The following is a 56007-nucleotide window of genomic DNA, read 5'->3' on the forward strand; positions in this document are numbered from 1 at the left end:
GAAAACCCAGGAACGGATCATGGGCATGATGCAAACCGGTAAGCCGGTACGCAACTAAGCCTGACGTCGATGACGATCCTGTCCATTATTTTTAAAGTATTGCTGCGCGTGAGGCCAAGCATGGTGTATGACCGTATCAAACAACAGATGATGGACACCTTGCCCTTCGTGCGGCTGCTGGGGATCAGCATCGACGACATCGGCGCCGGCACCTCGAAGGTGTCGATGCCGGAAGATCCCAAACTGAATAATCACCTGGGCACGCAGCATGCGGGCGCCTTGTTTACCCTGGCCGAAACGGCTTCCGGCGCGGCCATGGCTGGCGGCTTCGCCGAGCTGATACTGGGCTTGCGCCCGGTGGCCAAGGAGTCGCGCATCCAGTACCAGAAGGTGGCCCGGGGCGCGACACGCGCCGAAGGCCGGGTACCGGGCGATCTGGCTGCCTTGAAGGCGCAGCTGGCGCAGGACGGCAAGGTGGCGTTTCCCGTGGAAGTCGACATTTTCGACTCCGAGGGCACGCTGGCGGCACAGGTGACGGTGGACTGGTATTTGTCGCAGAAGCGATAGGCCAGCATTCCGGACATTCGACAGAACACGAACCTCGTTCAACATCTTTGAAAGAACAAAATGAGCAAACAACTTCAAGACGCTTACATCGTCTCTGCAACCCGCACCCCGATCGGCAAGGCGCCGCGCGGCATGTTCAAGAACACCCGCCCGGACGACCTGCTGGTACGCGTGCTGCAATCGGCCCTGGCGCAAGCGCCTGGCCTCGACCCGGCGCTGATCACCGACGCCATCATCGGCTGCTCGTTCCCGGAAGCGGAGCAGGGCTTCAACATCGCGCGTAACTCGGTGCTGCTGGCCGGCTTGCCGAAAACCGTGGGCGGCGTCACCGTCAACCGTTACTGCGCTTCGGGCATCACGGCCATCGCCATGGCCGCCGACCGCATCCGCGTGGGCGAAGCCGACGTCATGATCGCGGGCGGCATCGAATCGATGTCGATGGTGCCGATGATGGGCCACCACCCATCGATGAACCTGGACATGTTCAGCGACGAGAACATCGGCATGGCTTACGGCATGGGCCTGACGGCCGAGAAAGTGGCGCAGCAATGGAAAGTGTCGCGCGAACAGCAGGACGCGTTCTCCGTTGAATCGCACCGTCGCGCCATCGCCGCGCAGCAAGCCGGTTTCTTCAAGGCGGAAACGACGCCAGTGGAAATCATCACGCGCACGCCGAACCTGGCGACCGGCCAAGTCGATGTAACGCGCCGCACCGTCGACACGGACGAAGGCGCACGCGCCGATTCGTCGATGGAATCGCTGGCCAAGCTGAAGCCCGTCTTCGCCGCCAAGGGTTCCGTCACGGCCGCCAACAGCTCGCAGATGTCCGACGGCGCCGGCGCGCTCTTGATCGTCAGCGAAAAAATCCTGCGCGAGCACAACCTGACTCCGCTGGCGAAATTCTCCTCGTTCGCCGTGCGCGGCGTGCCGCCGGAAATCATGGGCATCGGCCCTAAATTCGCCATTCCTGCAGCGTGCGCCGCCGCCGGCATCACGCAAGACCAGCTGGACTGGATCGAGCTGAACGAAGCGTTTGCCGCGCAAGCCCTGGCCGTCATCGGCGACCTGGGCCTGGACCCATCGAAGGTCAACCCGATGGGCGGCGCGATCGCCCTGGGCCACCCGCTGGGCGCGACCGGCGCCATCCGCGCCGCTACCGTGATCCACGCACTGCAGCGCACCAAGCAGAAGTACGGCATGGTCACGATGTGCGTGGGTGCCGGCATGGGCGCAGCCGGAATCTTTGAACGCGTTTAAGTTCGAGGGACTAAAGCAATAAAACAGGGCGCTGCGGGATTACCCGGCGCCCTTTATCTTTTTGGAGACGACATGGATATTTTATGCTGCAAGAGCGAGGGCATTCTGACCCTGGAATTCAACCGCCTGGAACGCAAGAATGCGATCACGGGCGCCATGTACCAGACCCTGGCCGATGCGCTGGTGGCGGCCGAGACGGACGATGCGGTGCGCGCCATCCTGATCTGCGGCAAGCGCGAGATTTTCACGGCCGGCAACGACCTCGATGACTTCATGAAGACGGCGCGCCCGAAGGACGGCTCGCTCGACCATGACCGTCCCGTGTTCCAGTTCATGCGCGCCCTGTACGGCAGCAGCAAGCCCGTGGTGGCGGCCGTTTCCGGCCCGGCCATCGGCATCGGCACGACCTTGCTGATGCACTGCGACCTCGTCTACGCCGCAGACAACGCCAGCTTCTCGATGCCGTTCACGCAGCTGGGCCTGTGCCCGGAATTCGGCTCCAGCCTGCTGCTTACGCAACTGGCCGGCTATCCGCGCGCGGCGGAAAAACTGATGCTGGGCGAGGCGTTCCCCGCCAGCGAAGCTTTGGAGATGGGCCTGGTGTCGAAAGTCGTGCCCCTGTACGACTTGATGACGTACGCGCAAGGCCAGGCCGCCAAGCTGGTGGCCCTGCCGGCCGCCTCCATCCGCGCCACCAAGCGATTGATGAAGCAAAGCCGCATGGAGCCGATGAAGGCGGCCATCGCCGAGGAAAACAAACTGTTCAGCGCCATGCTGGGCGGCGCCGAAGCGAAGGAAGCGTTTACGGCCTTCTTTGAAAAGAGGAAGCCGGATTTCAAGAAGTTTGCATAAGGCGGGGCCTGACATCTCGTCGGGCCCAGCGCCATCTGATTTGGACATGACGATCGGCGATGAGAGTGCGGTGGCCGGTGCCGCCGCAACGCATTGAATGGATTTTTTCTCAGCCCCCGGCCTGCGTAGGAGGATGTGCCTTCAGCGAGGGATGGAAGCGGCCAATTCCGAGCTATCGAGGAAGAATGCGCGGTTGTCAGCGAGTTTCTCGATCATGAAGTCAATAAAAGTCCTCACCCGCAGAGACTGTTCCGCCCGGTGCCCATAGTAGATATAGATGGCGCCGCACTGGCTGACATGCTGCATGAGCAAGGGCACGAGCCGGCCGCTACGGATATGCGGCATGGCCTCGAAACTCCCTAGCTGTCCGATGCCAAGACCCGACAACACCGCCCGTGTCTCCATCGCGGTGTCATTCACGCAAATGACGGCCGGTATGTCCCGATGCACAATCTCGTCGCCGATCTGGAACTGCCATTGGGCGACCTTGCCCGTATTTGCCCACCGATAGCCAGTGCAGCTGTGCTGGCTCAGTTCGTCTATCGTTTGAGGAGCGCCGTGGCGCTCGATGTAGTCCGGCGAAGCACAAACGATCAACTGAATGGGCACGAGCCGCCGCGCAATCGACCCTCCCGAGGGCGGCGGCCCACCCCTGAAACCGACATCGGCGCGTCCGCTCACCAGGTCGGTGAACTGGTCATCGAGCTCGATGTCGAGCTGCACTTTGGGATGGGACTGGTGGAATAATTCGAAAAATTGCCAAAGCACGGACAGCCCCAGCGACTGGGGAGCGTTGATGCGCAATATCCCGTTTACTTCTTCCTTGGACCGGCGCGCTTCGTCCAGAGACGACGACAGTATGGCCAGTGCCGGTTTCACGCTGTCGAACAGGCGCTGGCCTTCTTCCGTCAAACTCAGCTTGCGCGTGGTCCGGTGGAACAGGCGCACGCCAAGTGATTTTTCCAGCTGGATCACCGATTGGCTGGCCGCCTGCGGCGAGATGCCCTGGTCGATGGCCGCGCGCCGCAAACTGCCCAGCGTTGCCGTGCGGACGAAGACGGTAATGGCGCGGATATCGTTCATGGAACAATGATGATTAGCAAGTTTTAGTTGATTATCATTCTAGCATTTGACCACTAGTTCATGCCAATTTTTGCTTCTATCATTCGCCCTTTAAGCACCTCGGGAGCAGAATGATGAGCAACGTTCAACAGCACGAATTCAAGCGCGTCTGGTTGATCACCGGTGCATCCAGGGGCATCGGCGCATTGATTGCAGAGGCGGCACTGGCGGACGGCAATGCGGTGGTCGCAACCGGGCGTAACGCGGCAGCGGTCGTCGAGCGGCTCGGCACGTGCGCCGCGTTGCTGCCGATTGCCCTCGACGTGACGAATGAGGAGCAAATCAGGCTGGGCGTGCGCGTTGCGCTGGAACACTTTGGGCGTATTGACGTGCTCGTCAATAATGCGGGCTTCGGTCTGCTGGCTGCCGTGGAAGAGTCTGGCGACACGGATGTGAGACGGATGTTTGACACGAATGTCTTCGGCTTGCTGAACGTGACGCGCGCCGTGCTGCCCACAATGCGGGCGCAGCGTTCCGGTCACGTGATCAATATTTCATCGATCGGCGGCTATCAGGCCGCGGCAGGTTTCGGGGTGTATTCATCGACAAAATTTGCCGTCGAAGGCATCACGGAAGCCATGCATACCGAACTCAAGCCACTGGGCATTCACGCCACCGTCGTTGAACCAGGTTATTTCCGCACCGACTTCCTCGATGCCTCGTCGCTGCTCGTAGCGCCCGATGAAATTGGCGATTACGCGGCGACTTCGGGCGCCGTGCGCAGACAAGCGTTAGCGCTGAACCACAATCAGCCCGGTGATCCCCAAAAATTGGCGGCCGCGATGCTCCGCGTCGTAGACGCGCCCAATCCGCCACTGCGTCTTCCCATGGGCACCGACACGCTGGCTGCGATTGCCGCAAAAAACGCCTTTGTGGCACAGGAAATGGAGGCGTGGCGCGACCTCTCCGCATCGACGGATTTTCCCGCCTGACAGAGCCCGAGCGGGGGGGGCATGCCTGAATTCACCCATATAAGCGATTCGCAGCTGCATCACCCCCGATGCTTGAAACCATGATTGATATCGTTCGCTGGCAAGGAATAAAGCATGAGCGCACCTGATTCTGTTGGCAAAGTTCTGCACCATCACATACGGCGGATGTCAGGACGCGATCCGCACGAGCTGCACCGTGTCGCATCGTCCCTGGAATTGTTATTCGACCTGACTTTCGTTACATGCTTTGCGTTTGCCGCTGCACAGTTCGCACACGCAATCGCGGCAGGCCATTACGCCAGCGCGCTCATCGGATTTGGCTTTTCGAGCCTGTGTATCTGCTGGGCCTGGTTCAATTTCACGTGGTTTGCATCGGCCTACGACACTGACGACTGGATTTTTCGCATCACGACGATGGTACAGATGACGGGTGTGCTGGTGCTGGCGGTCGGTTTGCCGCGCCTGTTCTCCTCGCTCGAACAGGGCCAGCAGCTCGATAACTCGGTGATGGTACTTGGCTACGTGATCATGCGCGCGGCGATGATATGTCAATGGTTGCGGGCAGCGAGGCAAGACTTTGCACGGCGCCGCGCGTGCCTCACCTATGCCGCTGCCATTGCGATGGCACAGATAGGCTGGATAGCGATTATTCTTTTCCCTTTCTCGATGGGCGTGACCATTGTCCTCGTTGTCCTCTGGTTTCTCATCGAGTTCGCCGGCCCCGTGCTGGCGGAGCGCAAGGATGGCGGTACGCCCTGGCACGCGGAGCACATTGCCGAACGTTACAGCCTGTTCGCCATCCTTGCCTTGGGTGAAGGACTGGTCGGGACGGTCGCGACCTTGTCCGCCGAAATAGAGCACCAGGGCTGGACGCCGGAAACGGCGCTCGCCTGTATTGCAGGCGTCGGACTGACCTTTGGCATGTGGTGGGTGTACTCCATTCTGCCGTCGGCGAATGTGCTGCACGTGCATCGCTCGCGCGCTTTCATCTGGAGCTATGGGCAGATACTGATCATTGCATCTATTGTGGCAACGGGGGCTGGCCTTGACGTCGCGGCGAACCTGATTGAAAACAAGGCCCATATCGGCACACTCCCGGCCCTGCTCGCCACTGCGATTCCCGTGGCCCTTTTCCTCGCCTTGATTTATGCGCTCCACTATTTTCTTGTGCGCCGCTACGACCAACTGCATATGTGGCTTTTGCTTGCAACAGCTGCCGTCATCGCGACGGCGGTCATGGCGGCGACCTTTGGCGCGAATATCGTTGAATGTCTCGGTATTCTGCTCTTTGCACCGGTCATCACCGTCGTCGGCTATGAGGTACTGGGACATCGTCACCAGGACGAAATGCTCACGCGCCGCTAATGCGCGACGCAGTGGGTGAAGCGATTGCAGGCTGTTGATACGGCTGCCGGCAAGCAAACCTGACATTTTTATCTTTTATGATACTTTTCTGAAGAATTTCATTTTTACGCTCATTCATTCATTGATTATGACAATTGTCATTCTCAAATGACGGGATAGTCCGTGGCCATACGCTTTCACAGCCATGACGGCCGGTCAATGCGTATTGTTCGAGTATTGCTGCTGCAGTTAAAACAGGAGGAGCACTCATGATTCGATTGGTGTTGCTGTTATTGGGCGTCGAATATCTACGCAAGCGCTGGCGCAGTATCCTGTTGATCGGATTGATCTGGCTGCTCGCAGGCCTGGTCATATTTATCGACGCACTCGATAACGCGCTGTACTTCCCGATCAATTTCTTTGCTTATCTGTTCCTGGCCGAAGGCCTGGCAACACTGGCGGTGGCATGGACCGGTGTCGGCGGCCAGCGCATCCTGCGATACGTGAAAGGCTGCGCCGTGGTGCTGGCGGCGATGCTGATTTTCGCCGGTCACCACCATGGCAATTTCCTGTTATCGATGATTTTTGGGACGCTGTTTCTCGCCGATGGCCTGATACAGTGCATTTCGGCCTACATGGTCCGCTATCGCCGCTGGCGCGTGGCCTTCTCCTGGGGCGTGGCCGAGATTGCGCTGGCAATTTTCTTTTATCAGCCCTACCCGACGCATTATGTCGGCACACTGCCGTATTGCCTGGGCTTGTTTTTGATGTTTGGCGGCGCCAACTTGATCGCCCTGGCCGCCCGTGTTCGCCGCATGAACGGCAATCCGGCCCTGTCGGAATCGCTGCAGCCCGACGTTCAGCCGGATGAGCACCGTGCTTCCGCATTCACGCAAGTGGAGTGGGAAGGCCCTCCCGCGGACCATGAACAGGCGCTGACGGTGCATGTCTGGACGCCTTCCGGTTCAGCCAAGTCGCCGACGCAAAATTATCCGATCGTCGACCGCTATATCGCCGCGGTCGATGTCAACGGCGTGATCTCCACCGGGCATGCGGCATTGGAGTCGCCGGAGGGTATTTATATCAGCCTGTATCCGAGTGTGGAGATCGACCGTTCGCCCGACGATTTCGGGCGCCTGCTGCGCGCCACCCGCGAGAATGACGTGCCGGGCGTATTCCAGCCCGATTACGCGACTGAATCGAAGACATGGTGCCCGTCCACCGTTCAGGTCCGTATCCGGAATTACGACCCGCGCCAGCTGCAGTCTTTCTGGCGGCAGTATCGCAAGGACGCGACTTACAATCTCACGCATCGTAATTGTTCCAGTACGGTCGCCCGGGCCCTGGAAGCGGCTATCGATGGCGCCGTTGGCCGTCTGTACGGGGAGCGCGCCGGCTGGAGAGTGTTTTTTCGCATCCTGGCGACGCCGGAACTGTGGGTCGCCGCCCAGATCCGCAAGCGTGCGGTGACGATGGCGTGGACGCCCGGGCTGACGCTCGATTATTCCCGAGCGCTCAGCATGCTGGCCGACCCGCGTCCGTTCGCCTGGTGGAAATTGGCGAGGACCGCCTTCAGCCGGATGGCGCAATTGCGCCGCGAATGGCGCGCCCAGGACCATGGCGCCACGGATCTTCTCGAGCAGCCCGAGGAAGGCGCCATGCGTGACAAGCGCGCGTAGTTCGCCGCCGCTGCATTGAAATAGATGGCCCTAGACGACTGGTCTAATTGTGCTACAATGCCTCGCATGAAAGCTGAATACACCGACGTGCGCCAGCACATTATCGACCAGGGCAAGGCCATCATCACGCGCAAGGGCTTTGCCGGCGTGGGGCTGAACGAGATTTTGTCGGCCGCCGACGTGCCCAAGGGTTCGTTCTACCATTACTTCAAGTCCAAGGAGTTGTTTGGCGAGGCAATGCTGGAAGATTACGTCACCGGCTACCTGGCCGAAATGGAAGGCGTGCTGGGCCAGCCTGGCAAGAACGCGGCGCAGTCGCTGATGGCGTATTGGTCCAGCTGGGCCAGCTGGACCAGCGAGAGCCTCGATGGCAGCGCTTGCGATTGCCGCTGCCTGGTGGTCAAGCTCAGCAGCGAAGTGGCGGACATGTCGGAACCGATGCGCGTGGCGCTGCTCGACGGCACCCACCGCATCATCGCCAGGCTGGCCCTGGCCATCGCGCGGGGCAGGGTGGACGATACCCTGCCATCGGTGGCCGATCCGGCGCAGATGGCCGCCACCTTGTACCAGCTGTGGCTGGGTGCGGCCATGCTGACCAAGCTGCGGCGCGACGCCAGCGCCTTGCAGACGGCCTGGCGTGCGACCCTGGCGATGTTGCAGCTGCCGCCGGACAGCGACACATAGGCAGAAAACCAAACAAACAAAGCAAACAAGCGGGCGCACCACGTCCGCGTTTTTTGAACCGCATTCTAGACGACCAGTCTAATAATAAAGGAGCAGCAGTATGAAGAATTTTGAATTCCATAACCCGACCAAGATCGTGTTCGGTGCTGATACCGTCGCCAAATTGTCCACCCTGGTGCCGCACGATGCGCGCGTGCTGATTTTGTACGGCGGCGCCAGCGCGGAAAAGACCGGTACCCTGGCCGAGGTGCGAGCTACTCTTGCGCAGGGCCAGCGCAGCGTGCAGGAGTTTGGCGGCATCGAACCCAATCCCAGCTACGAAACCCTGATGCGCGCCGTCGCCCAGGTACGCAATGAAAAGCTGGACTTCCTGCTGGCCGTCGGTGGCGGCTCCGTGATCGACGGCACCAAGTTCGTCGCCGCTGCCGCCCTGTACGAGGGTGAGCCGTGGGAAATCGCCGAGCGCGGCGGTGCCAATGTGCATTGCGCCCTGCCGTTCGGCACGGTGCTGACCTTGCCGGCCACGGGGTCGGAAATGAACAGCGGCGGCGTGGTGACGAAGAAAGCCACGCATGCCAAGCTGAGTTTTCGCAACCCGCTGCTGTATCCGCAGTTTTCCGTGCTCGACCCCAGCAAGACTTTCACCTTGCCGGCCACGCAGGTGGCCAATGGCCTGGTCGACGCCTTTGTCCACACGACGGAGCAGTATCTGACCTATCCGGTGCAGGCGAAGGTGCAGGACCGCTTTGCCGAAGGCTTGCTGCAAACCCTGGTCGAGATCGCGCCGCAGGCGGTCGCTTCGCCCGACGATTACGATACCCGCGCCAACCTGATGTGGACGGCCACCCTGGCCCTGAATGGCCTGATCGGCGCCGGCGTGCCGCAGGACTGGGCCACCCACATGATCGGCCACGAATTGACGGCCCTGTACGACATCGACCATGCGCGCACCCTGGCCCTGGTGTTGCCGGCCCTGCTGGACGTACAGCGCGAGCAGAAACGCGGCAAATTGCTACAGTATGGCGAACGTGTCTGGAACATCACGGAAGGCGGCGACGACGAGCGCATCGATGCCGCCATCGCCCGCACGCGCACCTTCTTTGAAGGCCTGGGCATCCCGACCCGTTTGTCGGCCTATCAGCTGGGCCAGGAAGCGGTGGAAGCGGTACTGAAGCAGCTGGAAGCACATGGCATGACCTCACTCGGCGAACACCGCGATATCGACCTCGCGCGCAGCCGCCGTATCCTCGAAGCAGCACTGTAACCCTGACATAAAAGGATACAATATGAACATCCTGATGGTACTGACCTCGCACGACCAACTCGGTAACACCGGCAAGAAAACCGGCTTCTGGCTGGAAGAATTCGCCGCTCCCTACTACGTCTTGCAAGAAGCGGGCGCGAAGCTGACGGTAGTGTCGCCCAACGGCGGCCAGCCGCCGCTGGACCCGAAAAGCGACGAGCCGGAGTCGCAAACGGACGCCACGCGCCGCTTCAAGCAGGACGCCGCTGCGCAAGCCGTGCTGGCCAACACGGGCAAGCTGGCCGACGTGAAAGCGGCAGACTTTGACGCCGTGTTCTACCCGGGCGGCCATGGCCCGCTGTGGGACCTGGCAGAAGACCCGCACTCGATCGCGCTGATCGAGCAGATGATCGCCGCTGGCAAGCCCGTCGCCGCCGTCTGCCACGCGCCCGGCGTGCTGCGCCACGTGAAAGCGCTTGATGGCACGCCGCTGGTGCGCGGCAAGCAGGTGACGGGCTTTACGAATACCGAGGAAGATGCCGTCGGCTTGACGGCCATCGTGCCTTTCCTCGTCGAGGACATGCTCAAGGAAAACGGCGGCGTGTACTCGAAGCTGGGCGACTGGCAGCCGTACGCCGTCACCGACGGCTTGCTGGTCACGGGCCAGAATCCCGCATCGTCGGAAGCGGCCGCGCAGGCGCTGCTCAAGCTGCTGGGCTGATACCCCGGTAGCGCATCCGCCGCTGGTCGTCACGCCACAGTGCGTCCGGCGGCCATGCCCGCCAGGATCAGGCCGACCGAGGCGTGCCATTGCGTCTCGTTGGCGGGCCTGCCCGCCAGCGCATAGCCGTGCAGGAAATCGACGAGCGCATCGCGCCCGCGCAGCCGGGTTTTCTTGTCCAGCTCGAGACCGTCGACGGCCAGTTCGAACAGCGCCGTGAACCGCTGTGCCACGTCGGCTTGCTCCACCAGCCCGCGCGCCATCAGGCGCACGAAGTAGGGCGTGGCGCTGACCAGTTCCAGATACAGCGCGCACAGCGCCAGCAGGCGTCGTGGCGCTGTCTGGCGCCGCGTAAATGGCGGCTGCTGCGGATCGAGCGCGGCAAAGCGCTGTGCCATCAGGGCCAGCAATAATTCCTCTTTTCCCGCGTAGTAGTGATACACGGCCATGGCGTCGACGCCCAGGTGTTGCGCCAGCGCGCGCATGGAAAACGCCTCGCCTTTTTCTTCCAGCAGCGCCAGGGCCGCCTGCAGGATGCTGGCGCTGTCCAGTGCGGGCAGCGCGCGGCGCGGACGCCCGGCGCGGCGCACGGGAGATTCCTTGGCTTGAAGTTTTGGGGTTTTCATGGGCATAATTCTACACTGTAGAATTAAATCAAGGAAAACCCATGCAAAAACCTTTTGTCAGCGTTTTTCTCGGCATCAGCCTCGATGGCTGCATCGCGGGAGAGAATGGCGACCTGTCCTGGCTGGCCGAACTGGCGCCCGACTCGCCCGACGCCACCGGCTACACGGCATTGATGGAGCAGGTCGATACCTTGCTGATCGGCCGCACCACGTATGACGCCGTGCTGGGGTTCGAACCGTGGCCGTATGCGGGCAAGCGCGTGCAGGTATTGAGCCACCGCGGCTTCGCGCCGCGCCATGGTGAACAGCGCCGCGAAGGCAGCGTGCGGGACGTGCTGGAAGCGCTGGCGGAAGAGGGGCGCCGCCACGTGTATCTCGATGGCGGCGCCGTTATCCGCGCCGGTTTGCGCGAGGGCGTCATCGACAGCCTGACCTTGTCCGTGCTGCCCGTGGTGCTGGGCAAGGGCGTGCGCCTGTTCGAGGACGGCTTGCCGCGCAGCGACTGGCGCCTGGACGGCACGCGCCAGCTGCCTAGCGGCGTGGTGCAGCTGCGCTATCGGAAAAATTAACCCGCGCTGGCGATGTCGACGATGAAGCCGGGATCGTAGCGTTCATTTTCCGGCGTGCCGTCGGGCCGCTTGTAGCCGCAAGGGTTGCACACGACGCGGCAATCCTGCACGCGATAGTCGAGCGAGGCGTGCATGTGGCCATGCACCCACAGGTCCGCCTGCGCCACCAGTTCATCGAGCTGCGAGGCAAACGCCGGCGAGCCGAGATTGGTCGCGTATTGCGCTTCCACCGACAGCATCGAGGGCGCCATGTGCGTAATGACGACCGTCTTGCCCTCGAAGGGTTGCGCCAGCTGCCGCTCCAGCCAGGCGCGGTGCTGCGCGTGCAGCTGCGCCGTGTCGGCGGCGCACAAGAGACGCGGCGTGTCGCCGCCCGTGCTGATGCGCTTGTAGTCGGGCATGTAGGCTTGCGCCGCGCTCAATGCTTCGTCCCGGCGCTCCTCGCCGAACAGCAGGAAATCCGTCCACAGCGTAATGCCGAGAAAACGCACGCCGCCGAGCGTCACCGCGTCGCCGTCGAGCAGGCTGATGTTCGCGCCGTGCGCATTGGCGCTGGCGCAGGCGTCGCGCACGGCATCCTGCATGTGCTCGAGCTGGTGGCCATAGCCCTCGTGATTGCCGTGCACGTACAGCACGGGCAGGGCGCCGAAAGTGCGCGCGGCCCAGGCGATGGCGTTGCTGCCCGTGTCGATGTCGCCGGCCAGGATCACCGCGTCGGGGCGGCAGGCGGCAAGGTCGATGGCGGGCGTGTCGTCACCCCAGACTTCCAGGTGCAGGTCGGACAGGATCAGCAGACGCATGGCGATAGGAGAGCAGTGAATGGGCCTCTATCGTAGCGCAAACGGCTTGCCTTGCGGCGGCGTGCTTGACCGCGCACCGCAGGCGACGTTACCCTGTGGCATCGATTACCGCAACTTACCCTGGAGCCGCATGCCGCCTTTCTTCCTTCCCAAGACCTTGCTCAGTATCGCGCTGGCCGCCATGGCGCTGCCGTTGACGGCGCATGGCGCCACGCCCGCCGCCGATCCATTGACGCAGCCGATCGCCTCGCCGTATGCGGCGCAGTGGAACCGTCCGCAGCAGCCTGCGCGCATCCACGGGGACACGTATTACGTGGGTGTGGGTGGCTTGAGCGTGGTGCTGATCGATACGCGCGACGGCTTGATCCTGATCGACGGCGCGCTGCCGCAATCGGTGGCCGCCATCAAGGAGCATATCCTCGAGCTGGGCTTTCGTCTGGAAGACATCAAGTTCATCCTGAATACGGAAGCGCATTTCGACCATTCGGGCGGCATCGCCGCCCTGGCCCGCGACAGTGGCGCGCAAGTGGTCGCCAGTCCGCTGGGAGCGCAGGCGCTGCGCGCGGGATCGGTGCTCGCTGCGGATCCGCAGGCGGGCGAAATCGAGCCCATGCCGGCCGTGGAAAATGTGCGTGAGATCGCCGACGGCGAAACCCTGCAGCTGGGTGACGTGACCGTCACGGCGCGCTACACGCCCGGTCATACGCCGGGCAGCACCAGCTGGACCTGGGTGTCGTGCGAGGATGCGGAGCGCACGGACTGCCTGAACGTGGTGTTTGGCGCCAGCCTCACGCCGGTGGGTGCCGACGATTTTCACTTCATCGGCGATGCGGGCCATGCCGACCTGACGCCGGCCTTCCGCCGTACCATGCGGGACTTCGCCAAGCTGCCGTGCGACATCCTGATCTCGGCCCACCCCGACCATTCCGGCGGCGACCGCAAGCTGACGCAATTGCTGGAAGGCGTCACGCCGAATCCCTTCATCGATGCGCAGGCGTGCGGCAGTTACGCAGCCAAGAATGAAGCGAAGCTCGATGCCCGCATCGCCAAGGAAAAAGCCATGGCTGGCGAGACTGCGACAAAATAACAACGTTGTCGCCTTCACCATGAAAAGCGGTTGACGCACTGCAGCATCCGGTGCAGAATCAGCGTTCGCAATTCAGATTAACCAACAAAAGAAAGGAACCCCATGTTCGAGCAGGCTGGCAGCAAGTCGTACCTCCACTAGCCCCGCGCATGACGCTCGGGGCCATCGGCATCTTGCCGATCCCGAGCCGGTGTCCTTGAAAACCCCGGTGAGGAAACTCGCCGGGGTTTTTTGGTTTACCAGTACCCCGGCATAACGCAGACATCAGGAACACCGTTATGCCCATTCATCAGACACTGCGCGGCGCCCATGTGCCCGTGCATATTTTTACCGACGATATCGACGCGCAGGCATTGCGCCAGCTGCACAATATCGCCAGCCTGCCCATCGTCCATCCGTATGTGGCGGCCATGCCCGACGTGCATGCCGGCATCGGCGCCACCGTCGGCAGCGTGATTCCCACGCGCGGCGCCGTCATTCCGGCCGCCGTGGGCGTGGACATCGGCTGCGGCATGAACGCCGTGCGTACCACCCTGACGGCCAGCGACTTGCCCGACAACCTGGCGCGCCTGCGCAGCGCCATCGAAGCGGAGGTGCCCGTCGGCTTCGAGCAGCACGACTGGAGCCGCGTGCAGGGTTCGCGCCATGCGCGCGCCGTGCGCCCCCTCGCCGGCCGCCTGGAGCACATCGTCGAGCGCCACCGCGGCATCGCCAAGATGCTGCGCCAGTGCGAACGCACGTGGATCTGCCAGGCCGGCACCCTCGGCGGCGGCAACCATTTCATCGAGATCTGCCTCGACGAGGAACAGCGCGTGTGGATCATGCTGCATTCGGGCTCGCGCGGCATCGGCAACGCCATCGGCCGCTACTTCATCGCCGCCGCGCAGAAGGACATGCGTCGCCACCAGCTGCAGCTGCCGGACGCGGACCTGGCCTATCTGAGTGCAGGCTCCACGGTGTTCGACGACTATGTGGAAGCGGTGGACTGGGCGCAGGATTACGCGCTGCTCAACCGCAGCGAGATGATGCGCCGCGTGCTCGACGTGCTGGCGAAGTTCGCGCCGCCGTTTCAGCTCGACGGGGAAGCGATCAACTGCCACCACAACTACATCGCGCGCGAAACGCATGGCAATGCCGATTTGTACGTGACGCGCAAGGGCGCCATTTCGGCGCGGCAGGGAGAGCTGGGCATCATCCCCGGCAGCATGGGCGCGCGCAGCTTCATCGTGCGCGGCAAGGGCAATCCGCAGTCGTTGTGTTCCTGCTCGCACGGAGCGGGGCGCAGCATGAGCCGCAGCGAGGCGAAGCGCCGCTATGACCGCTTCGACCTGGCCGAGCAGACTGCCGGCATCGAATGCCGCAAGGATGGCGGCGTGGTCGACGAGATTCCGGCCGCCTATAAAAATATCGACGCCGTGATGGCGCACCAGAGCGACCTGGTGGAAATGGTGCATACCTTGCGCCAGGTCGTCTGCATCAAGGGTTGAAGGGGAGCATATGAAAATCAAAGTGAAAGCCACGTCCAAGCCGCGCAATCCGCTGGTGGCGGCAGCGAAACTGCGCGGCGGCGCCGGCGCGCACCAGTCGGAAGTGTCGCCGCGCGCGGCGCGCAGGGCCGGCAAGCACCGCCTGCAGCAAATGCTTGCGGGCCGCCTCAAAGCTGACGATTAGCGCGCCGGATTAACGCGACGGCAGCTCGATGATGAAGTTCGGATCAAAAGCGGGATTTTGCGGCGCGCCGCTGCGCGCCTTGTAGCCGCAGGGATTCGATACGACGCGGCAGTGGCCGATGCGGTAGTCGCGCGAGATGTGCAGGTGGCCATGCACCCACAGGTCCGCCTGCGCTGCCAGGTCGTCCAGGCGCGAAGCGTAGGCGGGCGAACACCCTTCGCTGCCGTAGGCATCGTCGACCGACTGCAAGGAGGGCGCCATGTGGCTGATGACCACCGTGCGGCCATCGAAGGGCTGCGCCAGCTCGCGCGCCAGCCACGCTTTTTGCTGCGCGTGGAACATGGCCGTGTCGGCCGCGCGCAGCTTGCGAAAGCCCATGCCGGCCAGACGGATGCGCTTGTAGTCGTTCATGACGGGCATGGCCGCTTGCCGCGTGTCGTCGCCCAGCAGGCGGAAACCCGTCCACAGGGTGGCGCCCAGGAAGCGCACGGCGTTGCCTGCCTGGTCGGTGATGACGTGGGTGTCGGCGGCGAGAAAATGCACGTTGGGCGTGGCGGCGCAGGCCGCGCGCAGCTCCTGGCGCACCTTGTCCAGATGGTGGCCATAGCCTTCGTGGTTGCGTGCACGTACAGCACGGGCAGGCCCGCAAACGTGGTGGCGGCCCAGGCGACGGCGCGGGTGCCCGTGTCGATGTCGCCGGCCAGGATGACGGCGTCGGGACGGCTGAGCGCGAGGTCGCCCTGCGGCGCTTCGTCGCGCCACAGCTCGTGGTGCAGGTCCGACAGTATCAATAAACGCATGCTGTTTTCATGCCTGTTGAAAGGGCGCCATCGCATCTGAAAACCTTCACTCTTCCGGCAGCGCGGCGAAGCTGTGCGCCAGGTAGTCGATCAGCGCGCGCACGGCCGGCAGCAGGCCGCGTCGCGACGGAAACACGGCGTGGATGATTTCGCGCTGCGGCCGCCATTGCTCCATCAGCGGCAGCAGGCTGCCATTGGCCACCTGTTCGGTGATCATCATGGTTGGCAGCTGCACCACGCCCACGCCGGCCACGGCCGCGTCGCGCAAGGTCAGCATGTCGCCCGTGACGAAGCGCGGCGTATGGCGCAGCTGGGCGCGCGCGCCATTGGGGCCATGCAAATCCCATTGGTAGTGCTGTTGCGGCATGCCCAGGGCCAGGGTGGGCCAGTCTGCCAGGTCGGCCGGCGCCTTCGGCATGGGCGCGCCGGCAAACAGCAAGGGACTGCCCACCATGCACTGGCCTCGTTCGGCCAGCACGCGCAGCACCAGGTCGCTGTCGGGCAGTGGCGGCGGGCGCACGCGGATGGCCACGTCGATACCTTCGGCCACCAGGTCGACGCGGCGGTTGCTCGCTTCGAGCAGCAGGGTCACTTGCGGATGCGCGCGCATGAAACCGGCCAGCATGGGCGCGACCAGCGACTGCAGCAGGGCGATGGGGCAGGACAGGCGCACCGTGCCGCGTGGCGCGGCCCGCGTCAGTTCGATCGCTTCCTGTGCCGCTTCCGCTTCCACCAGCATCGCCTTGCAATGCTCGTAAAACGTCTGCCCCACGTCGGTGACGGAGAAATGCCGCGTCGTGCGCTGCAGCAGGCGCGCGCCGAGGCGCTCTTCCAGCAGCGCGATGCGCCGGCTCAGTTTGGATTTCGGCATGCCCAGCGCGCGCCCGGCCGGCGCGAAGCCGCCATGGTCGACCACCTGCACGAAGTAATACAAGTCATTCAAATCCTGCATGCCGCCTCCTGGATTGTTCTATTTTCGGAACGCTGATGGCCTATTTTACCGTCTACCCGCTTCATCGTTGCAAGCGTATTCTGTCTCCATCGTAATGCAAACCCCCAACAGGAGATCGAGATGAACAAAGTCACAGGTATCTACAGCGCACCGCGCCAGCACTGGGTAGGCGATGGTTTTCCCGTGCGCTCGATGTTTTCGTACGGTAGCCATGGCAAGCAGCTGAGCCCCTTCCTGCTGCTCGACTATGCCGGCCCCGCCGAGTTTGCGCCCGGCACGCGTCCGCCCGGCGTCGGCTCGCACCCGCACCGCGGCTTTGAAACGGTGACCATCGTCTACAAGGGCGAAGTGGCGCACCGCGATTCGACGGGCCAGGGCGGCGTGATCGGCCCCGGCGACGTGCAATGGATGACGGCCGGCGCCGGCATCCTGCATGAAGAGTTTCACTCGCCTGCCTTCACGCAGTCGGGCGGCACCCTGGACATGGTGCAGCTGTGGGTGAACCTGCCGGCGAAAAACAAGATGACGGCGCCCGGCTACCAGGCCATCACCAGCGACACGATTCCCACGGTGGCGCTGCCGGACGGTGGCGGCTCGGTGCGCGTGATCGCGGGCGACTTCGCTGGCCAGCATGGCCCGGCCCGCACGTTCTCGCCGATGCAGGTGTGGGACGTGCGCCTGGCCCAGGGCAAGCTGACGGAGCTGCCCGTGGCCAAGGGCTGGAGCACGGCGCTGATCGTGCTGCATGGCACGGTGCTGGTCAATGGCGAGAGCGTGGTGCGCGAAGCGCAGATGGCGCTGTTCGAGCGCGATGGCGACAGCATCACCGTCGAGGCGAACAACGACGCCGTGGTGCTGCTGCTGAGCGGCGAGCCGATCGACGAGCCCATCGTCGGCCATGGCCCCTTCGTCATGAACACCGAAGCGGAAATCGCGCAGGCGTTCGAGGATTTCAACAGCGGCCGCTTCGCCCGCATCGCAAAATAATTTGTGCAGTCAATTTGTGTAGTACCTGTGCCGCATTCCGCGGCACGGTTTTTCAGGAGACCACCATGAGCACCCCCGCCAACTTCCAAGGTTTGCCACCGATGATCGATCCCGACGACGCCGTCATGCTGCTGATCGACCACCAGAGCGGCTTGTTCCAGCTGGTGCGCGACATCGAGCAGCACGTGCTGCGCGGCCACGTCACGGCGCTGGCCAAGCTGTCGCGCCTGGCCAAGATGCCGACGTTTACCACCGCTTCCGTGCCCGATGGCCCGAACGGCCCCTTGATCCCGGAAATCCACCATTTCAATCCGGAAGCCGTCTACATCCCGCGCACGGGCCAGATCAATGCCTGGGACAATCCGGCCTGGGTCGAGGCCATCGAAAGACGGGCCGCAAGACCCTGCTGATCGCCGGCACGCTCACCAGCGTATGCATGGCTTTCCCGACCATCAGCGCGCTGGCGGCCGGTTATAAAGTGTTTGCCATCATCGACGCCTCGGGCAACTGGTCGAAGATGGCCACCGACATCACTATGGCGCGCGTGACGCAGGCGGGCGCCGTGCCGATCGACACGTATGCCGTGCTGGCTGAAGTGATGAGCACCTGGAACCGCGCCGATGCAATGGAATTTGCCGCCATCATGACCGACCACATCGTGCCGCCATACCGCGCGCTGATCGAAAGCTACGACAAGGCGCAGGGCGTGCAAAAGAATGGCCGCGAAACCAAGCTGGAAATCCTCGAGGCGGCATCCAAGGGCTGATCGGCGCTACGGCGCTTCGTAGTTGTTGCGTATCGCCGCCAGCACGCCGCGCTGTTCCAGGCGCGTGATGGCGGCGTTCAGGCGCGCCAGGTCGGCGGCGTTGGTCGTGCGGGCATTGAGCATCAGGTGCACGGGCGCGCGCAAGGCGAGGAAGGGCAGGGCGGCCAGGGCCACGCCCTGCTGGCGCGCTTCGTGGCGCACGGCCAGCACGTCACCCAGCAGCAGGTCGGCGCGGCCCGCGTCGAGCATGAGGATGCCTTGCCGGAAGCTGCCGAAGGTATTCAGGCGGCCATCCTTTTCCAGCGCCGGACGGGTCGCCGCATAGTCTGCCCCGTACCAGCCCACCTTGGGCGCCAGCAGGCTGGCCTTGCCGCGCGCGAGCTGCGCGAAGCTGGCGACCTGGCGCTGCACGACGGGCGCGCCGGCCTTGCCGAAGATGCCCACGGTTTCATCGCGGTAGCTGACGCTGAAACGCGCATACGCGTGGCGTTCCGACGTGTCGGAGGCGGCAGGCATCAGGTCCAGTCCCCCTTTCTGGAACAGCAACTGGCGCCGCGCCGTCGGCAGTTCCGGCAAGGTCACGAGCGTGCAGCGCGCTTCCCTGAAGATGGCGCGCAGCAGTTCCAGGTCCAGGCCCGTATAGCTGCCCTGCGCATCGCGGTAGACATATGGCGGCCATTGCTCGAGCGCCATCGTCATGCGGCAGGCCTGGGTGGGCAGGACGCTGCCGGACAGCGTTGCCGCAAGCAGCACGTGGCGCAAGCGCATGGAACATCTCCGCAGTGGTTCAAGGGTAGTACTGAGCAATTTGCCAGAATGGCCACGGAAGTCAAGCGGTGCATGGCCGGTTGCGGATATCAAATGGGCTATAGTGGCGGCTGTCTTCATCCAAAGGAAATCCGCTTGACTCCCCCGCTCGAGATCGCCGCCAACGTGCTGATGACCGTTTCCATTGTCCTGGCCGGACGCAACAACATTCATTCCTGGTGGATCGGCATCGTCGGCTGCGTGCTGTTTGCCGTGCTGTTTTTCCAGGTCAACCTGTACGCCGACGTGATGCTGCAGCTGTTTTTCATCGTCACCTGCGTCATCGGCTGGCTGCAATGGCGGCGCGGCGCCGGTGGCAAGCCCTTGCCGATCACGCGCACGGGCTGGCGCAGCCTGGCTTGGGTGGTGCCGGCCGGCATCGCTTCCGTGGTGATCTACGGCATGCTGCTGCACCGCTTTACGAATGCCTACGCGCCTTTCATCGATTCGGCGGTGTTGGTATTTAGCATCATCGCGCAATTCCTGTTGATGAGCCGGCGCATCGAAACGTGGGCCTTCTGGCTGCTCGTCAACACCGTGGCCGTGCCGCTCTACTACAGCCGTGGCCTGTACCTGACGGCCGTCCTGTATGCGGCCTACTGGGTCAACGCCCTCATTTCCTGGTACTGGTGGAGCGTGCAGGCACGCCGCGCGGCGGCCGTGCCGCAGGAGATGGCCGACGCCTGATATTTCCATATACCAAGTCCTTAGATTCAAATCATATATACAATCAATTTTTAATTCGTTCACGCGCTAAAGACACCGGGATATAGTGGCCTTTCCCCGCTTACCGGTGTTTTTTATGTTGCGTTTTACCCTTTCTGCCTGTTTTTACGCCGCCCGGCACCAGCTGACCATGCAATGCATGGCGCAGTGGATGCCGGTGCGTGCCCGTCCACGCATCCCCTGAGTCACCCATCCGTTTCATTGCCGTTTGCCCGCTGGCCCACCCGGTCCGCGTGCCCCTGCTCGGCCTTTTTTACTGAAAAAGGCTGCAATCCCAATAAGAGGAAACCATGTTCAAACCACTCGCCATCAGTCTTGCCATCGCCGCCGCCTTTCCCGCCGTCTCCACCATCGCCCATGCCGAAGAGGACATGCTGCGCGTCAACGTCACCGGATCGAATATCCGCGTCAGCGAAAAAGAGGGCGCCAGCGCCGTGCAAGTCATCACGGCCAAGGAATTGAAAGCCAGCGGCAAGACCAGCGTGTCGGACGTGCTGCGCTCGATTTCCGCCAACAGCGGCAACAGCTACAACGAGCAATATACGGGCAGTTTCTCGGCCGGCACGTCGGGCCTGTCGCTGCGCGGCATCGGCCAGAAAAATACCCTGATCCTGGTGAACGGCAAGCGCGTGGCCAGCTATGCGACGGCGCAAAACCTGCAGGAAACCTTTGTCGACCTGAACAGCCTGCCGATGGCGGCCGTGCAGCGCATCGAGGTGCTCAAGGATGGCGCCTCGTCCATCTACGGTTCCGACGCCGTGGCCGGCGTCGTCAACATCATCCTGTACAAGGAATTCACGGGCACGGACATCACGGCGCAGTGGGGCGGCTCGACGGAAGGCACGGGCCAGCATGAAAAGAGCGCGGCGCTGCAGACGGGTTTCGGCAAGCTCGAGGAAGACGGCTACAGCCTGGTCTTCTCGATCGACGCGCAGCAGCGCGACAAGCTGCAGCAAGGCGACGTGGCGTGGATGCGCGATGCGGATTTCCGCAAGCAGCAGCGTGGCGCGCTGGGCTGGGTCGCCACCAATTATGCGGGCAGCGATCCCACGCGGAGCCTGGGCGGCGTGCGCAGCCCGTTGCAACTGGTCAATTATGGCGACATCACGCCCGACAAGACGGGGCAAGTGCTCGCGTATAACCCGTCGCCATATAAAACCCTGATTCCCGGCATCCAGCGCGTGCACACGGCCGCGCGCGCCACCTTCAAGCTGAACGCGGACACGGAAGCGTACGTCGACCTGCTGCACAGTTATTCGCGCGCCGACCAGACCTTCAGCGCGCCGCTCACCGTCAACAATGCCACGCGCGTGTGGAACAACGCCACCCAGGCGCTCGACACGATCCCCGTCGTGCTGCCTGTCGGCCACCCGAACAATCCGGGCGCCACGCCCCTGCCGTTCACGGCCACCCTGTTCGACCTGGGACCGCGCCTGAAGCAGGACCGGGTCACCTTCTACCGCGCGCTGGCGGGCGTCAAGGGGACGCTGGCAGGCTGGGCCTGGGATGCGGCCGTGGGCCACTCGAGCAGCAAGCTGGAAGAAACCGTGCAGAACTTCGTCAACCGCTACGAATTCCAGAAGGTGCTGGCCGACGGCAGCTATAACTTCTTCGACCAGTCGCAAAACAGCGAAGCGGTGCGCAACCGCCTGCGCCTGTCGACCCTGCGTCCGGCCGAATCGACCCTCGACACCGTCGATTTCTCGGCTTCGAAAGACCTGTGGCAATTGCCGGCCGGTCCGCTGGGCTTTGCCGCCGGTGCCCAGTGGCGCCGCGAAAAGATGGATTCGCAAACCTCGACGGCCGTGCTGTCGGGCACGGAGCTGCGCCCGGCCATCAACATCATCAACGGCTCGCGCAGCGTGTCGGCCCTGTTTGCCGAATTCAACGTGCCCGTCGTGAAAGACCTGTCCGTCAACCTGGCGGGCCGCGCCGACCATTACAGCGATTTCGGCAACGCGTTTTCGCCGAAAGCCAGCGCGCGCTACCAGGCCGCGCCATGGCTGCTGTTGCGCGGCACCGTGTCGCGCGGCTTCCGCGCGCCGTCGCTGCCGGAAATCACGCAAAGCACGGCCGTCAGCTATGTCAGCGTGCTTGATCCGCGCGACCCGATCACGCCCACGCAGACGCGCGGCGTGACGGCCATTACCATCGCCAATACGGCGCTGCGTCCGGAACGGTCGAACAACCTGAACCTGGGCGTGGTGGTGTCGCCGACCAGCAGTTCGAGCATCGGCCTCGATTACTATCGCATCAAGCAAGATGGCGTGATCGGCACGGAAAGCGCCACCACCACTCTCGCCAACGAAGCGTCGGCGCCGCAGAAGATCACGCGCGATGCCGATGGCCGCCTCACGACCCTGTACCGCCAGTATCGCAACCAGGGACAGCGCGAAGTGTCGGGCATCGACCTCGACCTGCGCCAGCGCTTCGTCGACAGGGACTGGGGCAAGCTGACCCTGGCCGGCCAGCTGAGCCGCGTGCTGCGCTTTGCCGAACCGCTGTCGGACGGCGCGCCGCTCACGGACGGCGCCGGCACCAATTACTTCGGCTCGATCCCGAAATGGCGCGGCGTCACGTCGGCCACCTGGGAGCAGGGAAAGTGGACGTCCACGCTCACCTGGAATTACGTGGGCAGCTATGCGCAAAACACGCACCTCGATGAATCCGTGGCCGCCTTCAGCACCTTCGACGTGACCACCAGCTGGCAGGTGACGCCAGCGGCGAACGTCACCTTCATCGTGCAAAACCTGGCCAACAAGCGCGCGCCGTGGGATTACTCGGCATCGGGCTTCGACTATACGCAAGCGGACCCGCGCGGCCGCTTCGCGTCGTTAAAACTGAACTACAAGTTCTAGTGACCGTTTGACACCTGCCGCCCCGTCTGCTCATGCAGGCGCTGGCGGTAGGCGCTGGGCGTGACGCCCATGCGTTCGCGAAAGGCCGTGGCAAAGTTGCCCGCGTTGTGAAAACCGATCAGCAGGGCGATATCCTGCACGTCGATGTCCGTCTGCTGCAGCAATTCCACGCCGCGGGCGATGCGCGCTTCGCGGATGAAGGCGAAGACGGTCATGCCAGTCTGCTCGCGGAACATCAGGGTCAGCTTTTCGCGGTAGGTGCCCACGCTGCGGGCGATGTCGGACAAGTTGGGCAAGCTGCCCAGGTTGTCGAGGATCAGCTGCTTGACGGCATTGACGAAGACGAGGTCCGGATGCTGCTGTCGCTCGCTGATCGGCGCCGCTGCCGGCAGGGTACTGTTGCTTCTACGCATCAATCCCAGGTGGATATGGATGCGCGCGGCCAGTTCTTCCGGCAGGAAGGGCTTGGAAATGTAGTCGACGCCGCCCACCTGCAAGCCCATGATGCGCTCCTTGGCGGCATCGGCGCCGCTGAGAAAGATCACGGGTATCGGTTCCGTCTCGGGATTGGCCTTGAGCAAACGGCACGCCGTGTAGCCATCCATTTCGGGCATGCGCACGTCGAGCAGGATCAGGTCGGGATGCGTGGCCAATGCCAGCTGGTAGCCCTGGTAGCCATTGAAGGCAATGCTGAAACGGTAGGGCTGCTCGCTGAGCAGCTCCATCAGCATGCGCTGCTCGAACGCGGAATCGTCCACGATCAGGATATTCTTTTTGATGGTTTCGCTGGTCAATGGCATGGCATGGATGACTTAACCAAATAGCAAGTTGTAGCTTATTATGCCTCGCTTTTTCTTTTTTTTCCGCTTTTCTCTTGTTTCAAAAGATGTTTCTCCGCCAGAAGAAGCGCGGATTTCCCAGATCGCCAATAATTCAATCATGCATTGATTTTAAGCAATGTCGCTTGCCAAAAAATCTGTTTTGCACATGCTGCAAACAATGCCGGAGTCCCCGGGTTCCTGACTCTCGGCACCAGTATGTTGTCGTCCTGGTTTGCGTGCCCAAGAAAACGCCGGCAATACCGTGACTATCCTCGATGCCCCTCATATTGGTGGGCTCATTAATGATGTTCCATCATCAGGAGGTATCATGTTGCGAGTTATTCCCCCCCGCCTTATCGTTGCCGCCAGCGTGGCCGTGGCCGCCGCAGCCCTCCTGCCTCGCGATGCGGACGCCGCCGTGTATCTGAATGGCAGCGCCACCATCAACTTTGACGTCACCCTGAAAATCATCGCCAATTGCACCATCGGCGCGGCCAATCTCGACTTTGGTCAAAGTCAGGGTGTACTGGCTACTGCCGTTAACGTCAATACGACCGTGAACGTCACCTGCACCAATACCACGTTGTACAACGTGGGCTTGACGGCCGGCACGGGCGCGGGCTCGAGCGGCACCACGCGCTATATGAGTGGCACGGGCGGCAATACGGGGACGGTGCAGTTCAACCTGTACCAGACGGCTGGCAGCACCTTGTGGGGCGATACGCAGGGCACGAATACCGTCGGCGGCACCGGCAATGGCTCATCGCAGCCGATCACCGTGTACGGCAATATTCCACCGCAGGCGACACCGGCGCCCGATACCTACAAGTCGACCATCACGGCCACCGTTTACTTTTAAGCCAGGCGCTGCGTGAAGGCCGCCGCCGCCTCCCTGATGAAAAGCGTGCTGGCGCTGCTGGCCTGTTGCGCCGCGGGCGCACATGGCGCCAATCTGCAGATTTCGCCGGTGACGCTCAATTTGCGCGCCGCACAGAATGCAGCCGGCATCAACCTGCAAAACCTCGGCGACCAGCCCATCTACGGGCAGGTGCGGGTGTTCGCCTGGGAACAGCGCGATGGCGAGGAAACCCTGGCGCCCACGCAGGAACTGGTGGCCAGTCCGCCCATCGTCGAAATCGCCGCCAACAGCCGGCAAACCATCCGCCTCGTGCGTGCCCAGGCTGGCCCCGTCGCGCAGGAAAAGACGTATCGCGTGCTCATCGATGAAGTCAGCCGCGAGGATGATGGCGGGCGCAGCGGCGTCGATATCCGCCTGCGCTACTCGGTGCCCGTGTTCGTGCTGCCGGCCGGTGCGCCGGGCAAGGAAATACTCGACTGGCAAGTCTTTCGCGAGCGGGGCGAGTGGATGTTGCGCGTCAAGAACAGCGGCAATTTCCATGCGCAGATCGGCGCGATGACGTTGACGAACCAGGCGGGCAAGGAATTTGTCATCAGCAAGGGCCTGTTTGGCTATGTCCTGGCGGCACGCATGCGCGTATGGCGCCTGCCCGTCGCCAGGGAGGCCGAACTGGATGGACCGTTGAGTATTGCGGTGAACGTGAATGCAAAGGCGCTCGTTGCCACGAATTCGACACCTTGAACCGGGCCGCCATGGCGCGCAGGCATCCTTGCTGTTGCTGCTGCTGGCCATGGTACCGGTGGCCAGGGCCGATGGATCGGCCGGCGAGACGGGCGCCGATCCGGGACCGGCCAGCTTGCCCAGTGATCCGATGGCGCCGAATGAACTGTATCTGGAGGTGATTGTGAATGCTGAATCAACCGGGCTGATCTTGCGCTTTACCCAGGTGGGCAAAGGCTTGCGCAGCAGTGTCGCGAATTTGCAGCAGCTGGGGCTGGACCCGGCGCGCCTGTCCGCACCCGGTCAGACCGAGGTGGCGCTCGATGCGATTCCCGGACTCAGCTATGAATATGATGCGGCGCGCCAGAGCGTGTCGCTGCAGGTGGCGGACGACTTGCGCTCGCCGTACCGCATCGATGCGCGCCTGGCCCCGCAGACGCCGCCGTCGCGCGTCACGCCCGGCGCCGTCCTCAATTACGAAGCCTATGCGGAATTGGGCCGGACGCGGCGCGCCGCCATCTTCAACGACTTGCGCTATTTCAATGACAGCGGCGTGTTCAGCAATACCGGCACCGTGAACCTGGGCTCGGACCAGCGCAAGTACATGCGCTTTGACACCTTCTGGAGCCACGCCTATCCCGACACCCTGCAAACGTGGCAAGTGGGCGACCTGATTTCCTCGTCGCTGAGCTGGAGCCGCGCCGTGCGCGTGGGCGGCGTGCAGTGGCGCAAGAATTTCCAGCTGCGTCCCGACCTGCTGACCTTTCCCGTCGCCTCCGTCGATGGCACGGCGCTCGTGCCCTCGTCGCTGAGCCTGTACGTCAATGGCGTGCAGCAATATGCTGCCAGCGTGCCCAGCGGTCCGTTCGTGCTGAACCAGGTGGCCGGCATCAATGGCGCCGGGCAAGCCACCCTCATCACGCGCGACGCCCTGGGACGCAGCGTGACGACCGTGCTGCCCCTGTACGTCGATACGCGCATGCTCGCTGGCGGCCTGAGCGATTATTCGGTCGAGGCGGGCGCCGTGCGGCGCGACTATGGCCGCCGTCTGTTCGGCTATGCGCGGCAGTTCGTGGCCAGCGCTTCCGTCCGCCATGGCGTCAGCGACAGCCTCACCATCGAGGGCCATGCGGAACTGGCCGCCGGCCTGTACCAGGCGGGGGCGGGCGCGCTGGTGCGGCTGGGCCAGGCGGGCGTGCTCAGCGGTTCGCTGTCGGCCAGCGCGGGGCACAGCCGTGGCGCGCAGCTGGGCGCCGGCTATCAGTACGTGGGCCCGCGCTTCAGCGTCGATGCGCAAAGCGTGCGCGCCAGCGCCGGGTTTGGCGACCTGGCCTCGCGCGACGGCAGTCCCGTGGTGCGCGCGGCGGACCGCGTCACCGTCAGCCTGCCTTTGCCGGCAGGAAGCAGCATCAGCAGCAGCTACATCAGCTACCGCACACCGGGCGCGCCGTCCTCGAAGCTGGCCACCCTGGGCTATTCGGCCACCCTGTTTCACGGCCTGTTCCTGAACGCCAGCCTGTTCCAGGACTTGCGGCAACGCGAGAAGCGGGGGTTTTATATCGGCCTGAGCATGGCCTTCGACAACAACCTGGCCATCAGCACGAGCGTCAGCCGGCAAAACGGCGAGAGCGGCCGCAGCGTCAGCGCGCAGCGTGCGGCGGACTTTGGCGGCGGCTTCGGCTGGAATTTGCAGGCCGGCACCGTGGGCGGCAATACCTACCGGCAGGCGCAAGTGGAATACCTGGGCAATGATGGCCGCGTGAGCGCGCGCACGCAAAGCGGTGGCATGGGCAATGCCTCGTCGCTGGGCGCGTCCGGCGCACTGGTGCTGATGGATGGCCATGTCGAGACGACGCGCCAGGTGGGCAACGGTTTTGCGCTCGTGTCCACGGGCGGCGTGAGTGATATTCCTGTGCTGCATGAAAACCGCCGGATCGGCGTGACGGGCAGGAACGGCTATCTGCTGGTGCCGAATTTGAATCCCTATGGCAATAACCAGATCAGCATCTCCACGGATGAACTCGACGTCGACGCGCGCGTGCCCGTGACCAATATGACGGTCGTGCCGCAACAGCTGGCTGGCGTGCTGGCGGCCTTTCCCGTCGAACGCTACAGCGCCGCCACCGTCATCGTGCAAGGCGCCGACGGCAAGCCGCTGGCCACGGGCTTGCCCGTGCTGCATGTGCAAAGCGGCAAGCAGACGGTCGTGGGCTTTGACGGCATCATTTTCGTCGACGACCTGCGCGAGCAGAATCAGTTGCAAGTGGGCGAGGGCGACAGCGCGTGCACGGTCGGCTTTGCGTACGTGCGTCCTGCCGCGGGCGGCTTGCCCGTGATCGGCCCGCTGCGCTGCGCTGTCACTGCCTCCGCCGGAGGAGGCCGCTGATGCGCCGCCTGCTGTTATGGCTGACCCTGCTGCTGGGCTGCGCCTGGGGCAGCGTGGCGCAGGCTGCCGACACCTGCACGGTCAGCATGACGAATATCGATTTCGGTTCCGTCAGCCCGATTTCCGGCACCGATTACGTGGCGCAGGCCACGGGCACCTTCAGTTGCCTGTTTTCATCGCTGAACCTGGGACAGTTGCTCACGCCCAATGCGCAAGTGTGCATTTCGCTGGGGCTGGGCACGAATTCCACGTCGGCCCTGCCGCGCAAGCTGGGCAATGGCAGCAACCGCATGGATTACAACGTGTACGTGGACAACTCGTATGCGACGGCGAAGATCTGGGGAGGTGCCGGCGTGGCGGGCGCACCGTCGACATTTGGCATGACCCTGTCGGCCGGTTTGCTGGCCCCGCCCGGCACGTATTCCACCACCTTTACCGTGTACGCCAAGATTCCTGCCGGCGCGGCCCTGGCCGCCGTGCCCACGGTCGCCAATGCCAATACCGTCTATACGTCGAGTTTTGCGGGCGCGGGCACCTACACCTACACCACGTATGGCCTCGTCAACCTGCAAGGGTGCACGGCCACCAGCGGCAGTTTCGGCTTCACGGTCAATGCCACGGCCATCAACGATTGCACCATCGCGGCCACGCCGATGGCGTTCGCGAACGCCTCCATTCTGACGGGCAACTTGCGCAGCACCAGCACCTTGTCCGTGCGCTGCGTGAATAACAACGCCTACCAGATTGCCCTGAACGGCGGCAGCGTGGCGGCCAATGTGGCCAACCGGCAAATGAAAAATCTCTTAACGACGGACAAGGTCAGCTACCTGCTGTCGTCCACCCTCGATGGCCCGCTCTGGGGCGATGGCACGGCGGGCACGAGCATGGTGACGGGCACGGGGACGGGCTCCAGCGTGCCGCTGACGATATACGGCCGCGTGCCGGCGCAGGTGTCGCCGCGTCCCGGCGACTACAAGGACACGGTGACGGCAACGATTTATTTTTAGAACGTGACGGTGACGAGGCCGGCGCCCGATGGCGTCGCCTGCTGGTGCAGCAGGTAGGGCGTGTTGTGCTGGCAGCGTACCTGGGTGCTGTTGCGTTGCGAGACGACAGTGCACGCTTCCTGCACGACGAAGGTGGCCTGCAGCGTCGCGGAAGCGGTGGTACCGGCGGTGGTGGTCTGGCAGAGGGACAGGGCGAGCAGGGCAGGCAATACGGCAAGCTTCAAAGGGGTCATCGTGAACGCATCGAGTGAAAAACGGGCGTGGACAGCAGCGCCGCAAGGCGTGGCTGGTACCGTTTTCGCACCGGGATTGGGGGAGCAGAACCAGCCATGATTGTACTTGAACAAGGAAAGTGTGAGTTTTCGTGTATTTTCAGCCCGCCGCAAGGGCAAGCACCTCACTTTCAAAATGATAGTAACTAAGTTTCCGTGTTGCAACTGAAATTTTTTTCGATTGTTGTGTTGGATCAATGTGAGGAGATGGCCATGAAACATACCAACTTTAATAATTTGCCTTGCCCGATTGCGCGCAGCCTGGGCAAGGTGGGCGAATGGTGGAGCATCCTCATCCTGCGCGAAGCGTTTTATGGCAAGACGCGCTTCGACGAATTTGAAAAAAGCCTCAAGATCGCGCCCACCATCCTGACGCGCCGCCTGGCCGACCTGGTGGAGGGCGGCTTGATGACGCGCCGCCTGTATTGCGCCAAGCCGCCCCGCTACGACTATGTGCTGACCAAGTCCGGGCGCGCCTTCAAGCCCGTCCTGCTGGCGTTTATCGCCTGGGGCAATGAAAACTTCGCGCCGGAAGGCGCCAGCCTCGTCATCGCCAGCCGCGACACGGGCCTGGCCGCCGATCCTGTGCTGGTCGACGCGACGACGGGCTTGCCCATCAATGACGAGTATTACGCGTTCGCGCCAGGGCCTGCCGCCAGCGACAGCATGCGCAGCATCATCCTCGATGCGGAAAAAAGCAGCGGCATTGCGCCCAAGCCGAAGGCGCCGGCGGCCAACCGTGGCTGGGTGGCGGAAGGGCATCTGGCCTGAGGACGCGCTGGCGGAGGTGCGCAGAGTTTGGCGCAAAGCAAGACGGACTGCACGGCATGGCCTTACCGTCGCACTATGCAATGCAAGTGCGGCGCAGGCCCGGTTGTGCAGGGCATGGCGCCATCCGTGACCCGATGTCCGTTGAAGGAGTATTCCGATGAGCACACTGCAACAACATGTCTGCCGCGCCGCCACCGTGCTGGCGCTGGCCGCCCTGCTGGGCGCCTGTAGCCATGGCCCGCATCACCCGGGCGGCCATGACGTCACCTTGACGGGCGCGCAGGAAGTGCCGGCCAACACCAGCACGGCCAGCGGCAGCAGCTCCATCCGCGTCGACCGCGACCGCAGTGTCAGCGGCGGCGTGCGCTATACGGGCATGGTGGCCACCGTCGCGCATATCCATGAAGCGCCGGCGGGCGCCAACGGCCCCGTCATCGTGCCGCTCGTGAAAACGGCCGAAGGCATGTTTGCCGTGCCGCCGAACACCATGCTCACGCCGCCCCAGTACGCGAGCTACCAGGCCGGCAACCTGTACGTGAACGTGCACAGCGCCGCCTACCCGGCCGGCGAGATCCGCGCCCAGCTCAAGCCCTAGCCGACGACGCTTTTCAGAAACCTCCTTGGGCCGCGCGAGCGGCCTTTTTTTGCGCCAGGCGGCCAGCCGGCAACGCGCGCTACAATGGCGTTTCATGCTGACCATCCTCGCCATCACCTTTCCCTTCTTCGCCCTGGTGCTGTGCGGCTACCTGGCCGTGCGGCGCACGCTGCTGCCGCTGGCCGCCATCGGCGGCTTGAACAGTTTTGTCCTGTACTTCGCGCTTCCCTGCATGCTGTACCGCTTCGGCGCCGCCACGCCCATCGCGCAACTGCTTAATGCCAGCGTGTTCGGCGTGTATCTGCTGTGCGCCCTGATCATGGTCGGCGTCACCACGGCCATGACCCTGAGCCACCGCATCGACTGGAACAACGCCGCCTTCGGTGCGCTGGTGGCGGCCTTCCCGAACACGGGCTTCATGGGCGTGCCCCTGCTATTGACCTTGCTCGGGCCCCGTTCTTCCGGCCCCGTCATCGTCACCATCGTCGTCGACATGTTGATTACCAGCTCACTGTGCATCGCCCTGTCGCGTATCGGCAGCGGCGGCGCGCACGGCAGCCGCGCCGCCATCGTCAACGCCATGAAGGGCATGGCCGGCAACCCGATGCCGTGGGCGATCGTGCTGGGCGCGCTGTCGTCGTGGCTGGAGCTGGCCTTGCCCAAGCCGTTGATGCAGACGGTGGGCTTGCTGGCCGACGCCGCCTCTCCGGTTGCCCTGTTTACCATCGGCGCCGTGCTGGCCCGTTCGCAAATGAGTACGGCCGACCCGGCGCCGCCGGGAGAATATGTGCCCGTGGCGCTGAAAAAACTGCTGCTGCATCCGCTGCTGGTGTGGGGCACCGGCCACGCGGCCATCGCGCTGGGCGCGCCGCTCGATCCGTTCGCGCTGACCTGCATGGTGCTGGTGGCTTGCCTGCCCAGCGCCAGCAACGTCTCGCTGCTGTCCGAACGCTTCGGCGCGAACACGGCGCGCATCGCCCGCATTATTTTAGTCTCGACGGCGCTGTCTTTTTTGACGTTTTCGGCGGCCGTCAGCTGGCTGGCGTGACGTTGGCGGCGATCAGCGCGCCGAGCGCCTGCGCCGCTCCCGGCTGCGTATCCAGCGCCAGGCCGTGCGCCATGGTGGCCTGGTCCTGCATGCTGCGGTTCTGTCCCAGCTTCCATTTGCCCGTGATGCGCGTGAGGGGAATCTCGATGCCGACGATGGCTTTGAGCATCTTGTCGATATAGTCGGCCGGGGCATCGCTCACCTGCCACGGCGCGGCGAGCCCCGCCTCATGGCGCGCCGTCAGCCGCGTTACCAGTCCCAGCAGCCACGCCCCGTCGTCGATGGCGCGCAGGGGGCCGTGGGCGTGCACCACCGCGTAATTAAAGGTCGGCACTTCCTTGCCGCTGCGCTGCTTTTCCGCATACCAGGCGGGCGTGATGTAGGCGTGCGGGCCCTGGAAGATCACCATGCAGTCGGCACCTGCGGCGCGCCACAGCGGGTTGGCGCGCGCCACGTGGGCGCGCAGGGTGCCGAACGGAGCGTCAGATGTGGGCGCGGCGATCTCGAACGGCAGGTGGTCGGCGCACAAGCCATCGGCACCGTGGAGCACCAGCGCCCCCAGCGGATGCGCGGCCATCAAGCCATGCAGCACGTCGAGGCGTTCTTCGCGAAAGCTGGCAGGCGAGTACATTTATTCGGCTCCTTCCACGACCACGTCGGCCGTCAGCGAATTGGCGATGTAGCAGCGCTCGTGCGCGTCATGGTGCAGGGCCGCCAGCGCCTCGGGCGATGGCGGCGTTCCCGCAAAGACGATGCGCGGACGTAGCACGATGCGCGTCATGGCCAGGCGGCCTGCCGCATTTTTTCCCAGGTCGCCGACGGCGGCGTCGCGGTAGCCGTCGATGACGTAGCCGCGCTGCGCTGCCAGCGACAGGAAGAACAGCATGTGGCAGCTCGACGTGGCCGCCACCAGCGCTTCTTCCGGATCGATGTTTGCTTCCACCGACATGGGCAGTGGCACGGACAGGGGCGACGACGAGGCGGCTACGGTCAGGCCGCCGTCGAACTGCCATTCATGGCCACGGCTGTAGCGCTGGCCGGCAAAATCCTGGCCGTCGCGCTGCCAGGCCACGGTGGCGAAAAACTGATGCATGGATGCTCCGCAAGAGTAAAGGGGATGCGCCATCTTAGCGCCAGTTTTGGCTATTTAAAACAGCCAATAAGTGCTATCTTGAAGCTACCAATTCAAGAGCCCTCCACCATGCCAGCTTCCCATTTGCACCAGATCATCGCCGCCTTGCCGCTGCAGCGCGACGCCAGCGAGCCGCTGTTTCGCCAGCTGTATGCGGTCATCAAGGCGGCCATCCTCGACGGCCACATAAGTCCCGGCATGCAGCTGCCGCCCACGCGCGATTTTTGCCGCCTGCTGGACGTGTCGCGCCAGACGGTGCTCAATGCGTATGCGTTGTTGACGGCGGAAGGTTATCTCGATGGCGCCGTGGGGCGCGGCACCTTCGTCAGCCGCGACGTTCCGCTGCCGGCGCCTGTCCCTGCCGCGGCGCCCGGCCTGCTGCGCCCCCTGTCGGCGCGCGGCCAGGGCGTGGTGGCGGCCATGCGCCAGGTGGCGGTGCACCGTGGCCCGCTGCGCGCCTTCCGCGTCGGCATGCCGCGCATCGACCATTTTCCGTTCGACGTATGGAACCGCCTGGAAGCGCGGCGCTGGCGCCGGCCCGACCACCATTTCGGCTACAGCGACCCGGCCGGCTATCTGCCGCTGCGCGAGCTGCTGTGCGTGTATCTGAAGGCGTCGCGCGGCGTCCAGTGCACGCCGCAGCAAATTGTGATTACCTCCGGTTCGCAGCAGGCGCTGTTCCTGCTGTCGACCATTTTACTGGCGCCGGGCGATGCGGCCTGGATGGAGTCGCCCGGCTACCGGGGCGCCAGTGGTCCCTTGCGCGCGGCCGGCGCGCGGGTCTTTCCCGTCCCCGTCGATGCGCAGGGGCTGGATGTGGCGTATGGCGTGGCGCACTGTCCGCAGGCGAAGCTGGCGTACGTGACGCCATCGCACCAGATGCCGCTGGGCATGAGCATGAGCTTGCCCCGCCGTCTGGCCTTGCTGGCCTGGGCCGCGCAGCACAAGGCGTGGCTGGTGGAAGACGATTACGACAGCGAATACCGCTACACGGGCGCGCCGCTCGCTTCCCTGCAAAGTCTGGACCGGGCCGGCTGCGTGGTCTACGTCGGCACTCTGTCGAAGGTGCTGTTTCCCGGGCTGCGCTTGGGCTATATGGTGGCGCCGCCCGCGCTGGCCGAGGCGCTGGTGCAGGCCAAGGCCGTGATGGACCGGCACACGGCCATCGTGCCGCAGATGGCGCTGGCCGACTTCATCGCCGAGGGCCACTTTGGCCGCCATATCCGCCGCACGCGCGACAGCAATGCCGAACGGCGCGACCTGCTGGTGCGCGGCATCGCGCGCGAACTGGACGACCAGCTGGCGTGCGGTCCGACCGACAGCGGCCTGGAACTGTGCGCGTATTTTCGCGCCGGCCACGATGAAGAAACGGTCTCGCGCGCGGGGCTGGCACGGGGTATCGAACTGCGTCCGCTGGGCCACTATGCCGATCCGGCGGCCGGGCCCGAGTGCGCCACGCCGCCCGGGCTGCTACTGGGCTTTGCGGCCATTCCCCCGGACGAGATGGCGCACGGCTTGCAGGAACTGGGGCGCATCCTGCGCGGCCGATAAACTATACTGGCACTTGCCTGCACACGAAGAACACGACCATGAATATTACCCGCTGCGCCTGGGCCAATCCGGCCAATCCCCGCTATCTCGACTACCACGACACGGAGTGGGGCGTGCCCTGCCACGACGAGCGCCGGCTGTTCGAAATGCTGAACCTGGAAGGCGCGCAGGCTGGCCTGAGCTGGGAAACCATCCTCAACAAACGCGACACCTACCGCGCCGCGTTCGATGACTGGGACGCGGAAAAGATCGCCGCGTATTGCCCGGACAAGGTGGCGCAGCTGCTGGCGGACCCCGGCATCGTGCGCAACCGCCTGAAGGTGGCGGCCGCCATCACGAATGCGCAAGCCTATCTGCGCCTGCGCGCGCAAGGGCAGACCCTCGACAGCTTCCTGTGGGCCTACGTCGATGGCCAGCCCATCGTCAACAGCTGGCAGCTGGGCGAGTTTCCCGCCAAGACGGCCCTGTCCGACAAATTGTCGAAAGACTTGCTCAAGCTGGGCTTCAAGTTCGTCGGTTCGACCATCATCTACGCCTACATGCAGGGCATCGGCATGGTCAACGATCATGCGCCCGCCTGCTTTTGCCGCGCGGGGCGCTGATGCGCCGCGCGCTCGTCGTGCTCGACACGGATTTTGACGGCGCCCGCCTGCATGCCGCCTGCGTGGCGCATGGCGGGCGCCGCCTGCATTACATCGCGCTGGCACCGCGTCCCGTCGACGCGCGCCACTTGCCCGAAGAGTGGCGCGCGCAGTGGCCCCTTTGCGTGCCGGGCCTGCACCGCATGGTCTCGCACGATGGTCTCGTCACGCTCGACGTGCTGATCGGCGAGCCCGATGCCTGCCTGGCGCAATTGTCGGCGCGCGTCGATGCAGTCCACCTGGCCTGGGTGCCGGCGGCCACGCCGGTGCTGGCCCGTCTGATGATGGACGGCGCCCGCCTGCAGGCCGTGCACCTGGACGAAGCGCAGCGCGCGGCACTGCAAAAGAACGGCTTTGTTTTTGACGAGAGCCGGCTGCGCGCCGTGTTTTATGCGCGGCGGGCGGAGCACACGACCGTCACCGCGCCCGAGAGGCGCGCCATCGTCATCGGCGCGGGCGTGGCCGGCGCGGCCGCCTGCGAACGGCTGGCCGCGCGCGGCTGGAAAGTGACCCTGGTTGAACGCCACGCGCAGCCGGCCAGCGAGGCGTCGGGCAACCTGGCCGGCATCTTCATGCCGCAGCTGTCGAAGGACGACAACATCGCCACGCGCCTCGTGCGCGCCGCCTACCTGTACGCGCTGCGCTACTGGCAAGACCTGGGCGGCATCGGCAATGCTTTTGACGGCGCACAATGCGGCGTGTTGCAGCTGGCGCGCGATGCCGAACACGCGTTCGTGCAGCGGCAGATCGCCGCCAGCGGCCTGTATCCGCGCCAATTTGCCCATTGGCTGGAAGCGCCGGAAGCTGCCGCCATGCTGGGCGCGCCGGCGCCCGATGGCGCCTGGTGGTTCGAACAGGGCGGCTGGGCGCGCCCGTCCTCCGTCTGCGCGGCCATGCTCGACGCCTGCGGCAGTTTGCTCACGCGGCGCTTTTCCAGCAGCGCCCTGCGCCTGGAGCGTGGCGATCAGGAATGGCTGGTGCGCGATGCGGACGGCACCCTGGTCGCGGCCGCGCCCACGGTGATTCTGGCCGCCGGCACGGGCGCCGTGCGGTTCGAGCAGGCGGCGGGCTTGCCGCTGGACGCCGTGCGTGGCCAGGTCACGCACCTGGCCGAGGGCAGCTTGCCCTCTTTGCCCTTCGTCGTCTGCCGCGAAGCCTACATGACGCCGGCGCACGAGGGCGTCGTGTGCGTGGGCGCCAGCTACGATGCGGACGCGGACGCCAGCTTGCGCCCATCGAGCCAGGAAGACAATATCGCGAAGATCGCCGACATCCTCGGCATGGCCCCGTTCGAGGCGCCGCTGGCGGGCCGCACGGGCTTTCGCTGCGTGGCGCCGGACCGCCTGCCGCTGGCCGGCGCCTTGCCCGACCCCGGCGCGCCGGGCCGCTGCGAACGCCTGCGCGACGTGCCGCGCTGGCCCGGCCTGCATGGCTTGCTCGGATACGCCTCGCGCGGCCTGATCTGGGCGCCGCTGGCGGCCGAACTGCTGGCTTGCCAGCTGGAGGGGGAGCCGCTGCCGCTGGAACGTCAGTTGGCAGAGGCGCTTGATCCTGCGCGTTTTCTACTTCGCGAACGCCGCCGCGTTTCCTGATGACACCCAAAGGCAAATTCTGGGGTCGGACCCTCAGGGTCCGACCCCGGCGTCTGCTCTTGGGTTAACAATCAAGAGATGGCGCCAACGCGCGTGAACGTTTGACCCCATATACGTTTTTCAGCTTTCCAAACTCTTTTTAATTTGTTTTCCGAACAACATAAGTTCGCTACAGTGAACTCGTGCTGGTTTTTGACGACGGAATAAAGAGGTGGAAAGATGGCTGCTGCAGAACTGATTTTCGATCCCCGCGCCGCGCACGGCGAGGCGGCTTTTGACGAAGTGCTCAATCTCGCGCGCACCCAGGCGCAGGCGCAGGGCTTGCCGTATGCGGGCATCGTCAGCGCGCAGGATGCGTGGCAGCTGGTGCAGGCCGGCAAAGCCGTGCTGGTCGACGTGCGCACGCATGAAGAGCGCACGTTCGTCGGCTACGTGCCCGCCTCGCTGCACGTGGCGTGGGCCACCGGCACGGCCATGAACCGCAATCCCCGCTTTGTGCGCGAACTGGAAGCGAAGGTGGGCGGCAAGGATGCCGTCGTGGTGCTGCTGTGCCGCAGCGGCAAGCGCTCGGCCGCGGCTGCCGAAGCGGCGGCCAAGGCCGGTTTCACGCACGTCTTCAATATCGCGCAAGGCTTCGAGGGTGACCTCGACGAGCAGCAGCAGCGCGGCCACAGCGGTGGCTGGCGCTGGCATGCGCTGCCCTGGCTGCAAGATTAATTCTCTTCCGGGACCACCATGAACCAGCGAGCCATTCCCCCCGTCTCCCTTGCCGCGCAGCCGCAATGGGAGCTGCACCAGATCGTCGATGAATTGCGCGCCGTGCGCGAGCAGTGGCGCGAAGGACTGGCCAGCAACCAGGAGTGCGGCGCGCGCGAATTCCCGTCGCGCCAGCATTTGCACGACATCATCAAAGCCCTGTGTGCGGCCCTGTTCCCCATGCGCCTGGGCCCCCTCGACCTGCAGCAGGAGAGCGAGGATTTCTTCGTCGGCCACACGCTCGACACGACCCTGACGGGCTTGCACGAACAGGTGCGGCGCGAACTCAGTTACCACGCGCGCCAGCACGGCTTGCAGCAGACGGTGCCCATCGAACAGCAGGCGCTGGCCATCGTGCAGCGCTTCGCCCGCGCGCTGCCGCGCATCCGCGCCCAGCTCGACACGGACGTGGCGGCCGCCTTCCATGGCGACCCGGCCGCGCACAGCGTCGATGAAGTGCTGCTGTGCTATCCGGGCATCCTGGCCGTCATCCATCACCGCCTGGCGCACACCCTGTATGCACTGGGCGCGCCGCTGGTGGCGCGCATCATCGCCGAAGTGGCCCATTCGCAGACGGGCATCGACATCCACCCGGGCGCCATCATCGGCAGCAGTTTTTTCATCGACCATGGCACGGGCGTGGTGATCGGCGAGACGGCCATCATCGGCGAAAGGGTGCGCATTTACCAGGCCGTCACGCTGGGCGCCAAGCGCTTTCCCGCCGGCTTTGATGGCGTGCTGAAAAAGGGCCTGGCGCGCCACCCCATCGTGCAGGACGACGTGGTCATTTATGCGGGCGCGACAATTCTCGGGCGCGTGACCATCGGCCAGGGTTCCGTCATCGGCGGCAATGTCTGGCTGACCCGCAGCGTGGCGCCCGGCAGCCATGTCACGCAAGCGCACAACCAGCAGGAAGCACAGGAGTTGCCGGAGTCGCCGGCGCCACAGCCCGCTTTTGCCCACCACCCATGAGGACAGCATGTTGATCAAACAGTTTGGACTGGCCGTGCGCCAGTTGCGCGAAGGGCATGGCTGGTCGCAGGAGCGGCTGGCCGAAGCGGCCGACTTGAACCGCTCGTTCATCGGCGAAATCGAACGGGGCGCCGCCACGCCGTCGCTGCTGACGGTGGAAAAACTGGCCGTCGCGCTGGGCATCGGCCTGGCCGGATTGATGGCCCGCTGCGAACCGGAGCTGGTGGATTAGCGCCAGCACTGATGGCGATAGCATGTTGAGTAAAAGAGAGGGGCGCTCGATACTTTATTCGTTTTTCAGATAAGCATATTCACTTTTCTCATCAGGAGTAGTCATGACAGTAGCAACAGAGAGCCAGTTCGCGCTGGGCGATAACGCCGCGCGCCAGCTGGCCAATGCAAGCAAGAGCGTCCCCCAGTTATCCACGATCACGCCGCGCTGGCTCGTGCACCTGCTGCAATGGCTGCCCGTGGAAGCGGGTATCTACCGCCTCAACCGCGTAAAAAATCCGAAGGACGTGCGCGTGGCCTGCTCGCAGCGCGACGAGTCGGAACTGCCGCAAACCTTCGTCGACTACGACGAGCAGCCGCGCGAATATTTTCTCAACGCCGTCAGCACGGTGCTCGACGTGCACACGCGCGTGTCGGACCTGTACAGCAGTCCGCACGACCAGATCAAGGAGCAGCTGCGCCTGACCATCGAGACGATCAAGGAGCGCCAGGAAAGCGAGTTGATCAACAATCCCGATTACGGCCTGCTGGCCAGCGTGCACGATGACCAGCGCATCTTTACCCTGACGGGCGCGCCCACGCCGGACGACCTCGACGAACTGCTGACGAAAGTGTGGAAGGAGCCGGGCTTTTTCCTCGCCCATCCGCTGGCCATTGCCGCCTTTGGCCGCGAATGCACGCGCCGTGGCGTGCCGCCGCCGACGGTCAGCCTGTTCGGTTCCCAGTTCCTCACGTGGCGCGGCGTGCCGCTGGTGCCGTCCGACAAACTGCCGATCGAAGACGGCAAGACGAAGATCATCTTGCTGCGCGCGGGCGAGCAGCGCCAGGGCGTGATCGGCCTGTTCCAGCCTGGCCTGGCGGGCGAGCAAAGCCCCGGCCTGTCCGTGCGTTTCATGGGCATCAACCGCCACGCGATTTCGTCTTATCTGATTTCGCTGTATTGCTCGCTGGCCGTGCTGACCGACGATGCGCTGGCTGTACTGGAAGACGTGGAGATCGGTAAATACCATGACTACCCAGACACCTACAAGTGATGGCGCGGCGGGCTTGCCTGCCGTCCCGTTCTTGCCCGACGAAGCGACCTTGAACCGCCTGGCGGGCGAGTTTTTTGCGCGTCTGCCCGGGTTAGATAAATCGCCCAGCCTCGGCGGTTCCGGCAGCGTGCTCGATGCGGCGCCCCGCTATGCGAACCGCCCGCCGCCACAGCCCGGCCCTTCCTTCGCCGCCATCGCTCCCGGCGTGGCGACGGCGCAAGTGCCGCCCGTGACGGCGCCGCCGGAGGCACCGATTGCGCCGGCGCCGGCTTCCGTGCCGACGCCGCGTGCATCAAGCATTGGTGTGCCGTCACCTTATTATTTTGTCGGCGGCGCGCATGGCTATCCGGCGTCGGACGGCAAGCTCGATGGCCTGGCGCAGCAGGGGCTGGGGCAGGCCGCGCCGCAGCAGGCACCCGCGCGCCAGCTGCCCGTATCGCCGGCGAACAGCCAGCCCGTGTTCTATTTCCAGACTGAGCTGCCCTCGGCGACGAAGCCCGGTCAACACCAGACGCAGGCGCCATTCGACGTGCATGCCGTGCGGCGCGACTTTCCCGTGCTGGCCGAACGGGTCAACGGCAAGCCGCTGGCCTGGTTCGACAATGCGGCCACCACGCACAAGCCGCAGGCGGTGATCGACCGCGTGTCGTATTTCTATGCGCACGAGAATTCGAACATCCACCGCGCGGCGCACGCATTGGCGGCGCGTGCCAGCGATGCCTATGAAGCGGCGCGCGCCAGGGTGGCCAATTTCCTCGGCGCCGCCTCGGCCAATGAAATCATTTTCGTGCGTGGCGCCACGGAAGGCATCAACCTGATCGCCAACACGTTCGGGCGCAAATACATCGGCAGCGGCGACGAGATCATCGTCTCGCAGCTCGAGCACCACGCCAATATCGTGCCGTGGCAGCAGCTGGCGGCGGAGAAGGGTGCGACCCTGCGCGTGATTCCCGTCGACGACAGCGGGCAGATCATCCTCGATGAATTCCGCAAGCTGCTCAACGGGCGCACGAAACTGGTGTCCGTGACGCAGGTGTCGAATGCATTGGGTACCGTGACGCCCGTGGCGCAGATCATCGCGCTGGCGCATGCGGCCGGCGTGCGCGTGCTGGTCGACGGCGCGCAAGCCGTGTCGCATCTGCGCGTGGACGTGCAGGCGCTGGGTGCCGATTTCTATGTCTTCTCGGGCCACAAGGTATTTGGCCCGACGGGCATCGGCGCCGTGTATGGCAAGGCCGACTTGCTCGAGCAACTGCCGCCATGGCAGGGCGGCGGCAACATGATCGCCGACGTCACGTTCGAGCGCACCGTCTACCAGGGCGTGCCGAACCGTTTCGAGGCGGGCACGGGCAATATCGCCGATGCCGTGGGGCTCGGTGCGGCCATCGATTACGTGCAGCGCATCGGCCTGGAAAACATCGCCGCCTACGAGCACGCGCTGCTCGAATATGCGACGCACCAGCTGCAGGCGATTCCCGGCGTGCGCCTGATCGGCACGGCGGTTGAAAAGGCGAGCGTGGCTTCGTTCGTGCTGGCCGGTTACGAGCCGGCGGAAGTGGGGCGCGCCCTGAACGACGAGGGCATCGCCGTGCGCTCGGGCCACCATTGCGCCCAGCCGATCCTGCGCCGTTTCGGCGTGGAAGCGACCGTGCGTCCCTCGTTCGCCTTCTACAACACGTACGAGGAAATCGACCGCATGATCGTCGTGGTCAAGCGCCTGGCGGGCGCGCGCCGCTGACCGTGTCAGTTTGTCAGCCTGATGCCGCCCCTGCGCCAGCGGGGGCGGCATTGTTGCGTCATGTCACGGACTTTGCGCGCGGCTGGCTGGCGTCCGCAGGCTGGCGGTATAATTTATCCTTGGCAATACTCAAGCTGCGGCCCCAAGGAGATATCGCGTGGAAGATCAACACAGCTCGCCCGAGCTTTTCCTGTTCCTGGCGTCGACCGTGCACGACATGAAAAACTCGATCAGCGTGGTCAGCGGCACTTTGGAGTCGCTGCTGGCGGCCGAGCAGGCGAAAACAGCTCCCCAGGCCGATCCCGCCTACCTGCAGATGGCGCAGATGCTGTACCAGACCAAGCGCCTCAACGATAACCTGATCCAGCTGCTGGCCCTGTACAAGGAAGTGGGCAAGCCCGGCTACCCGTTTGACGTGCAGCCGCAGCTGGTCAGCCAGGTGATCGACCAGGTGGTGGACCAGGAAAAGATCCTGCTGGCCTCGAAAGGCATCCGGCTCGAGACGGCTTGTGCGCCGGAACTGATCTGGACCCTCGATGAAGACCTGGTCATCGGCGTGCTTGCGCATGCGATCAACAACGCCATCCGCTACACGAAGGACACGATACGCCTGTCCGTGCGCGAGCACGGCGGCATGCTCGAGCTGCGCGTGGAAGACAATGGCGATGGCTATACGCAGGCCTTGCTCGACGCGGGCAGCGCGGCCATGGACGGCATGGCGGCGGGCGTGAACTTTTCCACCAACAGCACGGGCCTGGGCCTGTATTTTTCCAGCGAAGTGGCAAAGATGCACAAGCACCGGGGCAGCAGCGGCAGCATCGCCCTGGAAAACGGCGGCGCCCTGGGCGGCGGCTGTTTCATCCTGCGCCTGCCCTGAACGAGGATGCCATGACGACAGACAGCCACGCCACCGCCGCCGAAGCGGGCAGCACCGACTGGGCCGACAAGCATTATCTGCTGGTCGACGATTTCATCGGCATCCGCATCCTGCTGCGCGAATCGCTGCGCAACCTGGGCGCGCGCCATATCGACCAGGCGGCCAGCGGCGGCGAAGCCATGAAGCTGCTGGCCAAGACGCGCTACGACGTGGTGCTGTGCGATTACAACCTGGGCGAAGGCAAGAATGGCCAGCAAGTGCTGGAAGAGACGCGCGTGCGCAACCTGACGGCACCGTCCAGCGTATGGCTGATGGTGTCGGCCGAGAAAAGCGTGGAATCCGTGATGGGCGCGGCCGAGCACCAGCCCGACGCCTACCTAATCAAGCCGATCACGGAAGGCGTGCTGCTGACGCGCCTGAACCGCGTGTGGCACAAGAAGCAGGTGTTCCGCGAAATCGACCAGGCTTGCATGGAAAAAGACTACTTGCGTGCGGCCAAATTGTGCGACGCGCAGATCGAGCTCAACAAGCTGCACGAGCTGGAACTGCTACGTATGAAAGCCACTTTGCTGCTGAAAAGCGGCGAGCCGGAAAAGGCCCGCGCCGTGTACGAAAAAGTGCTGGCCGACCGCGATTACAGCTGGGCGAGGGCGGGCCTGGGCAAGATCCGCATGAATAACGGCGAACACGAGGCGGCGCGGCAAATCTTCCAGGGCGTGATCGTCGAAAACAAGTACTACATCGACGCCTACGACCAGATGGCCGTCGCCTACCAGCTGATGGGCCAGCACGAGGAAGCGTGCGGCGTGCTGGAAAAGGCGGCGCGCCTGTCGCCCAATTCCGTGCCGCGTCAGCGCAACCTGGGATTGGCGGCCCTGAAGGTCGGCAATGTCAGCATGGCGGAAAAAGCGTTTCGCAAGTGTATTTCCATCGGCGAGTTTTCCGTCATGAAGACGCCGGACGCCTACCTGGGCCTGGCGCGCGTGTGCGGCCTCAAAAAGGATGCCAAGGAGGCGCTGCAATGGCTGCTGCTGGCGCAGCGCGAATTCTCGCCCGAGCAGATCGGGCTGCGCGCGAAGATCACGGAAGGCATGGTGCACCACGAAACGGGCGACTACCGGCGCGCGCGCAAGTGCGGCGACGAACTCGAAGCCATGCTGCTTGACGACCCGGCGCGGCCCGAGAAAAGCATTTGCATGGAACTGGCGACCCTGCTGTTCGCAGTCGGCGTCAAGGATGCGCCGGCCGGCCTGCTGTGCTACGTGGTCAAGAACAACCACGACAATCAGGTGGTGCAGGACGAAGTGCAAAAGATATTCGACAAGGCGAAGATGGGCGACGAGGGCACCAGCCTGATCATCGCTTCGCGCAAGGAAGCATCGGACCTGATGAACAAAGGCGTGCTGCTGTGGAAGACGGACAAGCTCAACGAAGCGGTGGCCTGGATGCGCACGGCGCGCGAAAAGCTGCCGAACAACCTGCGCATCCTGTTCAACTCCGCGCAAATCATCGTGTCCTTCCTGGAACAGCGGGGCTACCAGGCGGAATTGGCGGCCGAGGCCATGGAAGTGTTGTTGTATGTGGACAAAATTGCACCGGGGCAGCAGCGCTTCGCGCAATTGATGGAGCAGCTGGTGCAACTGACGCCGCCGCCCGGGCCGGAAGAGGCCGTCGAGACGCCGGAAAAAACGCCGCCGGCAGCGGAAAAAGGGGGAAAAGCCGTGCGTGAGCGTGCCGGATGATAAACTAGGGGCCAGCGTGGGTTCGCCTGCGCTTGAGTTGCTCTACAACAATAAGGAAGAAACTATGCGTGATGTGGTCAATGAAGTATACAAAAAGATGAAAGTCGGCGCCGTTGCCTGGGTACGCCCGGTGGCCGCCAAGGGAGACACGCTGGAAACATTCCAGTCTTCGTACGAGCACGCCAAGGCGCTGGCCGACGAAGGCCTGATCACGATCGGTGACGTAAAACGCCAGGCCGACAACATGATCGAGGCGATCCGCATTCATCGTATCGCCTGATCATATCGTTGACTTGCAGTGCTAGGCCTTGCCTGGCGCTTTGGCCTTGGGGGCCGCGCGTTTCGCGGGCGCCTTGCGCAGCGGGGCCTTGGCTGCCGTGCCTGCCTCCGCCGGCTTGGCGGATTTGCCGGCAGCCGGCTTGGCGCTGGCGCCACCGCCGAAACTGGCGGCCGCCGCATCGGGCGACATGGCCGTCGACACGGCTTGCTTGAACTGATCTTGTAACAAATTCCACCAGGCACTTGGATTGGCCAGCTGGGCTGCGGCCTGGCTGCCGGCATCGCTTGGCGTCGCCGCGGCCGGTTCCGGCGCGGGCGCAGGCGCCGGTTTCGGTGCAGGCGCTGGCGCCGCAGCTGCGGGTGCCGCTTGCTGGAAAAACGCGGAAGCGTAGGGCACGGATTCAAACACGGATTTCTCGCTGGCGCCGGGCTGGGTGATGGCTGCCGCCAGCGAGGCGCCCATCGATTTCAGGGTGGCGATGGTGCCGCGCTGCACTTCCAGCGCCTGGATACTGCCGCGCAGCATGCTGGTATTGAGGTTCAGCCACGCTTCGACGGCTTTCAAGTCATTGATTTTCTTGTCCAGCTCTTCCACCGACATGGTGGGCGCCGTGATGCCGGGCACGCCCATGCCGGGCACGCTCATGCTGCCCCACAGGTTCTTGACGAAGTCGAGGGTGTCGGTCACAACTGCTGCGCCCGGCATTTGGGGCATTTGCGGGTTTGCCATGCGAAATCTCCTGGTAGGTGGATGTGCCTAGCGTAGCAGATATCAGCTTGCAACTGACGCAAAGCCGCCAACATTTTCTTACATAAAACAGCAAGAGTTGAGTACGGGCAAGAAACAGGAAGTGGGGGGAAGGCGGTACACTACGGCCTATGATGCCTGACTCCTTCTTTTCGCCACCGCGCCGCCGCACCGTCATTTTTGTCGCGGTCATTGGCGCACTGCATTACTTGGCACTGGAATGGCTCACCTCGCGCGCCAGCATGGTGCCGCTGCGGCAGGATCATGCGCAGGTGGTCAGCATGGCGCTGATCGCCGAGCCGCCCAAACCCGTGCCGGTGGCGCCGCCGCCGCCACCACCGAAGCTGCGGCCCCTGCCCGAACCCCGCTTGCCGCCACCGCCGCCGCCGACGGACCTGCCGTCGAGCGACACGGCCCAGTTCACGGCGCCCGCCAGCGACGCGCCGGAAGGGCCGGTCACGCCAGCGGCCCCGGCGGCCAGCGCGCCAGCCATCACGGCGCCCGCCCCGGCCGTGACGGAGGCGGCGGCGCCGCCCAGCCCGCCGCCGCCCGTCGAGCAGGCACGGCGCTACAAGACGAATGCGCCTGCCTCGGCCCAGTTCGACCTGCACGTGGACCGGCGCGACGCCGACGGCACCAAGTGGCAGGGCGTGGCTTCCATGGCGTGGGACAACCGCGGCGACACCTACCAGCTGAAACTGGAAGTGGGCTTGAGCATGCTGATCACGCGCATCAACCTGCTGGTGCTGACCAGCGAAGGTGTGATCGATGGCAGCGGCATCGTGCCCGTCACGGCGACGGAAAAGCGCAAGGGCCGCGCGCAAACGGCCACGCATTTCAACCGCGACGCCAAGGCCATCACGTTTTCGGCCACGACGGCCACGGTGCCATGGCAGGAGGGGGCGCAGGACAAGGCGACGGTGCCGTTCCAGCTGGCCGCCATCGGCCGCGCCGACGTCAACCAGCTGGCGGGCAATATCGACATCCTCGTCGGCGAGGAAAAGGAAGCGACCGTGTTCCGTTTCCAGCTGGTGGGCGAGGAAGAACTGGAGACCAAAATGGGCCGCCTGGTGACCTGGCATTTGCGCCGGCCGCCGAAGCCCGGCACGTATTCGTCGCAGCTCGATATCTGGCTGGCGCCGTCCATGCAATGGTATCCGGTACAAATACGCAATACAGAAGCGAACGGGGCGCTGACCACGCAAACCGTGACCCAAATTCGCGTCAATGACGCTACAGGAAAATAAATGATGACTCTGACTACTTTGAAACACTTGCTGGCCGCCGGCATGCTGGCGGCCACCTTCGCTCCCGCCATGGCGGACGCGCCCGTGGGCCATCCCGTGATCAAGCGGCCGTACAAACTGGCGCCGTCGGCCGATCTCGTCTATTCGATCAAGGCGAAACAGCGCGGCATTGCGCTGTCCGGCGAATCGGTCAGCAACTGGCGCGTGGGCGATGGCAAGTATTCGCTGCTGGCCGAAACCAAGGCTGCCCTGTTCGGCAAGATCCTCGAGCAGCGCAGCGAAGGCACGGTCGACGACTACGGCCTGGCGCCGGCCCAGTTCGTGGAAAAGCGCTTCCGCAAGGAAGCGGCCACGACCACCTTCAAGCGCGACAGCAAGACCATCGTCTTCAGCGAAGGCGATGACAGCTATCCGCTGAAAGGCGGCGAGCAGGACCGTAACAGCACCGTCTGGCAACTGGTCAGCATAGCGCGCGCCACGCCCGAGAAATTCACGCCCGGCTCGGAATGGAGCTTCTTCGTTGCCGGCCGCCACGACGCCGAGCCGTGGACCTTCAAGGTCGTCAAGCAGGAAACCGTCGCCACCGGCCAGGGTCTGGTCGAAGCCGTGCACCTGGTCAAGGCGCCGCCGCCGGACAAGAAGGGCCAGCAAGTGGACCTGTGGCTGGCGCCGTCGCTGGAATGGTATCCCGTGAAGGTGACGTTTGCCGATGAAGACGGTGATTACGTGGAGCAAACCTTGCAAAAGATTATCCAGAAGTAAGTGCTTGCTGTTGTTGTGGGGTCAGACCCGCCGGGGGGAGGTGCCCAATGGGCGCATCCCGATTCCAAAGGAACTGACCCTTGTCCGCCCGTTTTCGCCATCAGGAGTCTTGATAAGCAGGCGCCAGCGTTGCGCCGTGTCCGCACCTCCCCCTCCCACGCGCTAAATTGCATGTCAGAACTGATATACTGACGCCCCCGCCCCGCAGCGCCGCGTTAGCCCGCTGCGCCGCCCGCTGAACACTCATCCGGAAAAGAATGATTGATATAATGGCAAGTGCAGCCGTGGCTACGGATGCAAATCAGACAGAGCAAGAGCATCACGATTCCTTGCAGGCGCATTTCCAGCCCAATATTTCGGCCGACGAGATCGAGCAAGTTTTTCACTTGAAGCGGGCGCAGCCCCTGCTGCAAGTGTTTACGGCCCTGTTCCACGGCGGTTTCGATGGCGTGCTGGTGCGTCTGCTCGTGTTGCGCGAGCTGGCGTCCGATGCGGCCACGTCGGCCTATACGCGCGCCGATATCAACACGAAACTCGCCTATCTGTTGCCGGAAAGCCTGGAAACGGTCTTGCTGCGCCTGCGCTCGAACCAGTTGCTGGCCTGGGATGCGCAGCAGGGCGTGTACCGCGTCACGCCGATGGCGCGCAACGTGCTGTCGGCCATCGACAGCTTGCTGGGCCTGGGCCAGACGGAAGACGAAGCGGAAATGGGTTTTCTGCTGTCGCAGGTAGCGGGCGCGCAAGCCGTCGGCGGCGTATCGGTCGAGCAATTGCAGCACTTGCTGGGCCGCCTGGTGGACTTGACGGAGGAATTTTCCGACGCGATTGCCTCCGGTTCCGAATTCCGGCTGCGCACGGCGCAGGCGAAGTGGAACATGGCCTGCGACTGGGTGGAAAAGGGTTCCGAGATTCTCGTGGCGATTACTTCCGATGAAAACGCGGACAGCGCCACGCACAAGGCGGCGCAGGCGATCGGCCGCGCGCAAAGTAAATTGCTCAACATGCAAGGCATGTTTTCGCGCGCCCTGAACCAGATCGAGCGCCAGCGCGTGCACCTGGGCCAGTCGGGCCTGTCGACCACGGACATCAAGCGCTGGCTCTTGCTGCATGAAGACCTGGCCAGCCTGGCCGAAGGCGCCATCGACCAGCCCGTCGTGCCGCTGTTCTCCACGCCGGCCGAAATGATCGACGTGGCCGAAACGGAACTGCTGTCCGAACGGGCGGCAGGCGTGACCAATACGGGCCTGCCCAGCGGAGAGGATGCGCCCACCACCATCAGCGACGGACCCGCCATGCAGCTTGAACTCGATGACCTGTTGGACCGCCTGTCGAACTTCGCCAGCCTGGGCAATTTCCCCAGCATAGTCGAGGAAGGGCCGAAGTCCGTGCCCGTGCAGGATTCCTTGCTGCCGGCCAGCTTTGCCGTGGCGTCGTACCGCGCCTCGATGCTGCCGCTCTTGGGCGACGTCTCCGAAGCGAGCTTGCAAGGCTCGACGGCCGAACTGGCCCGCTTGCCGATTACCTTTACACCGACCGACGAGATGGTCCAACTAACCGACCCCCACGTGGCGGCCATGTCGATCGCCTCGCTTTCACTGAATGTTTCACTTGATTTAGATGGCGCCACCTTTGATGAATGACGATTCCCAAATCCTGATTGCGCGCCTGCTCACGCATCAAACCCTGCGCCGCGACGACAAGCTCGTCAAGCGCGTGCTGTCCGACGAGCTGTTCCGCGCCGAGATCGATGCGCGATTGCTGGCCTGCGGCTTGAAGCTGCTCGACAACGTGTATGCGGACCACGTGACTTTGGCCCTGACGCGCACCATCGAGCCGAAGATTTTCGGCGCGCGCGACGTGTGGCAAAACAATAATTTCGGCCTGGCGCGCGATGGCGTGGCCTTGCTGGTGGTGCTGTGGGCGCAGATCATCCTGCCCAAGCGCGAACGCCAGGAAACGCACCAGCACGCGGACGACGACCAGAACGACATGTTCGGCACGGAAAAGCCGCTGCCGCGCGCGGAAGACGCGTCGATCGGCATTTCCTACAAGGCGCTGCTGTCGGACTTCGGCGACAAGCTGGGCAAGAAGACGCGCATGGACATGAACCTGGGCACCCTGGCCAAGCTGGGCTTCATCGAGCGGCGCGGCGATTTCATCCTGGAAGGCCCGCTGCTGGACCTGATGATGGATACCGACGTGCTCAAGGAACGCATCATCAACGGCGCCCTGGCCGACGTGTTCAAGCGGGCGCCGGCGCGCCTGGTGGCCGTCAGCGATGATCCACTGCTTGACGCCGACCTGGCAGACGACTTGTCCGCCGATATCGGCGACCTGCCTGACGCTGGCGACGAGCCCGCGTCCGACCTTCCTCACTGAAAGCGCCCATGTTTCATATCAAATCACTTGAACTGGTGCACTGGGATTACTGGCAGCGCATCAAGAACATCCCGCTCGACGCGAAGATCATCACCATCGCGGGGCAGAACGGTTCCGGCAAGACCACCTTGCTCGACGCCTTGCGCACCCTGTTCGGCCTCGACTGCTCGATGGGCCGCACGTACAAGCACTATGCGCGCCATTCGGGCCAGCAGACGGCCTGGTTGCGCGCCGTGGTCGACAACAAGAACGTGGGCAAGCAGCTGTCGAACCGCCCGTTCCGCAGTTCCGGCTTCTTCAGCGACGATGAAGTGACCCTGTTTTGCCAGATCCAGAAAAATGGCGGCGACTGGAAGCGCCAGTATCTGATGCGTCCGGGCAATGTGCAGATCGAAGACATCACGGATGCCAACGACTGGCTCGGTGTGGAAAACTACCGCAAGCGCCTGGCCAATGCGGGCTTGTCGCCAGCCATGTCGAAAGTGCTGGCGCTGGAGCAGGGCGAGACGGACAAATTGTGCGAATATGCGCCGCGCCAGCTGCTCGACCTCGTGTTCCAGGTGTTTGGCGACAAGGAAGTGCTGGACGCCTACGACGAAGCCAAGCGCCACCAGCGCGACACGGAAGTGGAACTGAAACGCTTCGAGACGGAACTCGAGGCGTCGAAGACCAACCTGGAAGGCTTGCGCCTGCGCGTGGCCAATTACCACCAGTGGGAAGGCTTGCACAAGGAACGCCGCAACCTGCTGGAAGAAGTGCTGCCCAGCCTGCAGTACCACGAGGCGCGCGAAAAAGCCGCCATCGCCAGCCGGCAATTGCGCGATGCGCGCAAACCGATGGCGCAGGCGGACCAGCAACTGACGGATAAACGCAACGCGCTGGCGGCACAGGCAAAGGCCCTGTCCGACGCGCAGATGAACGAAACCCTGCTGGAGCAGGAATCGATCGGCCTGCAGAGCCGCCTTTCCCTGATCAATGCCAAGCTGAAACCGCTGGACAGCCTGCTGGAACAGAAGGAGCGTCTGCACAAGCTGGCGGCCGATTCGGGCAGCGACATCGCCGAAGTGGCGGCCCAGCTGGAACAGAAGGAAGCGGAACTGCTGCGCCAGCGCCAGCAGCGCGATGCCTTGTCGGCCCGCATCGCGGGCGAGCAGGCGACGATTGCCGCGCTGCAAGGCAAGACGGCCATGCCGGAGCCGGACAATGTGCGCGGCATGCGCCGCGCGCTGCGCGACGCAGGCATTCCCCACGCGATGCTGTCGGACATCGTCGAAGTGACGGACAGCCGCTGGCAGGGCGCCGTCGAAGGCGTGCTGGGCGGTTACGCCTCGGTCGTCCTGCTCGACAAGGCCAAGGATGCGGCCGCCGCCTACCGCCTGGCCGAGAAGGAGCGCTACCGCCACTTCATCGTGCCCGACCTGGTCACGGCGCCCGTGGCGAAGGACGAGAGCTTGCTGGCCGTGGTGAAATTTTCCGCGCCCGTGCCCAGCTGGCTGATCGAGCAGCTGTCGCGCATTGCGCGCGTCGATTCCGTCGAAGCGGGCTTTAAATTGGGCAATCACGAAGAGTGGATCACGCCCGAGGCCTACCACCGTGAACGCCGCGGCGGACGCTCGCTGTTCGTCGAAGCATCGCGCTACCGCTTCGGCCAGGCTGGCCGCAGCGGCCGCCTGGAAGCGCTGCTGCGCTCCTTGCCGGGCCTGGAAGGCCAGGAAGACACCTTGACCCTGGCGATCTCGAAGCTGGCGGCGGAAGTGGGTGCTTTAAAAGCGCGCATCGCCGGCGTCGACGCGGCCAAGGAACTCAGTGCACGCCAGGAAGAATTCGCCGAAGCGCTGCGCAATTCGAAGCCGCTCAAGGAAGAGCGCCTGGAAGTGGGCGGCCGTCTGGGCGAGCTGCAAAACCTGACGAAGAACGCCACCGTGGCGCGCACGCGTGCCGATACGGTGTGGCAAAACGCGCGCCTGGCCTTGTCGGAAGCGGAAGCCGGTTCGCGCCTCGGCTACAAGAAGCAGATTGAACAGCGCGCCGAGCATGCGCGCGCCTTGCTGGCTCTGCGCCATGCGTGGCGCCACCTGCCGAAAAGCTGGCGCCGTCCCGCGCGCCGCGCGGCGCTCGTGGCCGAGCACCAGAATGCGCACCAGGTCGATCTGCGCGTGGCCAGCCTGCAAAACAGCCTGGCGCGCGACGACTGGGAACTGGACGCGACCGTCATCGACCAGCACCACCGCCTGTCGGAGCAGCTGCACGGCCGCCAGTCGGAAACGGACGAGCGCCGCTACCAGAACAACCGCGCCATCGAAGCGACGGGCAATGCCCGCGGCGCCTACATGGAGCGCTTGCGCTACACCATCAAGACCTACAGCAAGAACATCAAGGAACTGGGCGAATTGGCCGGCATCGAAGTCCATGCCGACCCCGTGCGCCTGGAAAACGACGACGTGCAGCTGTCGCAGGCGGGCTTGCACGTGCGCTTCAAGTTCGACGGCAAGGGCGTCATCGGCATGAACGATGGCGAAGCGTCGGGCGGCCAGCAGGTGATGAAGTCGCTGGTGCTGCTGATCGGCTTGCTGAAATCGGAAGACGGTTCCGGCGGCTTCGTCTTCATCGACGAACCGTTTGCCCACCTCGATATCCGCAACATTCAACTGGTTGGCGAATTCCTGAAAAACACGGAAGCGCAATACCTGATGACGACGCCGTTGACGCACAACACGGACGTCTACGATCCGTCGGAACTCACTTTGATCACCAGCAAGAAGAAAAAGGATACCCAATGGGCGCAACCGATTTTCGTGCTGCAGCGCCGGGTCGATCCCGTATCGGGCAAGGCGGCATGATGATCGCGCGCAAGCTCCTTCTGGCCGCGGCCCTGTCGCTGTCGTTGGCAGGCACGGCCGTGGCCAACGACGGCATCGGTTCCGTCAGCGCGGGCGGCATCCTGTTCGGCAAGACGGATGCCGTGGCCATGAAAAAGGAAGTGCTCAGCGTGAGCACGGACTTGATCAAGGTCGAGTATGAATTCCTCAACGAGTCGGCCAGGGATGTGGAAGAGACGATCTTCTTCCCCTTGCCCGAATACTCGGCCGGCTACCATGGCTCGCCCACATATTACGGCCAGCCGCAGCAGTTTACCGTCGACGTCGATGGCCGGCGCAAGGACTATAAAACCACCTTCGTCGCCAAGCTCGATAGCGCCGACGTGACGGCCCGCTTGCGCCAGCTGGGCTTGTCCGACGCGCAAATTGCGTATTTCCCTTCGCACACGCCGTTCGACAAGAAGGTGGCGCCGCTGACGGCCGCGCAAAGCAAGATCATGATACGCGAAGGCTTGCTGGCCCAGCTGTACGACGAGGAATGGGTGCCGGCCTGGACCGTCAAAGTCATCTACCTGTGGCAGCAGAAATTCCCCGCCGGCAAAGTCGTGCGCGTGCGCCATCAATATGCGCCATTCGTCGCGGCCGGCCCGGGTGCGTCCTACCTGGGCGATGGCAATACATTTGAAAAGAAATACTGCGGCGACAAGGCCTTCTACAAGACGTGGAACCGCCTGGCGGCCCAGCAGGGCGAAAGCGGCTTCGTCAATGCCGTGTGGGTGTCGTACATTTTGACGACCGGTAACACCTGGAAGAATGGCATCGAAGACTTTACCTTGAACCTGATCAAGGGCAAGCCGGACGAACTGGTCAGCCTGTGCTTCCCCGGCACGTTCACCAAGATCAACCCCACCACCTTGCAAGTCAAGCTGCGCAACTTCCATCCGAAGCAGGACTTGGACGTGTACTTCGGCAATGTCGAAGGCATGGTGAGCAACGACGGTGTGGCGCCGCAGATACGGCCATAGGAACGAGCACGCAGGACGCGCTGGCCGCGCGTCACCATCATTGCTTAGGTGATATTGCTGTAAGAGCAATTAAATACACTATGGATACAAATTGCCTATAATTGCCAATTATCCAATAGTGTTCTGCCGATTCCATGTCCCTGTCCATTTCCATGCCGCTGCGCCGCCTCGGCCGTTTGTTCTGCCTTTCCTCCTCCCTCGTGGCGCCCGCCGCCTTCGCCGATAGCTACAGCGATTTCCAGCAAGCCAGCGGCCAGCTGGAAGCGCTGATGGCCAAGGCGACGCCGCAAGGCGGCTTGCCGCGCTTGGGCGATCCTGCCGTGGCGCAGCTGTTTGCCCATATCGCCGACGGCCCGCGCCTGTTCCAGGCGCCTGTCGCGGCGCTGCAGGACGTCAACCAGAGCGTGGCCGTGTGCGAGCAGGCCATGCGGCTGGGAAAAACATACTATGCGTTTGGCCTCGAACGGCCCTTGCCCATGTCCGGCACCGAATTGCAGCTGGCGCGCAGGGAACAAATGACGCAGAACCTGGCCAGCTACGGCGATGAAATGAGCACCTTGTTTGCTTTCAGCATGCATTGCCATGGCCATTTGATTGGGCTGATGGAGCAGGAATTCAGCGCCCGGCCGGCCGATGCGGTGAGCGGACCCGAGCGTCTGCGCGCGCGGGCGTTCAGCAAGAATACGGCCATTGTTTACACTGGCGTGTTGCAGTTCATGCAGGTGCCGCTGTGGAGCATGGCGCAAAAGAAAAGGATGCTGGAAGCGGCCGCGCAGCACGCCACGGCGAATGCAAATCTGATGGCGCCGCCCTTGCGCGAGCGCCTGCTGAGCAGTCTGGCCGGTGCGGACAAGGACCTCGATCCTGCCCTGGCGCCGGCCTTGGCGACGATACGCCAGGCGCTGTCGGTGACGACGTGTACGGGCCTGTGCCAGTACTACTGATTTACTCTGCTGCCTGCAGCGGCTTGTTGCGCTGGCGCCAGCGCAGCAGGCCCCACGCATACACGGCGTAGTAGCCGATGACGAGGCCGTAGGCGGCCATGGTCAGCGGGCTCTGGCCGAACGGGGGCGGCGGCACGGGCACGTCCAGGCGCGTGTTCATATAGATTTGCATGCCGCGGTACAGCAGGCGGGCGATGAACAGCATCGTGATGGTTAAGCCCAGGTAGCGGTGCTGGGTAAAGAAGAAATCCTTGCCGACCTGCTCGAAGCGCGTCAGCTTCAATCCCAGCACGCCGAGCCAGCCGCCGGCCAGTGCACCCGCGCCCAGGCTGGACAGGGGCAGGAGCTCGAATTTCGTCGTCGTCGCCAGGAACAGCAGCAGCGCGGGAAACGCGATGGCCACCAGCCAGTGGCGCCACAGCTGCGACTTCTGGCGCGCCACCAGTTTCTTCAGGCGCGAATAAATGCGCCAGACCAGCAGCGGGACCAGGAACAGCAGGGCGAGGGTAGTGGTTTCCATGTAGACATTCGGGTGCGGGTAAAACAGCGATTGTAAGCCAGATGGGGATGGGCGGCGATGCTTGTCAAACGGTAAAAGTTGCTTGTTGACATTTACATGGCATGAACGCACTATGCCCTGTCACACAGCGCCGCCATGAGCGGTGCGGTGCGCCCGCTTGTTGTCGCCACCTTCATACACTGGAGTTTCATGTCTACTCGTTTGCCTTTGCTGCCCATCACTGTCGGCCTGATGGCCTCGTCTTCCCTGGCCATGGCGCAAGATGGCGCGTATCAAGCCCCGCCCGCGCCCCTGCAAGCCATCGTCGATGCGCCGCGCGCGCCAACCCTGAGCCTGAGCCCGAAACGCAACCTGGCCGCCGTGCTGCCCACGCCATCCCTGCCCAGCATCAGCGAAGTGGCGCAGCCGGAACTGAAGCTGGCGGGCTTGCGCATCAACCCGCGCACGTATTCGGCCAGCCGTTTCAGTTTTCACACGGGACTGGGTTTGCTCGACATCGATACGCAGAAGGAAATCAAGGTCAGCGGCCTGCCCGCATCGCCCCGCATCGCCGACCTGGCCTGGTCGCCGGACCAGCGCTACCTGGCGTTTACGCACATCGCCTTCGCCGATCCCGCCAGGGGCGTGAAGGAATCGGGCGTGGAACTGTGGCTGCTCGACGTGCAGACCAAAGCGGCGCGCAAGCTGGGCAATCAATCCTTGTCGACCGTGTATGGCCGCGGCTTTTCCTGGCTGCCAGACAGCAAGACCTTGCTGGTGCAACTGAAACCGGCCAAGCTGGGCGCGGCACCCGTGGCCAGCGGCATCCCGACGGGCCCGTCCATCCAGGACAGCGTGCCGGGCGGCGGCGTCAAGCAATTGCGCACCTATCCCGACCTGCTGAAAAACGAACAGGATGCGCAGCTGTTCGAACACTACATCACCGTGCAGCTGGCCTTGCTGGACGTGGCGGGCAAGCAGCGCCTCGTCGGCCAGCCGGGCCAGTTCTCGCGCGTATCGGCCTCGCCCGATGGCAAGCACCTGCTGACGACCAGCATCGTGCGTCCATATTCGTACATCGTGCCGGCGCACGACTTTGCCCACAAGATCGACGTGCGCGACCTGAATGGCAAGGTGGTGCATGCGGTGGCGGCCTTGCCGCTGGAGGAAGGGCTGCCGCCAGGCAATGATGCCGTCTCGGCCGGCGTGCGTTCCGTCAGCTGGCGCGTTGACGCGCCCGCGACGTTGGTGTGGGCCGAGGCGCAGGATGGCGGCGATCCGGCCAAGGCGGCGGAGATCCGCGACATCGTCTACACGCAGGCGGCGCCGTTTAGCAGCAAGCCGGCCGTGCTGGCCAAGCTCGGTTCGCGCTATGCCGGCATCGCATGGGGCCGTGGCGACCTGGCCCTGCTCGGCGAAGCGTGGTACAAGACGCGCGCCGTCAAGCAGTGGAAGATTTCACCGGATCAACCTTCCGCGCCGGCCGACCTCGTGTATGCGGGATCGTTCG

Annotated in this window: 56 protein-coding genes and 1 pseudogene (2 of these 57 only partly in view); 44 read left to right on the top strand and 13 right to left on the bottom strand. The window is 63.9% G+C overall.

Annotated features, from left to right (window positions below; translation table 11 throughout):
* From BLU39_RS25260 to BLU39_RS25275, 4 genes are all read left to right on the top strand, one after another.
* Positions 1-58, top strand: the end of a protein-coding gene (locus tag BLU39_RS25260; RefSeq protein ID WP_092718423.1) for a 3-hydroxyacyl-CoA dehydrogenase/enoyl-CoA hydratase family protein. It extends 2342 nt beyond the left edge of the window; the window shows 58 of its 2400 coding nt (coding positions 2343-2400); its start codon lies beyond the left edge, outside the window; it ends in the stop codon at positions 56-58.
* Positions 59-69: 11 nt separating this feature from the next.
* Positions 70-567 (top strand): PaaI family thioesterase, encoded by a 498-nt coding sequence (locus tag BLU39_RS25265; protein ID WP_235211783.1) that lies wholly within the window; start codon positions 70-72, stop codon positions 565-567.
* 60 nt (positions 568-627) lie between these two features.
* Positions 628-1824, top strand: a complete 1197-nt coding sequence (locus BLU39_RS25270) for an acetyl-CoA C-acyltransferase (protein ID WP_034753391.1) — start codon at positions 628-630, stop codon at positions 1822-1824.
* Between the two features lie 72 nt (positions 1825-1896).
* The gene (locus tag BLU39_RS25275) at positions 1897-2676 is read left to right on the top strand and encodes an enoyl-CoA hydratase (RefSeq protein WP_092718426.1); all 780 of its coding nucleotides are present in this window, start codon (positions 1897-1899) and stop codon (positions 2674-2676) included.
* Between the two features lie 141 nt (positions 2677-2817).
* Here BLU39_RS25275 and BLU39_RS25280 read toward each other — a convergent pair whose 3' ends face one another.
* Positions 2818-3759 carry a LysR family transcriptional regulator gene (locus BLU39_RS25280; RefSeq protein ID WP_092718428.1) on the bottom strand — a complete coding sequence of 314 codons (942 nt, stop codon included), beginning with the start codon at positions 3757-3759 and terminating at the stop codon, positions 2818-2820.
* A gap of 113 nt (positions 3760-3872) precedes the next feature.
* Here BLU39_RS25280 and BLU39_RS25285 point away from each other — a divergent pair, with 113 nt between their 5' ends.
* From BLU39_RS25285 to BLU39_RS25310, 6 genes are all read left to right on the top strand, one after another.
* Positions 3873-4730 carry an oxidoreductase gene (locus BLU39_RS25285; RefSeq protein WP_092718431.1) on the top strand — a complete coding sequence of 286 codons (858 nt, stop codon included), beginning with the start codon at positions 3873-3875 and terminating at the stop codon, positions 4728-4730.
* A 114-nt stretch (positions 4731-4844) separates the two neighbouring features.
* On the top strand, positions 4845-6095 hold the full coding sequence (locus tag BLU39_RS25290) for a low temperature requirement protein A (protein WP_217635113.1): 1251 nt from the start codon (positions 4845-4847) through the stop codon (positions 6093-6095).
* Between the two features lie 248 nt (positions 6096-6343).
* Positions 6344-7753 carry an HdeD family acid-resistance protein gene (locus BLU39_RS25295; protein WP_092718436.1) on the top strand — a complete coding sequence of 470 codons (1410 nt, stop codon included), beginning with the start codon at positions 6344-6346 and terminating at the stop codon, positions 7751-7753.
* A gap of 66 nt (positions 7754-7819) precedes the next feature.
* Positions 7820-8437, top strand: coding sequence for a TetR/AcrR family transcriptional regulator (locus BLU39_RS25300; RefSeq protein WP_092718439.1), 618 nt, complete (start codon positions 7820-7822; stop codon positions 8435-8437).
* 100 nt (positions 8438-8537) lie between these two features.
* Entirely contained in the window at positions 8538-9701 is a 1164-nt protein-coding gene (locus BLU39_RS25305) for an iron-containing alcohol dehydrogenase (protein ID WP_092718442.1), read from the top strand.
* Positions 9702-9723: 22 nt separating this feature from the next.
* On the top strand, positions 9724-10401 hold the full coding sequence (locus BLU39_RS25310; protein WP_092718445.1) for a type 1 glutamine amidotransferase domain-containing protein: 678 nt from the start codon (positions 9724-9726) through the stop codon (positions 10399-10401).
* Between the two features lie 29 nt (positions 10402-10430).
* Here the strand turns inward: BLU39_RS25310 and BLU39_RS25315 are convergent, their stop codons facing one another.
* A complete protein-coding gene (locus BLU39_RS25315) occupies positions 10431-11027 on the bottom strand; it encodes a TetR/AcrR family transcriptional regulator (RefSeq protein WP_175539414.1) in 597 nt (198 codons plus the stop codon).
* Positions 11028-11068: 41 nt separating this feature from the next.
* Between BLU39_RS25315 and BLU39_RS25320 the strand changes: the two genes are divergently transcribed.
* The gene (locus tag BLU39_RS25320) at positions 11069-11596 is read left to right on the top strand and encodes a dihydrofolate reductase family protein (RefSeq protein WP_092718452.1); all 528 of its coding nucleotides are present in this window, start codon (positions 11069-11071) and stop codon (positions 11594-11596) included.
* On the opposite strand, the gene BLU39_RS25325 is transcribed toward BLU39_RS25320, so the two are convergent.
* Entirely contained in the window at positions 11593-12396 is an 804-nt protein-coding gene (locus tag BLU39_RS25325) for a metallophosphoesterase family protein (RefSeq protein WP_092718455.1), read from the bottom strand. The two genes, BLU39_RS25320 and BLU39_RS25325, sit on opposite strands and share 4 nt — an antisense overlap.
* Positions 12397-12415: 19 nt before the next feature.
* Here BLU39_RS25325 and bla point away from each other — a divergent pair, with 19 nt between their 5' ends.
* From bla to BLU39_RS28735, 3 genes are all read left to right on the top strand, one after another.
* Complete coding sequence (gene bla, locus BLU39_RS25330) at positions 12416-13483, top strand: subclass B3 metallo-beta-lactamase (RefSeq protein ID WP_232731282.1); 1068 nt, start codon at positions 12416-12418, stop codon at positions 13481-13483.
* A 278-nt stretch (positions 13484-13761) separates the two neighbouring features.
* The gene (locus tag BLU39_RS25335) at positions 13762-14970 is read left to right on the top strand and encodes an RtcB family protein (RefSeq protein WP_092718460.1); all 1209 of its coding nucleotides are present in this window, start codon (positions 13762-13764) and stop codon (positions 14968-14970) included.
* Between the two features lie 10 nt (positions 14971-14980).
* Entirely contained in the window at positions 14981-15154 is a 174-nt protein-coding gene (locus tag BLU39_RS28735) for a hypothetical protein (protein ID WP_175539415.1), read from the top strand.
* 9 nt (positions 15155-15163) lie between these two features.
* Here BLU39_RS28735 and BLU39_RS25340 read toward each other — a convergent pair whose 3' ends face one another.
* Positions 15164-15739 carry a metallophosphoesterase family protein gene (locus tag BLU39_RS25340; RefSeq protein ID WP_254789064.1) on the bottom strand — a complete coding sequence of 192 codons (576 nt, stop codon included), beginning with the start codon at positions 15737-15739 and terminating at the stop codon, positions 15164-15166.
* Positions 15740-16000: 261 nt separating this feature from the next.
* Positions 16001-16906 (bottom strand): LysR family transcriptional regulator, encoded by a 906-nt coding sequence (locus BLU39_RS25345; protein WP_092718463.1) that lies wholly within the window; start codon positions 16904-16906, stop codon positions 16001-16003.
* A gap of 120 nt (positions 16907-17026) precedes the next feature.
* Here BLU39_RS25345 and BLU39_RS25350 point away from each other — a divergent pair, with 120 nt between their 5' ends.
* Positions 17027-17893, top strand: a complete 867-nt coding sequence (locus BLU39_RS25350) for a pirin family protein (protein WP_092718466.1) — start codon at positions 17027-17029, stop codon at positions 17891-17893.
* 65 nt (positions 17894-17958) lie between these two features.
* Positions 17959-18659: pseudogene (locus tag BLU39_RS25355) on the top strand (isochorismatase family protein).
* Between the two features lie 6 nt (positions 18660-18665).
* Here the strand turns inward: BLU39_RS25355 and BLU39_RS25360 are convergent.
* Positions 18666-19427, bottom strand: coding sequence for a substrate-binding periplasmic protein (locus tag BLU39_RS25360; protein WP_092718469.1), 762 nt, complete (start codon positions 19425-19427; stop codon positions 18666-18668).
* A gap of 135 nt (positions 19428-19562) precedes the next feature.
* On the opposite strand from BLU39_RS25360, the gene pnuC reads away from it, so the two are divergent.
* Together pnuC and BLU39_RS25370 are read left to right on the top strand one after the other, a co-directional pair.
* On the top strand, positions 19563-20153 hold the full coding sequence (pnuC, locus tag BLU39_RS25365) for a nicotinamide riboside transporter PnuC (RefSeq protein WP_092718472.1): 591 nt from the start codon (positions 19563-19565) through the stop codon (positions 20151-20153).
* A gap of 329 nt (positions 20154-20482) precedes the next feature.
* Positions 20483-23050, top strand: a complete 2568-nt coding sequence (locus BLU39_RS25370) for a TonB-dependent receptor (RefSeq protein WP_092718474.1) — start codon at positions 20483-20485, stop codon at positions 23048-23050.
* Here the strand turns inward: BLU39_RS25370 and BLU39_RS25375 are convergent.
* Entirely contained in the window at positions 23047-23850 is an 804-nt protein-coding gene (locus BLU39_RS25375; protein ID WP_092718476.1) for a response regulator transcription factor, read from the bottom strand. The genes BLU39_RS25370 and BLU39_RS25375 overlap by 4 nt on opposite strands.
* A 12-nt stretch (positions 23851-23862) precedes the next feature.
* Positions 23863-23991: a hypothetical protein gene (locus BLU39_RS29215; RefSeq protein WP_302848401.1), complete on the bottom strand. Its 129-nt coding sequence runs from the start codon at positions 23989-23991 to the stop codon at positions 23863-23865.
* Between the two features lie 208 nt (positions 23992-24199).
* Here BLU39_RS29215 and BLU39_RS25380 point away from each other — a divergent pair, with 208 nt between their 5' ends.
* From BLU39_RS25380 to BLU39_RS25395, 4 genes are read left to right on the top strand one after another with little or no spacing between them, the layout of a single operon-like run.
* Positions 24200-24730, top strand: a complete 531-nt coding sequence (locus tag BLU39_RS25380) for a Csu type fimbrial protein (protein ID WP_092718479.1) — start codon at positions 24200-24202, stop codon at positions 24728-24730.
* Positions 24731-24742: 12 nt separating this feature from the next.
* Positions 24743-25471 carry a fimbrial biogenesis chaperone gene (locus BLU39_RS25385; RefSeq protein ID WP_232731283.1) on the top strand — a complete coding sequence of 243 codons (729 nt, stop codon included), beginning with the start codon at positions 24743-24745 and terminating at the stop codon, positions 25469-25471.
* Positions 25449-27836 (top strand): fimbria/pilus outer membrane usher protein, encoded by a 2388-nt coding sequence (locus BLU39_RS25390; protein WP_254789065.1) that lies wholly within the window; start codon positions 25449-25451, stop codon positions 27834-27836. Before BLU39_RS25385 ends, BLU39_RS25390 begins: the two co-directional genes overlap by 23 nt.
* Positions 27836-28843, top strand: a complete 1008-nt coding sequence (locus BLU39_RS25395; RefSeq protein WP_092718484.1) for a Csu type fimbrial protein — start codon at positions 27836-27838, stop codon at positions 28841-28843. The genes BLU39_RS25390 and BLU39_RS25395 overlap by 1 nt, the downstream gene beginning before the upstream one ends.
* On the opposite strand, the gene BLU39_RS25400 is transcribed toward BLU39_RS25395, so the two are convergent.
* Positions 28840-29076 carry a hypothetical protein gene (locus BLU39_RS25400; RefSeq protein ID WP_092718488.1) on the bottom strand — a complete coding sequence of 79 codons (237 nt, stop codon included), beginning with the start codon at positions 29074-29076 and terminating at the stop codon, positions 28840-28842. The genes BLU39_RS25395 and BLU39_RS25400 overlap by 4 nt on opposite strands.
* A 252-nt stretch (positions 29077-29328) precedes the next feature.
* On the opposite strand from BLU39_RS25400, the gene BLU39_RS25405 reads away from it, so the two are divergent.
* From BLU39_RS25405 to BLU39_RS25415, 3 genes are all read left to right on the top strand, one after another.
* Positions 29329-29886 carry a winged helix-turn-helix transcriptional regulator gene (locus BLU39_RS25405; protein WP_034753667.1) on the top strand — a complete coding sequence of 186 codons (558 nt, stop codon included), beginning with the start codon at positions 29329-29331 and terminating at the stop codon, positions 29884-29886.
* A gap of 157 nt (positions 29887-30043) precedes the next feature.
* Positions 30044-30481: a CHRD domain-containing protein gene (locus tag BLU39_RS25410; protein WP_092718490.1), complete on the top strand. Its 438-nt coding sequence runs from the start codon at positions 30044-30046 to the stop codon at positions 30479-30481.
* Positions 30482-30575: 94 nt separating this feature from the next.
* Complete coding sequence (locus BLU39_RS25415; protein ID WP_092718585.1) at positions 30576-31529, top strand: AEC family transporter; 954 nt, start codon at positions 30576-30578, stop codon at positions 31527-31529.
* Here BLU39_RS25415 and BLU39_RS25420 read toward each other — a convergent pair.
* Positions 31513-32160, bottom strand: a complete 648-nt coding sequence (locus tag BLU39_RS25420) for an FMN-binding negative transcriptional regulator (protein ID WP_092718493.1) — start codon at positions 32158-32160, stop codon at positions 31513-31515. The two genes, BLU39_RS25415 and BLU39_RS25420, sit on opposite strands and share 17 nt — an antisense overlap.
* On the bottom strand, positions 32161-32622 hold the full coding sequence (locus BLU39_RS25425; protein ID WP_092718495.1) for an OsmC family protein: 462 nt from the start codon (positions 32620-32622) through the stop codon (positions 32161-32163).
* A gap of 108 nt (positions 32623-32730) precedes the next feature.
* Here BLU39_RS25425 and BLU39_RS25430 point away from each other — a divergent pair, with 108 nt between their 5' ends.
* The 11 genes from BLU39_RS25430 (at position 32731) to BLU39_RS25480 (ending at position 44075) form a co-directional block, all read left to right on the top strand.
* Positions 32731-34212 (top strand): MocR-like pyridoxine biosynthesis transcription factor PdxR, encoded by a 1482-nt coding sequence (locus BLU39_RS25430; protein WP_092718498.1) that lies wholly within the window; start codon positions 32731-32733, stop codon positions 34210-34212.
* A gap of 38 nt (positions 34213-34250) precedes the next feature.
* A complete protein-coding gene (locus BLU39_RS25435; RefSeq protein ID WP_092718501.1) occupies positions 34251-34814 on the top strand; it encodes a DNA-3-methyladenine glycosylase I in 564 nt (187 codons plus the stop codon).
* Entirely contained in the window at positions 34814-36445 is a 1632-nt protein-coding gene (mnmC, locus tag BLU39_RS25440; RefSeq protein ID WP_092718588.1) for an FAD-dependent 5-carboxymethylaminomethyl-2-thiouridine(34) oxidoreductase MnmC1, read from the top strand. The genes BLU39_RS25435 and mnmC overlap by 1 nt, the downstream gene beginning before the upstream one ends.
* Before the next feature lie 219 nt (positions 36446-36664).
* Positions 36665-37162 (top strand): rhodanese-like domain-containing protein, encoded by a 498-nt coding sequence (locus tag BLU39_RS25445; RefSeq protein ID WP_092718504.1) that lies wholly within the window; start codon positions 36665-36667, stop codon positions 37160-37162.
* Positions 37163-37180: 18 nt separating this feature from the next.
* Positions 37181-38173: a serine O-acetyltransferase EpsC gene (gene epsC / locus BLU39_RS25450; RefSeq protein ID WP_092718507.1), complete on the top strand. Its 993-nt coding sequence runs from the start codon at positions 37181-37183 to the stop codon at positions 38171-38173.
* Between the two features lie 7 nt (positions 38174-38180).
* A complete protein-coding gene (locus BLU39_RS25455; RefSeq protein ID WP_092718511.1) occupies positions 38181-38405 on the top strand; it encodes a helix-turn-helix domain-containing protein in 225 nt (74 codons plus the stop codon).
* Between the two features lie 103 nt (positions 38406-38508).
* Positions 38509-39438: a family 2A encapsulin nanocompartment shell protein gene (locus tag BLU39_RS25460; RefSeq protein WP_092718515.1), complete on the top strand. Its 930-nt coding sequence runs from the start codon at positions 38509-38511 to the stop codon at positions 39436-39438.
* The gene (locus BLU39_RS25465) at positions 39413-41176 is read left to right on the top strand and encodes a family 2A encapsulin nanocompartment cargo protein cysteine desulfurase (protein WP_092718518.1); all 1764 of its coding nucleotides are present in this window, start codon (positions 39413-39415) and stop codon (positions 41174-41176) included. Before BLU39_RS25460 ends, BLU39_RS25465 begins: the two co-directional genes overlap by 26 nt.
* Positions 41177-41333: 157 nt before the next feature.
* On the top strand, positions 41334-42053 hold the full coding sequence (locus BLU39_RS25470; protein WP_092718521.1) for a sensor histidine kinase: 720 nt from the start codon (positions 41334-41336) through the stop codon (positions 42051-42053).
* A gap of 11 nt (positions 42054-42064) precedes the next feature.
* Complete coding sequence (locus BLU39_RS25475; protein WP_092718524.1) at positions 42065-43795, top strand: response regulator; 1731 nt, start codon at positions 42065-42067, stop codon at positions 43793-43795.
* Positions 43779-44075: a hypothetical protein gene (locus tag BLU39_RS25480; RefSeq protein ID WP_232731285.1), complete on the top strand. Its 297-nt coding sequence runs from the start codon at positions 43779-43781 to the stop codon at positions 44073-44075. The genes BLU39_RS25475 and BLU39_RS25480 overlap by 17 nt, the downstream gene beginning before the upstream one ends.
* Before the next feature lie 21 nt (positions 44076-44096).
* On the opposite strand, the gene BLU39_RS25485 is transcribed toward BLU39_RS25480, so the two are convergent.
* Positions 44097-44804, bottom strand: a complete 708-nt coding sequence (locus BLU39_RS25485) for a PhaM family polyhydroxyalkanoate granule multifunctional regulatory protein (RefSeq protein ID WP_092718527.1) — start codon at positions 44802-44804, stop codon at positions 44097-44099.
* 149 nt (positions 44805-44953) lie between these two features.
* Between BLU39_RS25485 and BLU39_RS25490 the strand changes: the two genes are divergently transcribed.
* The 7 genes from BLU39_RS25490 to BLU39_RS25520 all read left to right on the top strand — a co-directional run bounded on the left by BLU39_RS25490 (position 44954) and on the right by BLU39_RS25520 (position 53998).
* On the top strand, positions 44954-46069 hold the full coding sequence (locus tag BLU39_RS25490; RefSeq protein ID WP_092718529.1) for a DUF3108 domain-containing protein: 1116 nt from the start codon (positions 44954-44956) through the stop codon (positions 46067-46069).
* Entirely contained in the window at positions 46070-46831 is a 762-nt protein-coding gene (locus BLU39_RS25495; RefSeq protein ID WP_092718531.1) for a DUF3108 domain-containing protein, read from the top strand.
* Between the two features lie 269 nt (positions 46832-47100).
* Positions 47101-48471, top strand: coding sequence for a hypothetical protein (locus BLU39_RS25500; protein WP_092718533.1), 1371 nt, complete (start codon positions 47101-47103; stop codon positions 48469-48471).
* On the top strand, positions 48464-49210 hold the full coding sequence (locus tag BLU39_RS25505; RefSeq protein ID WP_092718537.1) for a hypothetical protein: 747 nt from the start codon (positions 48464-48466) through the stop codon (positions 49208-49210). Before BLU39_RS25500 ends, BLU39_RS25505 begins: the two co-directional genes overlap by 8 nt.
* 8 nt (positions 49211-49218) lie before the next feature.
* Positions 49219-52050, top strand: coding sequence for an ATP-binding protein (locus BLU39_RS25510; protein WP_092718540.1), 2832 nt, complete (start codon positions 49219-49221; stop codon positions 52048-52050).
* The gene (locus BLU39_RS25515; protein WP_157808873.1) at positions 52047-53054 is read left to right on the top strand and encodes a DUF4424 family protein; all 1008 of its coding nucleotides are present in this window, start codon (positions 52047-52049) and stop codon (positions 53052-53054) included. Before BLU39_RS25510 ends, BLU39_RS25515 begins: the two co-directional genes overlap by 4 nt.
* A gap of 134 nt (positions 53055-53188) precedes the next feature.
* Positions 53189-53998 carry a hypothetical protein gene (locus tag BLU39_RS25520; RefSeq protein WP_092718546.1) on the top strand — a complete coding sequence of 270 codons (810 nt, stop codon included), beginning with the start codon at positions 53189-53191 and terminating at the stop codon, positions 53996-53998.
* Position 53999: 1 nt separating this feature from the next.
* Here BLU39_RS25520 and BLU39_RS25525 read toward each other — a convergent pair whose 3' ends face one another.
* Entirely contained in the window at positions 54000-54518 is a 519-nt protein-coding gene (locus tag BLU39_RS25525) for a CcdC protein domain-containing protein (RefSeq protein WP_092718549.1), read from the bottom strand.
* A 189-nt stretch (positions 54519-54707) separates the two neighbouring features.
* Here BLU39_RS25525 and BLU39_RS25530 point away from each other — a divergent pair, with 189 nt between their 5' ends.
* Positions 54708-56007 carry the 5' portion of an alpha/beta hydrolase family protein gene (locus BLU39_RS25530; RefSeq protein ID WP_175539416.1) on the top strand. 1196 nt of this gene lie beyond the right edge of the window, so only the first 1300 of its 2496 coding nucleotides appear in the window; the start codon lies at positions 54708-54710; the stop codon falls past the right edge of the window.

The organism is Janthinobacterium sp. OK676, assembly GCF_900103595.1.
In the GTDB taxonomy this organism is placed as follows: Bacteria; Pseudomonadota; Gammaproteobacteria; order Burkholderiales; family Burkholderiaceae_D; genus Janthinobacterium.

Bases quoted from the DNA above. Each gene is read 5' to 3' on its own strand.
- BLU39_RS25305 (WP_092718442.1), top strand. From the start codon at position 8,538: ATGAAGAATTTTGAATTCCATAACCCGACCAAGATCGTGTTCGGTGCT.
- BLU39_RS25265 (WP_235211783.1), top strand. From the start codon at position 70: ATGACGATCCTGTCCATTATTTTTAAAGTATTGCTGCGCGTGAGGCCA.
- BLU39_RS25345 (WP_092718463.1), bottom strand. From the start codon at position 16,906: ATGCAGGATTTGAATGACTTGTATTACTTCGTGCAGGTGGTCGACCAT.
- BLU39_RS25275 (WP_092718426.1), top strand. From the start codon at position 1,897: ATGGATATTTTATGCTGCAAGAGCGAGGGCATTCTGACCCTGGAATTC.
- BLU39_RS25495 (WP_092718531.1), top strand. From the start codon at position 46,070: ATGATGACTCTGACTACTTTGAAACACTTGCTGGCCGCCGGCATGCTG.
- BLU39_RS29215 (WP_302848401.1), bottom strand. From the start codon at position 23,991: ATGATTGAATTATTGGCGATCTGGGAAATCCGCGCTTCTTCTGGCGGA.
- BLU39_RS25465 (WP_092718518.1), top strand. From the start codon at position 39,413: ATGACTACCCAGACACCTACAAGTGATGGCGCGGCGGGCTTGCCTGCC.
- BLU39_RS25350 (WP_092718466.1), top strand. From the start codon at position 17,027: ATGAACAAAGTCACAGGTATCTACAGCGCACCGCGCCAGCACTGGGTA.
- BLU39_RS25375 (WP_092718476.1), bottom strand. From the start codon at position 23,850: ATGCCATTGACCAGCGAAACCATCAAAAAGAATATCCTGATCGTGGAC.
- BLU39_RS25500 (WP_092718533.1), top strand. From the start codon at position 47,101: ATGGCAAGTGCAGCCGTGGCTACGGATGCAAATCAGACAGAGCAAGAG.
- BLU39_RS25400 (WP_092718488.1), bottom strand. From the start codon at position 29,076: ATGACCCCTTTGAAGCTTGCCGTATTGCCTGCCCTGCTCGCCCTGTCC.
- BLU39_RS25510 (WP_092718540.1), top strand. From the start codon at position 49,219: ATGTTTCATATCAAATCACTTGAACTGGTGCACTGGGATTACTGGCAG.
- BLU39_RS25320 (WP_092718452.1), top strand. From the start codon at position 11,069: ATGCAAAAACCTTTTGTCAGCGTTTTTCTCGGCATCAGCCTCGATGGC.
- BLU39_RS25395 (WP_092718484.1), top strand. From the start codon at position 27,836: ATGCGCCGCCTGCTGTTATGGCTGACCCTGCTGCTGGGCTGCGCCTGG.
- BLU39_RS25405 (WP_034753667.1), top strand. From the start codon at position 29,329: ATGAAACATACCAACTTTAATAATTTGCCTTGCCCGATTGCGCGCAGC.
- BLU39_RS25455 (WP_092718511.1), top strand. From the start codon at position 38,181: ATGTTGATCAAACAGTTTGGACTGGCCGTGCGCCAGTTGCGCGAAGGG.
- BLU39_RS25420 (WP_092718493.1), bottom strand. From the start codon at position 32,160: ATGTACTCGCCTGCCAGCTTTCGCGAAGAACGCCTCGACGTGCTGCAT.
- BLU39_RS25280 (WP_092718428.1), bottom strand. From the start codon at position 3,759: ATGAACGATATCCGCGCCATTACCGTCTTCGTCCGCACGGCAACGCTG.
- BLU39_RS25360 (WP_092718469.1), bottom strand. From the start codon at position 19,427: ATGCGCTTGCGCCACGTGCTGCTTGCGGCAACGCTGTCCGGCAGCGTC.
- BLU39_RS25335 (WP_092718460.1), top strand. From the start codon at position 13,762: ATGCCCATTCATCAGACACTGCGCGGCGCCCATGTGCCCGTGCATATT.
- BLU39_RS25515 (WP_157808873.1), top strand. From the start codon at position 52,047: ATGATGATCGCGCGCAAGCTCCTTCTGGCCGCGGCCCTGTCGCTGTCG.
- BLU39_RS25270 (WP_034753391.1), top strand. From the start codon at position 628: ATGAGCAAACAACTTCAAGACGCTTACATCGTCTCTGCAACCCGCACC.
- BLU39_RS25430 (WP_092718498.1), top strand. From the start codon at position 32,731: ATGCCAGCTTCCCATTTGCACCAGATCATCGCCGCCTTGCCGCTGCAG.
- BLU39_RS25315 (WP_175539414.1), bottom strand. From the start codon at position 11,027: ATGAAAACCCCAAAACTTCAAGCCAAGGAATCTCCCGTGCGCCGCGCC.
- BLU39_RS25505 (WP_092718537.1), top strand. From the start codon at position 48,464: ATGAATGACGATTCCCAAATCCTGATTGCGCGCCTGCTCACGCATCAA.
- BLU39_RS25295 (WP_092718436.1), top strand. From the start codon at position 6,344: ATGATTCGATTGGTGTTGCTGTTATTGGGCGTCGAATATCTACGCAAG.
- BLU39_RS25445 (WP_092718504.1), top strand. From the start codon at position 36,665: ATGGCTGCTGCAGAACTGATTTTCGATCCCCGCGCCGCGCACGGCGAG.
- BLU39_RS25425 (WP_092718495.1), bottom strand. From the start codon at position 32,622: ATGCATCAGTTTTTCGCCACCGTGGCCTGGCAGCGCGACGGCCAGGAT.
- BLU39_RS25325 (WP_092718455.1), bottom strand. From the start codon at position 12,396: ATGCGTCTGCTGATCCTGTCCGACCTGCACCTGGAAGTCTGGGGTGAC.
- mnmC (WP_092718588.1), top strand. From the start codon at position 34,814: ATGCGCCGCGCGCTCGTCGTGCTCGACACGGATTTTGACGGCGCCCGC.
- BLU39_RS25285 (WP_092718431.1), top strand. From the start codon at position 3,873: ATGAGCAACGTTCAACAGCACGAATTCAAGCGCGTCTGGTTGATCACC.
- BLU39_RS25310 (WP_092718445.1), top strand. From the start codon at position 9,724: ATGAACATCCTGATGGTACTGACCTCGCACGACCAACTCGGTAACACC.
- epsC (WP_092718507.1), top strand. From the start codon at position 37,181: ATGAACCAGCGAGCCATTCCCCCCGTCTCCCTTGCCGCGCAGCCGCAA.
- BLU39_RS25460 (WP_092718515.1), top strand. From the start codon at position 38,509: ATGACAGTAGCAACAGAGAGCCAGTTCGCGCTGGGCGATAACGCCGCG.
- BLU39_RS25475 (WP_092718524.1), top strand. From the start codon at position 42,065: ATGACGACAGACAGCCACGCCACCGCCGCCGAAGCGGGCAGCACCGAC.
- BLU39_RS25380 (WP_092718479.1), top strand. From the start codon at position 24,200: ATGTTGCGAGTTATTCCCCCCCGCCTTATCGTTGCCGCCAGCGTGGCC.
- BLU39_RS28735 (WP_175539415.1), top strand. From the start codon at position 14,981: ATGAAAATCAAAGTGAAAGCCACGTCCAAGCCGCGCAATCCGCTGGTG.
- BLU39_RS25485 (WP_092718527.1), bottom strand. From the start codon at position 44,804: ATGGCAAACCCGCAAATGCCCCAAATGCCGGGCGCAGCAGTTGTGACC.
- BLU39_RS25525 (WP_092718549.1), bottom strand. From the start codon at position 54,518: ATGGAAACCACTACCCTCGCCCTGCTGTTCCTGGTCCCGCTGCTGGTC.
- BLU39_RS25290 (WP_217635113.1), top strand. From the start codon at position 4,845: ATGAGCGCACCTGATTCTGTTGGCAAAGTTCTGCACCATCACATACGG.
- bla (WP_232731282.1), top strand. From the start codon at position 12,416: ATGGGCCTCTATCGTAGCGCAAACGGCTTGCCTTGCGGCGGCGTGCTT.
- BLU39_RS25435 (WP_092718501.1), top strand. From the start codon at position 34,251: ATGAATATTACCCGCTGCGCCTGGGCCAATCCGGCCAATCCCCGCTAT.
- BLU39_RS25410 (WP_092718490.1), top strand. From the start codon at position 30,044: ATGAGCACACTGCAACAACATGTCTGCCGCGCCGCCACCGTGCTGGCG.
- BLU39_RS25490 (WP_092718529.1), top strand. From the start codon at position 44,954: ATGATGCCTGACTCCTTCTTTTCGCCACCGCGCCGCCGCACCGTCATT.
- BLU39_RS25415 (WP_092718585.1), top strand. From the start codon at position 30,576: ATGCTGACCATCCTCGCCATCACCTTTCCCTTCTTCGCCCTGGTGCTG.
- BLU39_RS25520 (WP_092718546.1), top strand. From the start codon at position 53,189: ATGTCCCTGTCCATTTCCATGCCGCTGCGCCGCCTCGGCCGTTTGTTC.
- BLU39_RS25300 (WP_092718439.1), top strand. From the start codon at position 7,820: ATGAAAGCTGAATACACCGACGTGCGCCAGCACATTATCGACCAGGGC.
- BLU39_RS25370 (WP_092718474.1), top strand. From the start codon at position 20,483: ATGTTCAAACCACTCGCCATCAGTCTTGCCATCGCCGCCGCCTTTCCC.